Raw genomic sequence first — 57,671 nt, forward strand, 5'->3', positions numbered from 1 at the left:
GATCCCAAGACCTCGGTGGTGAACGGGAACAACCAGGTGCACACCTGCAAGAACGTCTACGTGACCGATGGGGCCTTCATGGCCTCTGCCAGCTGCGTGAACCCCTCGCTCACCTACATGGCATTCACCGCAAGGGCCGCCAACCATGCCGCCCAGGAACTCAAAAAAGGAAACATCTAATGGAAAGAAGATCAGCACTCAAGAACATGGGGATGGCCTTCGGCTACGCCGTGGCGACCCCCACACTGTTAAGCCTGCTCCAGGGCTGCAAGGACAAACCGGCCTATGCGGAATGGACGCCCGGCTTTTTGGACAAGGGACAGGGACAGGCCCTGGCCACCACCCTGGACGTGATCCTTCCCAGGACCGATACCCCCTCGGCCACCGAGGTGAACGTGCACGCCTTCATCGACTCCTATCTGGACGAGGTGATGCCCCTGGACCAAAGGGACTTCACAATGATGAAGATGGAGAAGTTCTATGACAGGGCATTGGAGGGCTCCGGCAAGACGGAGCTGGCGGAGCTGGAGGCGGCGGACATCGAGCCGGTGCTCGCCACCTACCTGAAAAAGCGCACCGACGAGGAGGAACAGGCGCACAACGAGGCGGTGATGAACTACATGCAGGCCATCATGCAGGGGGGCGAGGCCACCCTGGACGACGAGGTGGCGCGCTACACCTTCGCCAACGAGCTCAGGGACCTGGCCACATGGGCCTACAAGTCCTCTGAGAAGGTCGGCGAGGAGGTACTGGCCTACCTGCCCATCCCAGGGGAGTACATCGGCTGTGGGGACCTACAGGAACTCACCGGTGGGAAGGCCTGGTCCGAATAGCGACAGGGACATACGACAAATAAAAGGGCCTCCCGAAACGGGAGGCCCTTTTAAAATAAAAAAGGAAACCTGACAATTTGATGATTTTTAACTTGCTTGATTACCAACCCACAAAAAAAGTATCGGTAAAGGCAATTGAATGCGCTGCCATTTAATTTCCTCACTACAAATGCTTAATTTCAGTTCAATTCTAACTAATTCAAAAAAATGACTTTTAAAATTGCAAACCTCAAGGCATTGCTGTTTTCAGCAACAGTGTCTTTGGCATGTGCATACACGAGTATTGCGCAAAATGTGCCATCCCCCGAAGACGTGTACGGCTTTCGGGTAGGAGACGACTACAAATTGGCGGATTATGCCCAAATAGAAGATTATCTGACTAAGTTGGACAATGCTTCCAACCGCGTCAAAAAAATCGAAATAGGGGAAACCGTCCTTGGCCGCAAAATGTACCTTCTATTTATTTCTACGGAAGAAAACTTGGCCCAGCTTGACAAATGGAAAGACATCAGTGCCAAATTGGCCCGTGCTCGTATCAGTGATGACGAGGCGGTAAAACTATCGGAAGAAGGTAAGGCCATCGTTTGGGTCGATGGAGGAATGCACTCTACAGAATTGGCCCACGGACAGATGACTTCTGAACTGGCGTATACCTTGGCCACTTCCGAAACAGCAGAAATGAAACGGATCAGGGAAAATGTGATCACACTTCTCATGCCCGTCATGAACCCCGATGGGTTGGATATTGTAGTGGACTGGTACCGAAAAAATTTGGGAACCCCTTATGAAACCTCCAGGCCACCCATCTTGTATCATTACTACATGGGCCACGACAACAACAGGGACTGGTTCATGAATAACATGCCGGAAACCTATAATGTAACCAAAATATTGTACAACGAATGGTATCCACAGATTGTGTACAACCATCACCAATCCTCTCCGGCTTGGACCAAGATTTCCATTCCACCTTATGCAGATCCCGTAAACCCGAACATTCATCCGGCGGTTACCTCAGCGGTTAGTGAAGTGGGTTCGGCCATGTCCAAACGTTTTTCGTTGGAAAACATGCCTGGCGCGATTGCCGATAACAACTACACCATGTTTTGGAATGGTGGGGGCCGAACCGTTCCCTATTACCACAACATGATCGGTATTCTTACCGAAACAGGACATACAACGCCGACACCAAGGTTTTATGATCCGGAAAAGCTTCCCAAAACGGTTGCGGGAACCACCCCGACCGATGGAACTGACATCATGTACCCCGACCCATGGAAAGGTGGTGAATCACACTTCAGGGATGCTGTGGACTATATGTTGGTGGGTACATGGGCCACTTTGGATTTGGCGGCCGACCGCAGAAGCAGCTACCTCTACAATATATATAGAATGGGTAGGTCCGCTATCGAAAAAGGAGAAACGGAAGGACTTTTCGCATACATCATCGATAAGAACCAATGGGATTCCTTTGAAGCGGTAAACTTGGTCAACGTATTGCTGCGTGGTGGTATTGAAATTGAAAGGGCCGCCAAAGACTTCACCGTCAATGATAAAAAATACGAAAAAGGTTCCTACGTGATTTATGCAGGCCAAGCCTTTAGACCCTACTTGATAGATTTGATGGAAAAGCAGAACTATCCCACACGTTTTCAATATCCAGGAGGGCCACCGGACACCCCTTATGATTTGGCCGGATGGACCTTACCTATGCAAATGGGCATCGATGTGGACAAAATTGCGGAACCTTTTAAGGCCCCAACCGAAAAAGTTTCAGGGCAGGTGGATTATTATGAAGGAAGCGTAAACAAAAATGGATCTTTCGGATATGCCCTTAGTGTGAACACCAATGCATCCGTGGCTGCCACCAATAAAATATTGAAGGCTGGAGGAACGGCCTACAGGGCCATGACAGAGTTCAAATCTGGAAAAGAGACCTTTCCCGCGGGTTCTTTCGTAGTTTCTGGCGACAAGGCTCTAATGGAATCTTTGTCCAAGGAATATGGTTTGGAATTTACGGGATTGATGGCCAAGCCAGAAGTACAACTGACCAAGATCCACTTACCAAAAGTTGGGCTCTATAAATCTTGGGTTTCCAATATGGATGAAGGATGGACCCGTTTTGTGATGGACGAGTACGCTTTTGATTTGGATACCCTTCATGACAAGGATATCAAAATGAAGGATTTGTCCAAATACGACGCCATCATCATACCGTCCCAAAGACCTGGCTCCATTTTGCATGGCAACAGCGTATTGGATATGCCCGAACAGTTTACAGGTGGTGTTGGATTGGACGGTTCCATGGCATTGAGCAACTATGTGGAAGAAGGAGGTACCTTGATCGCTTTTGATGAGGCCAGCGATTTTGTCATCGAACAATTTGGTTTGCCTTTGCGTGATGCAGTGGAAGGTGCGGACAGCAAAGACTTCTTTATTCCCGGGTCGTTGATCAGAACAGGGATTGACACCACGAATCCTTTAGCGTTCGGGATGAAGGACACCGTTGCGGTTTCGTTCAATAGAAGTCGTGCTTTTGTGATCGACAAGCAAAGAAAATCTGGAGAGGGAGGCAAAGAGGACATCAAGGATGCCCCAGCCCCTGATGTAAAAGTCATTGCCACGTATGCAGCCAAGAACCTGCTAATGAGTGGTTGGGCCATGGGTGAAGAGCGCTACATTGCCAAGAAACCTGCCTTGGTTGAGGCCAAGTACGGTAAGGGCACCTGTATCTTGTTTGCCTTTAGGCCACAGTTCCGTGGGCAACCAAGGGGAACCTACAAATTGATTTTCAATGCAATTTATGAAGGAGCTTCGGAATAGGAAGAACCTTATATAAGTATAAAAGCCCCATCCAAATGGATGGGGCTTTTTAGTTTTCACTTTCAACATGTTATCCACAATTAAAAAGGACAACTTTTTATTCGACTTTTTGTACTGAAAGGCAGGCTTTATCAACGGAAATGTAGGGTTGTCAACAATTTAATTGTTGAGTTCCTGTGGAAATCAGGTGACTGGTTTTTCAATATGGAATCAATTCAAAACCATAATTTTATCTAATCAAAAATAAAAAGGACTGTGTGCAGACAGTCCTTAAAAGCTCCGTAGTTCAATGCATAGAACAATGCTGTACGAAGGCATAGGTTACAGGTTGGAATCCTGTCGGAGCTACAATAAAGGGAGGGATATTTTTCCTCCCTTTTATATTTATAAAGATATGGAAAAAGGCAATTTAACTCTTTTCCTCCAATAGCTTAAATATGAACAAATCTGACTTTTAGAGGTATCGACAAAATAAACTCAAAATTACCTAAAAAGAATCGCAATGGCACCTATGGCCGTTACGATCAAAATAAAGCGCTTGTAATTTTTTTCGTTGATTTTTTTCACCAAGAACACACCCAAAAAGAGCCCTGCAAAAATGGCAGGGAGCAACCGTAGATTGATGGCGAGACTTTCTTCGGAAATGGTGTTCCATACCCAAATATGGAAGGGCAGTTTAAAAAGATTGGTGATCAAGAATAACCAGGCCGCCGTGCCGACAAATTCGTTTTTTGGCAAGCGCATGGCCAAAAAGAAAATATTGGTGAAGGCCCCGGCCAAATTTCCGATCATGGTACAAATACCCGCCAAGATGCCAATGGAGCCGGAAAACAACCAATAGGTGGGCACTTTTTCCGATTTTCTCCTATCCCACCAGATCAACATGCCCAAACTCAAAAAAATAACAATGGCCATCCCCCATTTGAACTCTCTTTCCGGAAGGTCCTTACCGATTATCACCCCAACCAAGATGCCAAGGATCATCCAGGGAATAAACTTCAAAATATATTTCCATTGGGTATGTCGATTGTAATAGACCACTGCAAACACATCACCTACCAATAATAAGGGAATAAAAAGTCCGGTCGAAGCGCGGGAACCGAAGGCAAGTGCCATCAGGGTTACATTAAAAATGGACATTCCCTTGAGGCCTGCTTTGGACACACCCATGAGGAAAACTGCGGTGGCGGCCATGGTCCAAGCGGTTATTGAAACATTGGAAAGGGAAGAAAGTAGCATGAAGAAGCATTGGTCGTATACAAAAGTAACCCAAAAAAACTATCTTTATCTCTTGCCAAACCAAACGTATGGAACTTCATCTTATAGATTACATTATCATTTTTGGGTTTTTTGCCCTAGTACTTTTTATCGGAATCTACGTATCCAAAAAATCCGGAAAGGATTCAGCAGAATACTTTTTATCGGGGCGCAGTATGCCCTGGTGGCTCTTGGGTTTGTCCATGGTGGCCACCACATTTTCTACGGACACCCCTAATTTGGTGACCAATTTGGTTCGTTCCAATGGGGTTTCCGCCAACTGGGGCTGGTGGTGTTTTTTGTTGACGGGGATGTTGACCGTTTTTGTATATGCAAAGCTTTGGAGGAAATCTAATGTGAATACGGATCTGGAGTTTTATGCCATTCGATATGGAGGCAAACCCGCCAGTTTTTTAAGAAAGTTCAGGGCCATTTATCTTGGGGTATTATTTAATGTGATTACCATGGCCTCGGTTACTTTGGCGGCCATAAAGATTGGAGGTGTCATGTTGGGCCTAGATCCTTGGGTTACGGTGGTAAGTGCCGGCCTAATTACCGTTATTTTTAGTGCCCTAGGCGGGTTTAAGGGTGTGGTCTATAGTGATTTCTTTCTCTTTTTCGTGGCCATGGCTGGAGCCATAGGAGCAGCGATTTATTTGGTTAATCTACCAGAAGTAGGTGGTTTGCAAGCAGTGCTGGAAAATGAGAATGTAAAAGGAAAATTGAGCATACTTCCTGATTTCAACGATAAAAAAGCACTGATCACGGCATTGATCATACCTTTGGCGGTTCAATGGTGGAGTTCATGGTACCCAGGGGGAGAACCTGGGGGCGGGGGCTATATCGCACAGCGAATGTTGGCAGCAAAAAATGAAAATCATGCCATTGGCGCCACTTTCTTTTTTAATATCATGCACTATGCCCTTCGTCCGTGGCCATGGATTTTGGTGGCTTTGGCCTCGTTGGTGATTTATCCCGATGTTGCCAGTATCCATGAAGCATTCCCCAATGTCACGCCGGATAAATTGGGGCATGATTTGGCATATTCAGCAATGATGACAAAATTACCTACGGGTCTTTTGGGGGTTGTTCTGGCCTCACTCGTAGCCGCGTACATGTCCACCATTTCCACCCAATTGAACTGGGGGTCATCCTATATCGTTTATGACTTTTACAAACAGCAGATAAACCCTAATGCTTCGGAAAAACAAATGGTTAACGTGGGGAGGTTGTCCACGGTGCTATTAATGGTGTTGAGTGCATTTTTGGCCTTGGCCCTACAGGATGCCATGGGAGTGTTCAACCTATTGTTGTCCTTTGGTGCCGGAACGGGACTTATCTTCATTTTACGTTGGTTCTGGTGGCGTATCAATGCATGGAGTGAAATTACCGCCATGTTTTCTTCGGGAATTTTGGCAGTGTTATTGGAAACCACTTCCCTACGAGAAGTTTTGTTTGCCCCTGAAACCGGAGTTTTCCCAGAGTGGGCCGATTTACCTTTTATTATGGTAGTGACCTCCATTATCTGGTTAACGGCCACATTTGTGACCCAGCCCGAAAGCAAAGAGGTACTGCGAAGTTTCTATCTAAAGATTCAGCCTGGTGGTCCAGGATGGGCCAAGGTTGTGGATGAAGCCAAAAAAGAACATGTGGAAATCGTCAAGACCAATGAAAAATGGAGTGTGCCATCAGGCATAAAGGCCATGCTGGCCGGTGTTGTGCTGATTTACTCCATTATGTTTGCCACAGGGTATTGGATTTATGGAGATTACAAGTTGGCCATGGGCCTTACTGCCTTGGTTGTGGTTTCTGCCTTTGTGCTCTTAAGGGTTTGGAAAGGAATGAAAAACGTTTTTTAATCCCGAAGTTCCAACAGCCTAGACACATATTTTCCAACTACATCAAACTCTAGGTTAACCGTTGTGCCTACTTTGTAGGTATGGAAACGGGTGTGCTCATAGGTATAAGGAATGATGGCCACACTAAAGCGGTCTTTTTGGGAATCCACAACGGTCAAGCTAACCCCATCCACGGTAATGGATCCTTTTTCAATGGTCACATTGTTGAGGTCGGTATCATAGGTAAAAGTGAAAACCCAGCTGCCATCCTTTTGTTCAATGGAGGCACAAACGGCTGTCTGATCCACGTGACCTTGAACAATATGGCCGTCCAAACGGGCGCCTAGCACCATGGCACGCTCTAGATTTACCTCATTTTCCAAGGTGAGTTCATCAAGGTTGGTCTTGTTCAGGGTTTCTTCTATGGCGGTAACGGTATATTGGTCATCCCTCAAGGAAACCACTGTTAAACACACTCCGTTATGGGCAACGCTTTGATCTATTTTTAGTTCCGATGTAATATCCGAAGAAATGGTGATGTGCAGATTACCCCCTTCTTTTTCAAGCTTTTCAACTTTACCCAAAGTCTCTATGATCCCTGTGAACATGTGTATTATTAATTGACTAGTTTTGTATTGCAAAAGTAGCCATAACGGCATTGATTATATGGAGGAAACGCAAAAAATAAAGCTGGGGATTTCCATTGGTGACATCAACGGCATCGGGTGCGAAGTGGCACTCAAAACCTTTGAGGATGCAAGGATGTTGGATTTTTGCACCCCGATCCTATTTGCATCGAATAAGACCATATCCCAACAAAAGAACGATTTGGGAATCGATATCACTTTCAACGGGGTAAGGGATGCCTCCCAAGCCTTGGAAGGAAAGATCAACATTGTGAACGTCTGGAAAGAGGCTCCCCATATTGAATACGGACAGGCCACCAAAGAAGCAGGGGCTCTGGCCATTCAATCCCTAAAGGCGGCGGTAAGAGCTTTAAAAGATGGCGAAATCGACGTATTGGTCACGGCGCCCATCAACAAGAACAACATACAGGCCGATGATTTTAAATTTCCCGGCCATACCGACTATTTGGCCCAAGAACTGAAAGGGGAAAGCTTAATGTTCATGGTGGCAGATGGGCTTCGTGTAGGATTGCTGACCGATCATATTGCGGTAAAGGATGTGGCACAGGCCATAACGGCAAAATTGATTCGCAACAAGGTTGCGATTATGGAAAAATCGCTTCAAATGGATTTTGGGATCCGCAGGCCAAAGATTGCCTTGTTAGGGATAAACCCGCATAGCGGTGATAATGGGACCATAGGGGAAGAGGACGACAAGATATTGAAACCGGTGATCCAAGAACTTTTCAACAAAGGCACTCTGGTGTACGGACCGTATTCGGCCGATAGTTTTTTTGGTTCGAATACCCACCAAAATTTTGATGCCGTGTTGGCTGCCTATCACGATCAAGGCCTGATTCCGTTCAAGACCCTTTCCTTTGGAAAAGGGGTGAACTATACCGCAGGATTGGCCAAGGTGCGAACATCGCCCGATCACGGAACCGCCTATGAAATTGCGGGAAAAGGCCAGGCGGACGAGAGTTCGTTCAAGGAAGCGGTATTCACCGCAATTCAGGTATTTAGGAACCGGATGGAGTATATGGAATTGACTAAAAATCCACTTCAAAAGCAAAAGGTCAAGCGCGGCGGCTAAAAAGTTGCGCGAAATGTGGATATTTGTTGGTGTTGGAATTGCAGTTTTGTAAATAAGTAGTATCTTTGCACCCGCCTTTAGAGGCTGGTACACAAACCTTAAGTGTAGAAATGATGAAGCTGAAAGAGTTTAATATCCCTTTTTCAGGTCTGAAGTTGGGAAAACATGAATTTGTGTACGAGATTGACAATGCGTTCTTTGAATCTTTTGATTACCAAGAGTTTAGCGGAGCTTCAATCCATACCAAAGCCATCTTGGAAAAGATGAGCAACATGATGGAATTGAGGATTGAGGCTGAGGGAACCGTCAACGTGGACTGTGACCTTACTGGGGAACCCTTTGATCAACCTATCGAATCGGAATTGCATCTCGTCATCAAATTTGGAGAGGAGTACAATGATGAAGATGATGAGATCCTGATCATTCCCCATGGAGAATATCAGATCAACATTGCACAGTACATCTATGAAATGTTGGTACTGGCCGTTCCACAGAAACGGGTGCATCCTGGAGTTGAGGACGGAACCCTAAAATCGGACATCTTGGACAAGCTGGAAGAACTCCAGCCAAAAGAGAATAAAAAACCAGCAGAAAAAACAGATCCCAGATGGGACGATTTAAAAAAGTTACTAACGGATAAATAGGTTATAATGGCACATCCTAAAAGAAAGACATCAAAAACCAGAAGGGACAAGAGAAGAACCCACTACAAAGCAGTTGCGCCGACCATCGCCAAAGATAGTGTAACAGGTGAGATGCACTTGTACCACAGAGCGCACTGGCACGAAGGTAAATTGTATTACCGAGGCCAGGTTTTGATCGACAAAGCAGAGGAAGAAACTGCAGCTTAATCGCATTTCCTATAAAATAGACCGACTCCCGTTGCGTAACAACGGGAGTTTTTTTATGGACCATAGTTAAATTTAAAAACGGGCCATTTTTAACGGGAAAGTCATATAAATTGACTAATTTTCACCGCTTTTGGGTCAAATTTCAAAGTTTTTGACAATAAAGAGAGGCTAAAAATGAAGAAAACAACGGCAGCGATTACAGCTGTAGGAGGATATGTTCCAGATTTCATTCTTTCCAATAAAATATTGGAAACCATGGTAGATACCAATGATGAATGGATAACCACACGAACTGGAATCAAAGAGAGAAGAATCTTAAAAGAGGAAAATGCCGGAACATCTTTTATGGCCATCAAGGCTGCGGAAGATTTGATTCAAAAAAGTGGCGTGGATCCATCTGAAATAGACTTTGTATTGGTGGCCACCGCCACTCCCGATTTGCCTGTTGCCGCCACTGCGGCCTATGTGGCTTCGGAAATCGGCGCTGTGAACGCCTTTGCATACGACCTGCAGGCGGCCTGTTCCAGCTTTTTATATGGCATGTCCACTGCGGCAAGTTATATTGAGTCTGGCAAATACAAAAAAGTGTTGTTGATCGGGGCGGACAAGATGTCCTCCATCCTCGATTACACGGACAGGACCACATGTATCATTTTTGGTGATGGTGCCGGTGCCGTACTTTTCGAACCCAATGAGGAAGGATTGGGAGTGCAGGATGAATACCTCCGTTCGGACGGTATAGGAAGGCAGTTCCTTAAGATTGATGCGGGAGGTTCCATTTTACCGGCGTCGGAAGAAACGGTTAAGAACAAACAACATTTTGTATATCAGGACGGCAAATCCGTGTTCAAGTTTGCCGTTTCCAATATGGCCGATGTGTCCGCGTTGATTATGGAAAGGAACAACCTCACCCATGAAGATGTGCAATGGTTGGTGCCGCACCAGGCCAACAGAAGGATTATCGATGCCACGGCCAACAGAATGGGTGTAGAGCCCGAAAAAGTCATGGTGAATATTGACCGTTACGGAAATACCACCTCTGCTACATTGCCCCTGTTGTTGTTCGACTACGAGAAGCAATTGAAAAAAGGCGACAATTTAATTTTTGCCGCTTTCGGGGGAGGATTTACTTGGGGAGCCATATATTTGAAATGGGCCTATAATTCTTAATCACACAACTAACAAAAACATATTCGATGGACATTAAGGAAATTCAGAATTTAATCAAGTTTGTGGCCAAATCGGGAGCCAGTGAGGTAAAGCTGGAGATGGAGGATTTTAAGATCACCATCCGCACAGGATCCGATTCAAACTATCCAGAAACAACGATTGTGCAACAGATACCAATGGCACATGCACCGGCCACTCCGGCTGCACAAGCGCCAGTTGCAACGGAAGCAGCCGTTCCGGCCGCCCAAGCCCCCAAGGCGGAAGATTCCAAATACATTACCATAAAATCCCCTATCATAGGAACATTCTACAGAAAACCATCACCGGACAAACCCGCTTTTGTGGAAGTGGGGAGCAATATCAGCAAGGGCGATGTGCTTTGTGTGATCGAGGCCATGAAACTTTTTAATGACATTGAGTCTGAAGTTTCAGGAAAGATCGTTAAGATATTGGTGGATGATTCCTCTCCTGTGGAATTTGACCAACCCTTGTTCTTGGTAGACCCATCATAGATAATTTTAAGTGCTAAATTTTAAGTGACTAAGTGTTAGTTATTTAAAACCATTTAAAATTTAGAATCCAGAATTTAAAATTGTATTCTATGTTTAAAAAAATATTGATTGCAAATAGGGGCGAGATAGCCTTGCGCATTATACGTACCTGTAAGGAAATGGGCATCAAGACTGTTGCAGTGTATTCCAAAGCAGATGAGGAAAGCCTACACGTACGGTTTGCGGATGAGGCTGTTTGTATTGGCCCCGCACCTAGCAGCGAGTCGTATTTGAAGATTCCCAACATTATTGCCGCTGCGGAAATTACCAATGCTGATGCCATCCACCCAGGATATGGGTTCCTTTCCGAAAATGCTAAATTTTCCAAGATTTGTGCAGAGCACGATATCAAGTTTATTGGAGCCTCCGGGGAACAGATAGAAAAAATGGGCGACAAGGCCACGGCCAAGGAAACCATGAGAAAAGCAGGAGTACCCACGGTTCCGGGTTCCGAAGGACTTTTGAAGGATGTAGAACACGCTAAAAAGGAAGCCAAGAAAATGGGCTATCCCGTCATGATCAAGGCCACTGCCGGTGGTGGTGGTAAGGGTATGCGCGCTATTTGGTCCGAAGAGGAGATTGAAAAGAACTTCGAAAGCGCTGTAAAAGAAGCCACAGCCGCCTTTGGCAATGGTGGTATGTACATGGAGAAGCTTATCGAGGAACCCCGTCACATTGAGATTCAGGTGGTGGGTGATCAATATGGAAAAGCATGCCACCTTTCCGAAAGGGATTGTTCCGTTCAGCGTCGTCACCAAAAGTTGACCGAGGAAACCCCGTCGCCATTTATGACGGATACCCTTCGTGATGAAATGGGAAAGGCGGCTGTAAAAGCTGCAGAGTACATCAAATATGAGGGAGCGGGAACCATAGAGTTTTTGGTGGACAAACACCGAAACTTCTACTTTATGGAGATGAATACCCGTATTCAAGTAGAGCACCCCATTACCGAACAAGTGGTGGATTATGATTTGATCCGCGAGCAAATTTTGGTTGCTGGCGGTGTACCGATTTCTGGGAAGAACTATTATCCAAAATTGCATTCCATCGAGTGTAGGATCAATGCCGAAGACCCTTATAACGACTTTAGGCCATCACCAGGAAGGATTACGACACTTCATACTCCAGGAGGTCATGGGGTTCGTTTGGACACACACGTGTACAGTGGTTATGTGATTCCGCCAAACTACGATTCCATGATCGCCAAGTTGATTACCACGGCCCAGACCAGGGAAGAGGCCATCAACAAAATGCGAAGAGCCTTGGACGAGTTTGTGATCGAAGGTATTAAGACGACTATTCCGTTCCATCGACAGTTGATGGACCATCCCGATTATTTGGCGGGTAACTATACCACCAAGTTCATGGAAGGTTTCAAGATGGACCCAAAATATCAAGACGAACATTAATTTGAGACCCCGATGAAAGTCGGGGTTTTTATTTTATGCAACTGAGCTATTGGGAATATAAGACGTGGTTCTCCCATGTGGATTTTACCGTTATTGGCAGTGGGATTGTTGGATTGAACTGTGCCATTCATCTTAAGCAGGAGCATCCCAAGAGTTCCATATTGGTGTTGGAAAAAGGAAGTCTTCCACAAGGAGCAAGTACCAAGAATGCTGGTTTTGCCTGTTTTGGAAGCATTTCAGAGATTTTGTCCGATCTCAAGTCCCATTCTGAAGAAGAAGTGGTGCAATTGGTGCAGAAGCGTTGGGACGGCATTCAATACCTCCGCCAGCTTTTAGGCAACCAAGCCATTGGTTTTGAACAGCATGGAGGACATGAACTTTTTGTGGAACACAATTCCGAATTGTACGAAAAATGTCAGGATGAAATGGGGCGGTTGAACAACATGCTTCAACCTGTTTTTGGACAAAACCCGTTTATGACGAACAACAATATTTTTGGTTTCGGGAACATTAAGGAACAATACATTACCCATCAGTTTGAAGGACAATTGGATACGGGCAAGATGATGCAGACACTGATTCAAAAATGTCTGTCCATGGATATCCCCATTTTGAACGGTGTGGAGGTTGATGAGGTTCTACAAACCGATCAAGGTGCAACCATTATCACCAAGGATTTTGAGTTTTCTTCCAAAAAAGTCTTTGTAGCCACCAATGGTTTTGCTTCCAAACTTTTACCCACGGAGACCATTCAACCGGCACGTGCCCAGGTGTTGGTGACGGAGCCCATAAAAAACCTGAAAATCAAGGGAACCTTCCATTTTGACGAGGGCTATTATTATTTCAGGAACATAGACGACCGCATTCTTTTTGGGGGTGGTCGCAACCTCGATTTTAAAGGGGAAGAAACTACTGAATTTGGTCAGACACCAATCATTCAAGACAAATTGGAAGAATTACTAAAGGAAATGATACTGCCCCATCAAAAGGTGAAAATCGACCGAAGATGGAGCGGCATCATGGGAGTCGGGGGTCAAAAGACCCCGATAGTCAAGCGTATTTCCAACTCCATCTATGGTGGTGTCCGCCTAGGAGGAATGGGTGTGGCTTTGGGCAGTCTTGTTGGCAAAGAACTCGCCGAATTAGCCGATTGAGACAGGAAATTTACGCTATAAAGCAAGAGGTATTGACACGAATTGCACAAATACCCACAAATTGGGACCACTTGGTCTTGATTCTTGTCTCTTGACACTTGATCTTTCTTATCAGATCATCCTTCCATCCAAAAGGTTGATGATACGTGAACCATATTCCGCATTTTTCTCGGAGTGGGTTACTTGGATGATGGTGACACCTTCTTCGTTCAATTGTTTGAAAAGCTCCATAATTTCTTCCCCCTGTTTGGAGTTGAGATTACCTGTAGGCTCATCGGCCAAAATTAACTTTGGATTGGAAATCAAAGCCCGTGCAATGCCCACCAATTGCTGCTGACCTCCACTCAACTGTGCAGGAAACAGGTCCTTTTTACCCACGATGCTGAATCTATCGAGCATATCGGCCACCATGGCTTTACGTTCTGACCCTTTGAATTTTTTATAGATCAAGGGCATTTCAAGGTTTTCTTGAACAGTCAACTCGTCTAACAGATGGTAGGATTGGAACACAAAACCGATGTATTCCTTGTACAGATTGGCTCGGTGTTTTTCCTTGAGGTCATGTACCGATTCCTCCAGAAAATTGTACTCTCCTTCGTCAAAGGCATCAAGCATCCCGATGACGTTGAGCAAAGTGGATTTTCCAGATCCCGAGGGTCCCATGATGGAAATGAACTCCCCTTCCTCTACTTCGAGATTGATGTCTTTCAACAAAAAGATACGTTGGCCCCCAGAGTTGACCCATTTGAATATGTTGTTCAGTTGTAATAGCATGATATGATTTTTTTTATTCTATTCGGTTCTTAAACTTTTTACGGGATTGGCAATGGCCGCTTTAATGGCCTGATAACCTACCGTGAGCAGGGCAATGGTAATCGCGGCTACACCAGCCAACAAAAACATCCACCATTCTATTTGTATGCGATAGGCAAATTTTTCCAACCATTTATCCATGGCAAACCAAGCAATGGGCGAAGCAAAGACCAAAGCAATGATGACCAACACAATGTACTCTTTGGAAAGTAAACGGACAATTCCCTCAACAGAAGCTCCCATAACTTTTCGTATCCCTATTTCCTTGGTGCGCTGAAAGGCGGTCAACACAGCTAGGCCGAACAGCCCCAAGCAACTGATGAATATGGAAACAAAAGTAGCAAGGTTCACCAAAGTGGCCAATTGCCTTTCTTGTTTGTACATCTGCTCTATAGATTCGTCATAAAAAGTATAGGAAAAACTTTCCGGCGGATAAAAGCGATACCATTTCTGCTCAATTTCACTTAAAGTGTTTTGCCATTGATCCGTGTTGGATGTTAGTTTTATATTGAAGTTTGTAAGGTTGCTTTTTTCCATTTGAAAGGCCATAGGATCTATGGATTCATAGAAATCGCGCATATGGAAGTCATTGACCACACCCACAATGGGAAGCTTTTCGTCTTTCTGGCCAATGAATTTTCCCAAAGCCTCTTGGGGCGAGGCAAAACCAAATGCCTTTACTGCTGTCTCATTGATCACATATTCCGTTGGGGTATCGGACTCATGGAGATTTCTTCCCGCCAACACTTTCAAGTTGTAAAGATTTACATACGAAGTATCCACCCACTTTTTGAAAACCTGTCTAGAGATCGCCGGCTTTCCCTCTTCACTATATTCGTATGCGCTTGATGCATATCCTTCCGATAGGGGGGCTGCACCTAAGGAGACATTTTGGATGCCGGATATCGTTTTGAGCTCTTCCAACAAGGGGAACTGTTTGCCATCATATTTGTCTTCAAAGACATATCTATAGGGAACCTGTACCAAAACAACGGCGTCTTTGTTGAAACCCATATCCGATTTGATGGAGTATTGCAATTGTTTGCCAATGATGAGGGCGGATGTAATGAATACCAAGGCAATGACAAACTGAAATACAATCAGTGCTTTTTGCAGGTTAAACCCTTTACTGCCCTTGGTCTGTAGGGAAGTACTTCTAAAAACATTGATGGCATTGACCCTAGTAATCAACCAACCGGGATACAAACCAGCCAGAATAGCCACCAAAATACTTAATAAAAGAAGGAAACCGATATACTCAAGAATATTTGCAAAAGGTGTTATCCCCTCGGGAATAATATCTTTCAGCAACCAGAAAACCAACTTAGTCAATACAAGGGATAAGATTCCGGCCAAAACGGTGGTCACCAAGGTTTCCAAAAAAAATTGGGTGATCAACTGTTTTTTATTGCTACCCAAGGTCTTGCGAACCCCAATTTCCTTGGTGCGCTGAGGAATGCCTGCAACGCTCATATTAATATAGTTGATACAGGCCAGCACCAAAAGGAACAGGGCAATGCCCATCAATCCATAAAGAACAGGTTTACTCGCCTTTCTAATATTGCTCTCCCTAATATGGGTTGCAAAATGAGATTCACCCAAAGGCAGTAATTCTATCCAACGTTTAAAATTGAAGGTGTTTTCCGATTGATCTCTCCATTCCCTGGTTTTACGTTGAATAATATCATCAACTTGCTCAGCAATGATTGCAGGGTTAGAAGCTTCGTCAAGTTGAAGATAAAGTCTATCCGAACCATTGGTGTTTGTCCATATATTCAAGTCATATGCGATATAGGGCAGCGGCACAAATTCTTGGGAATTGAACTCCGTAGGTTGGGGCAAATTGGCCACTACTCCGGCGACCGTCCGGGTAATGGTATCCCTATAACTATAATAGGTTATGGTCCTATCCAGAATTTCATTTGGTGCCTGGTCAGGGAAATACTGTTTGGCCCTATCTTCGGTAAGCACAACACTATTGGGATTATCCAAAAAAGAAGATTTGGTTCCCGAGAGCCAGCGGTACTCCAAAAAATTAAAGTAAGCAGAATCAATCGCGGCCACTCCTTTTTGGTCATCGAATCTTAATGGACTCCCAGGCGGATTGTCTACCTCGACACTCCTAAATGTATTTTCAAATACAGGGACGACATGCTCCAATCCATCCATCTGCTCACGAATACCTTGGTACAGAGGTTTTGAGGCGCCTCCGTTGTAGCTTTCTTTTTCGTCAAACACAAAGCCCGACACAACCCGATAGATTTTTTCCTTTTGGACCAGGTTTTTGTCGTAGCTATACTCGTATGAAACAATACGATAGATGACCCAACAAACACTGATGCCAATGGCCAGACCAAAAATGTTCAGCGCAGTGAATAATCTTTTTCGCCGCAGGTGCCGAAAGGTTGTTATCAGATATTTTTTGATCATGGCGGTCGGTTTTATTCGGTTCTTAAACTTTTTACAGGGTTGGCGGAGGCAGCTTTTATGGTACGTGTTCCCACAGTAATAAAGGCAATGAGGGTGGCCAACAGTCCGGCTCCCAAAAAGAACAGGGGACTTAAACTTACATGGGAGGCATAGTTCTGCAGCCATTCATTCAAAAAGTACCAAGCAATTGGTGTGGCGATCAAAAAGGCAATGGCCACCAATTTCAAGAAATCCTTGGTGAGAAGCAAGGCCACTGAAGAGATACTGGCACCGATTACTTTACGCACGCCTATTTCCTTGGTGCGCTGCGCCACTACCAACATGGAAATGGCAAACAGACCAATACAGCTCAATAAAATCCCAAGGATGCTTCCGCTGGTGATGATGGTCGCCATGGTCTTTTCCCGCCTAAAAGTACGGTCCACGTTCTCATCCAAAAAAGACCCCAAAAACTCTGCCTGCGGCTCAACTTTTTCCCAGGCACTCTTGACGGCATCGAAGGAGTTGGCAATATTTTTCGGAGCTACTTTCACATAAGCATAATAAAGGTCCCAATCTTTGTTCATGAACAATGTCAAAGGCTGTATTTTTCTGCTAATATCTTGAAAATTAAAGTCCTTGACCACACCGATTACGGAATAGGTAACATTGTCATCCATGGGAATGGTTATGGAAAGTGGGTCTTCGTCCCCAAGCTGTTTGGCCATGGATTCGTTGATGACCAAGCTAAGGCTATCGGTGGCGAAATCCCTATCGAACATACGCCCGGCAACCAACTGTAGGTCCAAAGTCTTTACATAGTCATAGTCTACAGTCAAGGCATTGGTAACTACGCCCCGCCCCTTATAGTCAAAACCCATCATGCTGCTGGATTGACTGCCATCTCGGCCTCTCCCCAAATTGTTGTCGGCCCCAGAAACGCTGAGGATATCCGGATTGTCTTTGAGCTCATCACGGAGTAGGTCCACTACACTATAACCGTTCTTTTTTCCATTTAGGGGGATGGAGATTACTTGCTCTTTGTTGTACCCCAAATCCTTGTTGCGCATAAATTCAATTTGACCATGAAGTACCAAGGTTCCCGTGATCAAAAGAATGGCAATGGTAAACTGAAGGACGATCAAACCATTGCGCAATCGGTTCTTGCCCACATCCAATTTTCCCTTCAGGGCCCTAAGGGTACCCAATTTACTCATTAACAGGGCAGGGTAGCCACCCGCAATGAGTGTAATGATGAAGACGGCAAGGGTAAAAAGGATAAGCACACTAGGCTGTGTAACGTCGGCAAAGGAAGCCTTGGTGTTAAAAAGTGTTTTGAACGGGTTTAGGAGCAGATTGCTTACCACCATCCCCAATAGTACGGATACGGCGAAGACCAAAAGACTTTCCAACCAAAACTGAAAGAACAGTTGTTTTTTAATGGCCCCCAAGGTTTTGCGCATACCAATTTCCTTCAATCGTTTTTCGCTAAGGGCAATGCTCATATTGATGAAATTGGCACTTACAATGAATATGATCACCAAGGCAATTCCCAAGATCATGTATGGAAAAATACGGATTACTTTGGCGGTTCCTGTAGTGTACGAAGCAAAATGTCTATCGGTAATGGGCATCAGATGAAATTGTTTATATCTCCCATCGGCATCGGGAACAGCACCATCACGAATATCGCTTTCTATGCCTCCCTTGTAGTGAAGGGCCGTAAAGGGAATCGTGTTTTTCTCAAACTGTGCCACGGAAACCCCTTTTTCCAGTTGAAGATATATGGGATGGAACTGTGAGTCCCAGCGGTCTTTGCTGGAGATATATTCGGGATGGTTCTCGAAAGGCACCACAATTTCAAAGTCAACACTGCTGTTGCTGGGCGTGTCCGCCAGTACGGAAGCAATGGTAAAGGGCTGTTCTTCCCTCCCTATTTTTAGGGAAATGGTCTTGCCAATTATGTTATCTGTGGTTCCGAATATTTTTTTTGCACCTTTTTCGGTAATCCCTACCGAATTCTTGTTGGGCAAGGGATTTTTGGAATTCCCCATAAGGGTGGGGTAGGTGAAAATATCAAAAAACGAAGGGTCAACATATTCGGCATCCAGGCTCAATTCTTTGGAATTGTATGTTATCAGAACGTCCTCGCTTACCGAACGCGCAATGTTTTTAATCCCTGTCACCTCTTCTTTAAGCGCAGGGGCCAAGGGAACAGGATTTGATACGCTGATTTCCGGGCCTCTTGGCGTTTGGTTGGAAAGGTAAAGTTGATAGGTAGAGTCCTTGTTCTCATGAAATTGATCATAGGAAAGTTCAAAAAGGGCCGTCATGGTCAAAAGGATGGCCACCGCAAAAGCGCACGTAAGCCCCACAATGTTCGCCAACGTGAACACCTTGTTCTTGACCAAATTCCTCCAAGCGATTTTTAAATAGTTCTTAATCATGGTGTGTTTTTTAATGATGAATTTTTAATTATTCCTGCCTTAGGGCATCCACTGGATTTTGGTTGGCTGTACGGGTATAGTTTATACCCGCAATCAATGCCACCAATAGTAATATGAATAGGCTACAAGCAGCAAAGAGTCCCCAATGCAGATGAACCTTGAAAGCAAAATTTTGCATCCATTTGTCCGCAGTAAACCAAGCGCCTATCAATCCAAGGAGAACAGCGGGTAAGGCCACATATTCCAAATCGGAAATGAATGCTTTTAATATGTCCCAGAGGGTTGCTCCGTTAATTCTTCTAATGGCAAGTTCTTTTCTGCGCCGGGTAGATTCGTTGAAGGTGTAGCCGAGCAATCCGATGATGGTAACCAATAGGATGATGATGTTTCCAATGAGCATGGCATTGCGGAATCCTTTTTGGCCCTTATAGGCATTCAATTGTTCGGCCTCAAGACTTTTGATCTCTGCATCATCATGTGGGAAGCCTAAGTTAAAGACTTCGGTAATTTTGTTTATAAGCCCTTCTTGAGCCCCTTCATGGGCTTTGACCATGATATTGAACGACATGGATGGATTTTCAATTTTGAGTTGCTCAAATTTTTCTTCCGGCAGATAAAAAAACACAGAGGGCCTCACATCAGGGTCAGAAATCGATCGAACCACAAAATTAGGGAATACCCCACGGATGGTCGTGTTTCCATGTTCGGAGATGGTAATCTGTTTTCCCACGACACCATCGGTCCACCTGTTGTTCAGTTTTAACAACTCGGCGCCTTTTTTACTGATGAGCACATCATTGGCAACGGCCTCTTTGTTGGTAAAATCCTCTCCTTCGTCTACTTTGATGCCCAATATGGAAAGATAATTGCTGTCCACTTCATAAAAATCGGCTACATTGAACAAATCTCGTTTTTCATCAGGTGAAAGCACATTGTTTCCGGAGGCACCACTGATTGGCACATCGTAACCCAAACCAACCGTTTCGATCTCGGGCATGGCCCTTAGTTCATTTAATACGGTCGACAGCTTGTTGCCATCCATGCCCTCGGTAGAGCCATAATAGACCCCTTCTGTGATATAACCATGGTCGGCATTTTTCATACTGTTGTACTGTAGTGTCACAATAACCAGAACAGTGAGGATAAATGTGGCCCCCACAAATTGGAAAGACAACAGGACCAGTTTCCATTTCCCTCTTTTTTGTTGGTAGTCCCTGAAAGCTGTGGCCACGGGGACACGTGAAAAAAACCGTCCCGGAAAATAACTGGTAATGAAAATAAGAAACACCACAAGCAAGGCCAATGGCACAATAACGTATGGATTCAATACCGAAGAAAGGCTGTGTCCCCATTGAGCCTCGGCCATAGGTTTAAGTGCCCATATCATAAGTATGGCGCCTACAATGGAAACAAGGAAAAGGACAGCGGTTTCGGAAAAAATCATTTGCTGTAAATTCTTTGTCTCGGCCCCACAAGTTTTGTGTATGGCGGAACTCTTGGCCCGTGTAACCAATGTTCCCATGGTCAACAGTATATAGTTCATCAAGGAGACGAACAGTACGGCAAGGGCAATAGTGGAGAGGATAACAATCATGTCCTTCACATTGTCCACATGTATTTTCTTGATGGGCATGAAGGAATATTGCAGTACGATTCCTTGTTGTTCCTCTTCCATTTTTTCAATATCCTGGTGCTTTACCTGCATGGCACGAACAGCATGGGCCAAATCTTTCGGATTAGTCCCAGGACTCAGCTTAACACAGGCATAATACCTGTCATTGCCCATCCAATTGTTGGTACCGTCCCATGTGAACTGCTCGGTGGATACCATGGAAACCAAGATGTCATATGTATAGTTTGTGTTCTCAGGCAAGGTTTCGAAGACACCACCAATGGTAAGCTTTTTGTCAGGATAATTCTTTATGCCAATAACCTTCCCCTCAACATTGCCTCCCATATTATCGGCGATTTCTTGGGAGACCATACAAGTCATAGGACTATTAAGTATTTCTTTGGGATTTCCACTTACCATGGGGAGGGGCAACACATCGAATAAATGTTCATCAGCTAGGGAAATGCTGGCGTCGTAACTGTTCAAGTCATCAGTATAGATAACGTGATCACCAATGGAGTTGAGACGGGTAGCCGCCTCTATACCTGGCACTTCTGCTTTAAGGCCCGGAGCAATGGCCCCGCTGACCCTTGGGAAACTTTCCAATTTGTCCGAGGATTTGTCCATCTTGAAATTTTCATGCACCACATAAATCCGGTCGGCATCCGGGTAAAAACTATCATAACTATAATAGTACAGCACTTCAGAAAGGAGCAATATCCCGAATGCCAGCCCTGCGGTCAAAGATATGATTCTGGTAAAGGCATGTTCCCCTTTTCGGAACAACCTGCGGAATGCTAATTTTAAATAGTTCATAGTTGTTTCATTATCGTTTTCACCAAAAAATCATTCTTGCTTTAATGCATCCACTGGGTTTGCCGATGCCGCGCGCCAACTTTGCCAACTTACCGTGAACAAAGCCACAAGCATGGTTAGTACTCCAGCAAACAGGAATACCCACCAGTTCATATTTGTTTTATAGGCAAAACCTTCGAGCCATTTATGCATGGCGTACCAAGAAAGGGGTACGGCGATCAGGAATGCCAATGCCACCCATTTCACGAAATCTTTGTTCAAAAGCATCATTACACCACCAATGGTGGCACCGTTCACTTTTCTCACGCCAATTTCTTTTTTCCGTTGCTGCATATAGAAAGTGGCCATGGCCAAGATGCCCATGGAGGAGATGATGACCGCCAAAAAAGTAAAGTAGCTGATGATCTTTCCTGTGCGTTCTTCTTTTTTGTACCATTGATCTATGGTCTCGTCCACAAATTGGACATCGAATTCCACGTCACCGACAATCCCTGCGTAGGTAGATTTTACCTGGTTGATGGTGTTTACGATTCCTTGCCCGTCCACCTTTAAAAAAATATTGTCCGCAAAAAATTCGGGTGTTTGATGACGCAACATGAGAGGCCCAATATTGTCGCGTAATTGTTTAAAATTGAAGTCTTTTACGATCCCTAAAATAGGCACCTCGTTCTCTTCCATTTTGAAGGAAACAGGATTGTCCGTGATGCCCAAAGTCTTTAGGGCAGCCTCATTCAGGACAACCCCATTGGGTGAATAGGCCACTTCTGTTGGCATGACCTTGATGTCAAACACATCATAAAATGCGGAATCCACTGCAAATTCTTGAAAACTGACGGGTTTCCCCTCGTAATTGAAAGTCTGGTTACTGCCCCCGCTCAAAGGACTTTGCCAGGTTATGGAAGCGTCTTTTACACCCGGAATTTTGAGAAGCTCGTCTTTAATGGCCTTTTTTTGGCTGGTACCTCCTAAATATTCTAAATGGACAATATTGTCCTTGTTGAATCCTAAATCCTTGTTTCTGAGATAATCCGTTTGTTTAAGAATGATCCAACTGCAGGCCAACAGGGAAATGGCCACAGTATATTGGAACGTGATGAAGGCCTTGGCATAGACACTTTTTGCCTTCGTCCGCAATTCTCCCCTCACTACTTCAATGGGTTTGAAGCCTGAAATCTTCAAAGCGGGGACAATGCCGGAGATAAAACCTATCAGGAGTAGCATGCCAAGGGCCACCACAATGTTGGTTGGGGTCAGGGCTTGGTTGAGGTTTAAATTGGTTTCCAAGAGGGAATTCAAGGTAGGCTCCAGCAATTTGGCAAACAGAAAGGCGATTAAGACGGCAGCAAAACACAGCACAAAGGATTCGGTTACCAATTGCCGGATCAATTGTTTCTTGGATCCACCCAATAATTTCTTCACTGCCACTTCCTTGCCCCTAAAGGTGGCCTGTGCAATGGTTAGGTTGATATAGTTTCCAACGGCCAGCAAAAGGATGATGAAAACGATGGCAGAAAGCACCATGACCATGGTTCTGCTGTTACTTTTGGTTCCACTTCCTACTTTATTGCTAAAATACAGTTCCTTCAATGGGGTGAACTCCACTGTTTTTGCAATACCATCTTGATATAACCAGAAACTCTTTTTGAAATTCTCCAGAATCTGTGGGGCCTTCGCAGGAAGGTTGGTATTGGGCTTGGCCATTAGATAAATGCTTATGGAGCACCATCCATACTCTTCAAACAAACCATCAAAGCCCCAGAGTTTTTTAAAGGCACCTAGATTGACCAGTGCATCCTGCTTGGTAAAATGGGTGTTTTCTGGAAAGTCGTCCATAATACCGGTAACCGTAAACTTATGGTCTGTATTGATGAAAACGGACTTTCCGACTGCATTGGAGGTGCCAAATAACCGCAATGCCATGGATTTGGAGAGCACAATGCCATCCTCGGTCTGGAGTACATCTTCAGATTCGCCATGAAGTAGGGGAAAAGAAAACATGTTGAAAAAACTTGGATCGACCCCCAAATAATCAAATTTTATTTTCTGGCTTCCTGATGTGGATATTCTATCAGAAACATTTAACACCCGAGTGAAATCCTCAATTTCGGCGTATTCTTGTTTTAAATCGGTCGCAATCGGGGGTGAGAAATCCACGCTTTCATTTTCCAAACGGTATATTCTGTCTCTGTTCTTGTGAAAATCGTCAACGGACAGTTCATTTTGGATATAGACCCCAAGCAACAGCACAAAGGTGAGCGACAGGGCAAACCCCAAAACGGTCACGGTTGTGTACATTTTGTTCCTAGAAAGATGCCTCAGGTATGATTTTAATCCTAACATGTCACATTTTCATTTAATGGTTCTTTTAATTGGGATCATTCATTTCTTAAACTTTCAACCGGATTGATCATGGCAGCTTTAATACTTTGCCAGCTTACGGTAAGGAGTGCAATCATCAAGGCCAATATTCCTGACAATGCGAAGACCCACCAACTCAAAGGGGTTTTATAGGCAAAAACACTGAGCCATTTGTCCATGGCATACCATGCAATGGGAACAGCAATGACAAAGGCCAGCCCGACCCACTTCACAAAATCCTTGTTCAATAGGGAAAGGATTTGGGCAATGGTCGCTCCGTTTACCTTTCTGATCCCAATTTCCTTTGTGCGCTGTAGGCAGGTATATGATGTTAGCCCGAACAACCCCAAGGAGGCAATCAGAATGGCGAGCACGGTAAAAAGCTGAAAAGCCTTGGCAAACTTCTGTTCATCTTTAAAGAGGGCCTCATATTTCTGATCCAAAAAGGTGTAATTGTAGGTGCTTACCGGAAAGACTTGGTGCCATGTCCTATTCATGTCATCCAAAGCTTTTTGGGTATTTCCCATGGTCATGGCCTTCCTGTTCAATTTCACCAAAACATTCTGGGCATTTCTTCTATGTCTTATGACCATTGGTACCACAGGTGACTTCATTCCAGAATGGTTGTAATCTTTTAATACCCCGGCCACGGTCCAATCTGCCCCCCAATAGTTAATGGTTTTCCCAACAACACTTTCCACATCAGTGACCTCCATGAAATGCGCCATCTTTTCATTGATCACAACATTGTTGCTCGATTTTTGACTGGTTTGTACGAATGGGCCCCCAGCAACGAATTCCATTCCCATTACATCAAAATATTCGGGCCCAACACTATAATTGTACCAGATATGCTTCTCATCCGTTTTCCCATTAGGGAACGTAATTCCCATATTGGAATTTAAATTGTCAAAAGAATCTCCTGGATAGGTTCCTGCTCCTGTGACCTCGGCGATATATGGGTTTTTCCTGAGCTCATCCTCAAAGGAATCAAAACTCATATTGAACAAAGAGTCGGATGCTTTGTTGAGCACTTGTCCCTTTAAGGCGATGACAGGTTCCAAATTGGCCCCAATGGGGCGGTTTTTGAGAAAATGGATCTGCTTATTGGCCATAAAGGTGCCGATCAACAAGGCGATAGTGGCCACGAACTGACACACGACCAAAGCTTTGATAAAGAATGCTCCCCCAGAAGAGGTCTGTGCCTTTCCTTTCAGGGCCTTGGTGGGCTTGAATCGGGTAAGTACAAATGCGGGATAAAAAGCAGCCAAAGAAGCACCGACCAACATAATGGCCAAATAGGGCAAAAGGGACATCAATTGTGCCTTGTCCAACCCTAAATCTTGCTCCACTAGGGCATTAAAACTTGGAAGCAGAATATAGACACTCAACACGGCAAGAACAATGGCGATAATATTCAACAACGCCGACTCCAAAAGAAATTGAAGGGCCAGTTGAGGTTTTTTGGCCCCAACAACTTTTCTAATGCCGACTTCCTTGGCCCTTTCCAACGATTTACTGCTGGAAAGGTTCATGTAATTCATCCAACAGAGCAATAAGGTAATAAAGGCGATAATGGCCAAAAACCGAACATTATTGCCATTACCGTTGGTTTCTGCCTCATAGGGTTTGTTGGAGTACAGGTGTATATCCTCAATGGGTTCAATATGGTGCCTTTCGTTTTTAAGCCCTTCTGGGACATAGTCCATGATTTTTTGTCCCAACTGGGCAACATCTGCATTTTTGTCAACCTTTATATAGGTGAAATATGCATTTTGGTTCCACGTATAATCCCAGTCCTGTTTAAATCTTTCCCAGGTATAAAAGGTTTTGAAGGAAACCAGAAAATCGTTTTTTAAATGGGTATTGTACCCTTTGTTGTCCATTGTCCCCGTTACGGCGAACAACAAGTCGCCCGATCCTGCAATTTTCAAGGTCTTTCCTAGGGGGTCTGCGTCACCAAAGATTTTTTTTGACAAAGCGGTGCTCAGTACAATGGAATAGGGCTCATTCAATGCATTGGTCACATCCCCTTTTTCCAAAGAGCGACCAAATACATCAAAATATGTAGGGTCTGCCAAGGAAGCGGTATTATGGTCAAAAATCCCGTCATCGTGCAACAGCACCACTTCACCCAATCGCCTCAGCCTTGCAAATTCCTCAATCTCGGGAAACTGTTCTTGGAGCGTGGGGCCACTTACAATGTAGGCATTAGCATCTCCGGGAACATATTTTCCTCCTTCAAGATAGTCCATGTATACGCGATACACGCGGTCGGAGCCTTCAAATTTATCATAACTGTGCTCATGGTTCACATATAACATGATGAGTATGAAGGAAGCAATCCCAACAGTCAACCCAAAGATGTTGATGAAAGAATACAATTTGTTCTTGAAGAGGTATCGACTCGCTATTTTTAGATAGAGCTTATACATACTTTAAGTTTTTATTAGTTCATGAAGGGCAGCATAAAATCATTCTGTCCTTAAGCTTTCCACCGGATTTATATTGGCGGTCCTATAGGTCCTTGCGCCGATTACGATCAAGGCAACCAGCACCATACCCATTCCACTGGCAAAGAACACCCACCAGCTCAGGGAAGTCTTGTAAGCGAAACTCTGGATCCATTCTTGGATGAGGTACCATGAAATGGGAACGGAAATGACAAAGGCTACACCCACTAACAGTAAGAACTCTTTGCACAGCAGAAAGTTCAGTTGGGCCAAATTGGCGCCCAATACTTTACGGACCCCTATTTCTTTTACCCGACGTTCCGTGGTGTAGACCACCAAGCCCAAAAGCCCCATACAACTGATCAAGATGGCGAGCCCCGTGGCCCATTTCAACAATTGCACAGTGCTGCGCTCTTTTCTGTAGAAACCTTCCACCACTTCACTCATAAACCTCACTTCGACCTCTTCATCTGGGTAAACCGAGGCCCAGGCATTTTCCACCTCTTTAATGGATTCCGGCCATTGTTCGGAATTGGATCCAAGATCAAAATGGATACTACGGAAGTTGGAATACTCTTGGTTCCTCCAATTTCCCGTCAAGGCCAATGGTCGTATGTTAGATCTCAGGGAACGCTGGTTGAAATCTTTCATCAACCCCACTACAGGAATGTTCATGGTGTCCAATTTCAACATGGCACCGACCACATCCGAAGGATTTTGAAAGCCCAAGGCCTTGGCCATAGCCTCGTTCACTACATATTCCTTGATGCTGTCGTTCAATCGTTCCCTTCCGGACAGCATGGGAATATTATAGGTTTTCAAATAGTTGAGGTCGCCCCACAACATTTCGGTTTCTTGGTGCATTTCAGCACCATCCTTGTAATAGGCGAGCATGGTGGAGGAAACACTGTTGGATGCCGGAGGATTGTTCCCCCAACTGATGTTGGACAGCCCTTTGACTTCCTTTACCATGTTGAACAATCGCTCCTTTTTCACTTCGGAATTGTCGTTCCAAGGCAGATGCACATAGGCAACGGCATCTGTCTTGAGCCCCATGTCCTTGTTCATTACAAAATATAATTGTTTGGCAACCAGCATAGTGGCGATAATAAAAACCTGTGCTACCACAAACTGGAAGACGGTAAGGGTCTTTCGGAGCCGAACGCCTTTGTCGCCCTTTGCAAATTGACCCTTAAGGACAGAGACGGGTTTGAATCTGGACAAAACAAAGGCAGGATAAAATCCCGAAAGCACACTTACCAACCCGATAAGAATTAGGATACCAAAAATTCCTTTGAAACTGTAAAGCACCGAGAGGTCCATATCCGCAGGTAAAAAATCAACGAACTGGCGCAGCAGCATTGGAGCCAATAATAGCGACAATAGGGCCGCCATGGACGTTAGGATGAAAGTTTCACCTAAAAATTGACGGACCACCTGTTTTTTGGAACTTCCCAAGGTTTTTCGAATACCAATCTCCTTTGCACGGGTCAAAGCTTGCGCAGAATTTAAATTGATGAAGTTTGCACAGCCCAAAAGCAGGAGGAACAAAGCCACAAATGCAAGGCTCTTGAGGACCGACATGCTGGCAACATGGTTGGAATTGTTAAAGGGGTAATCCCCGTATTTCCCTCCAAAATGGATTTCGGCAAGAGATTGAAGCTGAAACAACCGCTGATCATCAACCGCCCATGGTTCATTGTTTTTATGCTCCTCGGCAAGGGCATCCAACCGTGATTGGATAGCGGGTATACTGGCCAAATCTTTCACCTTGATGAAAAGTTGGTCCCCGGAACTGGTGCTGTTCCATTCGTCATCCGTGGCAATATCCTGTTGACCAAACATTTTGGACGAGGCCAAAGACATAAACTCAGTGAACTTAAAATCGGTATTTTCTTTAAAATCGGCCACAACCCCCGTAACCTTTGCCGCTATGGAGTCGTTATAGATAAGGGTGCGGCCCACAACATCGGCCAGTTGGGTATTCGGGAAATACGTTTCGGCCTTCTTTTGTGAAAGCACTACTTGGGCTGGAGCAGAAAGAGCGGACTGCTTATCGCCGGCCAACCATTCATATTGAAAGATTTGAAAATAAGCATCGTCGGCCAGGATTGAATTTTGAACGTTCCTAAAATTCAAATCGGCTTCTTTGTTCTCTACTTTGGCAAATCCGACGTTCATGAAGGGGGCGGTAACCTCCACTCCCGCAACACCTTCCTGAAAGGTATGCATCAAAGGGATGGCCACCCCACGGTTGGAGAATTCACTTTCCTTGGATTTGAATACCGAGACAATCCGATAGATACGTTCCTGGTCCGGATGGAACTTATCGAAGGAAAAGTCATAGTATACAATGGCCCCGATGACCATGGCGGCGCAAAGCCCAATGGATAGCCCGATTACATTGATAAAAGAAAAGAGTTTGTTCTTAAAAATACTTCTCCATGCTATTTTTAAATGGTTGAAAAACATGTTTTTGTGTTTGGTCGGTTATTCGGTTCTCAAGCTTTTTACGGGATTTACGATAGCTGCCTTTATACTTTGGTAGCTTACCGTTAAGAGCGCAACGCCAACGGCCATGAGTGCCGATAGGGCGAAAATCCACCATGGGATATTGATGTGGTACGAGAAATCCTGTAACCAGCGATCCATGGCATACCATCCCAATGGAAGGGCGATGATCACGGAGAGGCCAACAAGTTTTAGGAAATCCATGGAAAGGCGGAACACTATTTGCCCGACCTTGGCACCCAAAACCTTACGAACACCGATTTCCTTCACCCTTTTTTGGGCATTGAAAGCGGCAAGTCCAAGAAGCCCCAAACAGGCAATGATGATGGATAGCACTGTAAAAATCATGAAAATTTGCCCCAATCGTTGCTCGGCTTCATAACTGGTGTTGAAGGAATCATCCATGAAATAATGTTCAAAAGGCTGTGAAGGGGCAAGGTCCCTCCAAATGTTTTCAATTTCCGCAATGGTTCTGGAAATATCCCCGTTATTCAATTTAATGGCCAGGTTACTGGCATTTTGTCCTCCAAAGAAAAGCGCCAGTGCCTCCACATTGTTACGTAATGATTCAAAATGAAAGTTTTTGACAACCCCAATGACTGTAATCAAGTTTCCTTCTTGAAAATCGTTCACAAATTGGGTGCCAATAACATTTTCGGGAGTTTTTCCCAGAATGGACACCGCTTTTTCATTTATGATGATTCCCGTAGAATCGCTAGGGAAACGAGCATTGTCAAAATTCCTTCCCGAAATCAGCGAAAGTCCTATGGTGGAAATATAATCTGGGTCCACATACCATTGTTGCATGTTGATGGCCTTTTCCTGGCTTCGATCTTCAGCCCTCATAAAAGAACTGTCGCTACGGGAAGAAGGTGTTGGTAAGTAACTGCTCAATGTAGCGGTACTCACCTGACTCAGCTGCTCCACCCGATCTTTGAACACTTGTCTATTCCCTTCGAGAGCATTAACGCCTTGAATTACGAGTACTTGATCTTTTGCATACCCAAGGTCTTTGCCCTGTATGTACTGTAGTTGTTGAAAAACGGTCAAAGTCCCCATAATCAGGAATACGGATATGGAAAATTGAAGGATTACGAGCGCATTGCGGACACGTCCCCCTCCAATGGAATTATCACCCTGTCCTTTGAGCACTTTCGCGGCAACAAAACGGGACATAAAAAGTGCGGGATAACTTCCAGATAGGAACCCAAGAGCCAATGCTGCAACAAGAAGAATCAACCAAAAGAACGGACTGGCAAAGGGTATGGACAAGTCCTTACCGCTAAGATCATTATAAAAAGGCATAACAACTGCGGCAATGATGACCGCAAAGATCAAGGAACCTATGGCTATCAATCCGGATTCCGTCAAAAATTGCCATATTAAACTCTTTCTTTGCGACCCCAAGGTTTTTCGGATACCCACTTCCTTGGCTCTTTTCAAGGAATGGGCCGTGGACAGGTTCATGAAGTTGACACTGGCCAATATGAGCAGGATCAGGGCAATGGCTCCAAGGATATAAACATTTTTGATGTCACTTACAGGACTGAATTCAGGACCTCTACCAGAATGCAGATAAATATCGGTCAAGGGAATGGTGGAATAGTGCATATAATTCCCAGAGGCGATAAACTGTTCTTCGGTAATGCCAGGGAAAAATTTTTGTGCATAGGGAATGAGGTATTTGCCAACCATGCTTTGTAATTCATCCTCTACTTTCTCGGCCTTGGTGCCGGGTAATAATTTGATGAGCGTATAATAATTGTGACTTCCCCATTCTGCCAATCTGGAGTCTTCGTAACCGGACATCGCCAAGAAAAGGTCGCGATCCCTTAAAAATGAATTTTTTGGCAAATCGTCAATGACCCCGGTAACCGTATATACCTCATGATCGTTCAAGACAACCGTTTTTCCAAGGGCTTGATCAATGGGGAAGTGTTTTTCTGCAGCTGTTTTGGACATGACCAAGGTATAGGGTTCCACAAGTGCAGAGTTAACGTCACCATAAAGAAGTTTTAGGCCCAACATGTCAAAAACATTGGGATCGGCATAGGTTACCCCAGGTTCGCGTACATTATTTTGTTCGCCTTGTTGTTTGATGAACACACTACCGATACTCCGAAAGCGGGTTGCTTCTTCAACTTCGGGAATATCGTTTAGAATGGCCTGTGCCATGGGAGCAGAAACTTCTGCCATTTGATTCTCCCTACCACCAAACTTCATATCGGCATTAACACGATAGATACGTTCTGCTTCGGCAAACATAGTGTCGTGGGTAAGTTCGTCATAAATGTATAGCCCCAGCAAAAGCCCACCAGCCATTCCTATAGCTAATCCAAATGTATTTAGGAAGGTGAAGAACGGCTGTTTTTTTAGGCTTCTCCAGGCGATTTTTAGGTTGTTCTTGAACATGATTTTTTGTGTTTGTCGTTTTTTGATGTGTTATTCTATGCGCAGGCTTTTGACGGGGTTGGCGATGGCCGCCTTAATGGCCTGGTAACTGATGGTCAACAAGGTAATGGCCATGATGATGGCCACGGCCAGGACGAATATCCACCAGTTTAAAGGGGTTCGATACTCGAAATTTTCGAGCCATTGGTTCATAAAGTACCATGCAATGGGTGTGGCAATGATTCCGGCAATGAGGATCAGTTTCAGGAAATCCTGCATGACGAGCCCCACGAGGTTGGTAACCCCGGCCCCCAATACTTTCCGTATACCGATTTCTTTGGTCTTTTGCACCACAAAGAAGAGGATAAGCCCGTAGATACCGAGACATCCAATAAAAATGGCGAGGCCCGAAAAAATTCCGATAAGGGATAGGAAGCGCTGCTCGGTTTGATAGAGTTCCGCAACACGGTCATCCAAGAAATCATATTCAAAAACATAATCGGGAAACGCCGCGGACCATTCATTTTCAATATGCTGCAAAGTGTTTTTGGCGGAAGCCATATTAATTTTTATGGCCAGTTCATTGTAAAGTCTTGGTTCTGGAGCAATGAAAATGGGGCTTATTTTTTCATGGAAATCACCATCATGAAAATCGGCCACTACGCCAACTATTTTCCCTTTGGCAAAGCCAGAGCTTACGTTAATTTGTTTGCCAAGCAAATCATTGGGATTGGAAATCCCCACTTTTCTCATGAATTCTTCGTTGACAATCATTTCGTCCACCGAATCCTTTTCGAAGAAATTGCGACCGGCCACTAGGTTTAAGTCAAAGGCATCCAAATAGTTTTTATCACCTCCTTTAACCTGAATGTTGAACTCCTCAGGTTCCGGTCGGTTGTTGAACTTGACGCTTGTACCCCAATTGTTGTCGCCGGCTCCTGGAGAGGCAAAGCAGGCCGTAAGGTTTTCCACGCCCGAATTTTGCATGATTCTTTCTTTCAGACCTTGGAGTTGGGGGGCCTCGATTTGATCAGGAATTTCAACCATCACAATACCATCCTTTGCAAAACCGAGGTCTGATTTTATGGCATATTTAAGTTGTTTGCCTACCACTATGGAACCGATAATGAGCACGATGGAAATTACAAATTGGGTGACCACGAGTGTCTTACGGGTCAGATAGCCCCCGGTATCATTGTGGGACAGTTTTCTTTTGAGGGCCAGAACCGGCGCGATCCTTGCCAAAAGCACACCAGGGTAGCTGCCGGCCAATAAAGTGACCAGTGCCAATAAAAGCACCACAAAACCTAAAAACTTAACATTCAATAACTCCTTGAAGGAAAGCTCTAGATCAAATACGGTGTTGAATGAGGGCAGTACCAACAAACACAGGGCAATACCCAAAACCAAGGCAAGAACACTGACGATGAACGTTTCTGCCATAAATTGCCAGAACAATTCACGTTTATAGCTACCAAGAACCTTGCGTACCCCAACTTCCTTTGATCGGTTAACAGACTGTGCCGTGGAGATGTTGATGAAGTTGATGCTGGCCACGACCAAAATGAAAAGCCCGATGAATGAAAATATCCAAAGCGATTTCGCATCGATGCCACCACTGTATCGGTCGTCAAAATGAATGTCTTTTAGGGCCTGAAGTTTATAGTGGTGTACGTTTTTGGAATTAGGCCTAAACTTTTTCACGTACCCTTGTAACTGCTGCTCGATTTGGGCAATATTCTGGTTTGGCCGCATGAGCGCATAACAGTGCAGTGAAGAATTGATACCTCCCCAGCTTTCGGAAGACATAAACTCATCATAGCTTTTTAAGGTATCGAAAGAGAGGAAAACCTGTGCCTTCGTCAGTGTTGTTTTAGGGAGATCTTTGAGCACCCCGGTCACCTTAATGGTTTGGTTGTTCTCCAGCACAAAGGTTTTATTGATGGGGTTTGCCTCCCCGAACATTTTTTTGGCCATTTGTTCTGTTACCAACGCCGTATTGGGTTCTGATATGGGAGCAGCATTGGAACCGTCCATCAAAGGGTAATTGAAGATTTTGAAAAATCCAGTTTCGGTGAAGGCAATGTCCGCCTTTAACTGTTTTTTTACGCCATTTTCATCCAAGGTAATGAGCCAATTGTTCCTATCTGCGCTTTTTGCCACGATTTCGGCATAGTCATAATCCTGTTTGAAGGCATTGGCAAAACCTGGAGGTACTGCGGCCTCATAATCGATAAGATCCCGGTGTTCCTCGGTATTCACCCGGTAAATTCGGTCGGCATTTTGATGGAAATTGTCAAACTGCAAGTGAAATTGAACAAAAAGGAATATCAAAATACTGCAACCAAAGCCCATGGTAAGTCCTAGAATGTTGATAAATGAGAACCCCTTTCTTTTTACAAGGTTTCTCCAAGCTATTTTTAGGTTGTTCTTAAACATGATGGTTCGTTTTTTTAGTTTATTATTCGGTTCGCAGGCTCTTTGTTGGATTGGAACGCGCTGCCTTGATGGCCTGGAAGCTTACCGTGATAACCGTGACCAACATGGCCCCGAGCATGGCAAGGCCAAAGATCCACCACTTAAGGATCACCCGATAAGGATATTCCTGCAGCCAACCGTTCATCACATAATAAGCGATGGGTACCGCAATGAAACAGGAGATTATCACCAATTTCAAGAAATCTTTGGAGAGCATGTTCCAAACATTGAACACGGAGGCTCCCAAAACTTTTCTCACCCCAATTTCTTTGGTGCGTTGCTCGGCCACAAACGAGGTAAGGCCAAAGAGCCCCAAACAGCTTATCAAAATGGCCAAGGCCGTAAAGATTCCAGATAGTGTACCTACACGTACTTCGGAGGCAAATTTTTCGGCATATTCCTCGTCAACAAAATCATATTGGAATGGAATATTGGGGAAATGTTCCTTGAACACCCGCTCAATAATGGCCAAGTTTTGGCTGGCACTTTGCTTGGGGTTCAACCTCAAATTATAATAGGAACCATTGCCATATTTGTCAAACACATACATGCCTTGCTTTACAGGTTCATAGGGTGATTGGGCAATCATATCCTGTACCACGCCAATAATTTTCAGGGGTGGATTGGGGTCTTCCTCGTCATCATCTTTGATGAACTGGCCTATCGGGTTTTTAAGCCCCATATATTTAACAGCGGTCTCATTGATGAGTACTGCATTGGAATCGGATGGGAATTCCCGTGAAAAGTCCCTTCCTTCCACAATTTTTAGGTTTAGGCTCTTGGCATATTCCGGGGAAACTTCGGTCCAGGCGAGATCTTCCTGGAAACCTTCTGGCTTGCCTTCCCAGTTAAAACCACTTCGGTTGGACCAAATATTGGTGGTAGGGGCGCTGGAGGTGGACATTTCCATGACGGCGCCAGACTTGATGAACTCATCGCGCATCAACTCGAATTTGCCTGTGAAATCTTGGCTCATAGTCGGTATTTGGACCAACCCTTCCTTGTCATAACCAATGGGCCTGTTCTTGGCATAGTTGATCTGTTGCATCACGATTACGGTGCCAATGATAAAGGCTACGGACACAGTGAACTGGACCACAACCAAGATTTTTCTTGGCAATCCGGAGTGTTTGCCGGCCTTGAAGGTTCCCTTCAAAACATCAACGGGTCTGAAAGAGGACAGATATAGAGCGGGGTAGCTACCGGCCAAGAGGGACGTGAACAGAATGAAAGCCAAAGAGGCTCCCCAAAATCCTGCTGAACCCCATGGGAACGACATTTCTTTCTTGGCAAGCTCATTGAACCCGCTCAGGGAAATCACCACAATCAATATAGCAATCACAAAAGCAAAAAGGACCACCAAAAAGGATTCACCCAAAAACTGGTTGATCAATTGATTGCGCTGTGACCCTATGGATTTTCTGATACCCACTTCCTTGGCCCTTTTTTCGGAACGGGCCGTACTCAGGTTCATAAAGTTGATACATGCCAAAAGGAGCACAAAAGCCCCGATAATGGCAAACAGCCAAACATATTTGATTCGCCCCCCAACTTGTTTTCCATTTTCAAAATTGCCACGTAGATGCCAATCCTTCATGGGGAAGAGAAACAATTGAGGGTTGAATTCCTCCGTGTTCTTGTTGAGGGTTTTCTTAACATCCTTTATGGTGGAGGTCACCCGTTCCATAGTGGTATTGTCCGCAATCTGCACAAACATTTGGAAGGAGTTGTTTCCCCATTGGTCCTCTGCGTTTTTTATCCATTCGTTCACGGAAACATATTTGTCCCATGGCATAATGAACTCTGTGTCGTTGAAGGAAGCATTGAAGGGAATGTCCTCATACACGGCCGTTACCATCATGTCGTATTGGCTGTTGACCTCAATGGTCTTTCCAATAGGGTCCTCATCACCAAAAAGGGCCTTGGCAGTTGATTCGTTCAACATGATGGAATTGATTTCCCTAACCCCATCTTTTTCCCCTTTCAGGATTTTAAGATCCAACATTTCGGGTGCCTCGCGCTGCATAAAATTACCATCACGTGAGATGCTGGTTTCCCCATATTTTAAATATTGGGAGTTGTTCCAAGAGGACATCACCAAATGTTTGAAGTTGTCCATATAACCATCCCTGAAGGCTTTTTCCAAGGGTCGGGGAATGGCAGGACCAGTGCCCGTCTGCCCATTGAAGGTCTGCGATTGGTAAATCTGGGCAATCTGGTTTTTGTTGGTGAAATAGTCGTTATGGCTCAGCTCATCCTTCACCCATAGTCCGATGATCAAGGTAACGGCCATGCCCAATGCAAGTCCACCTACATTGATGATGGTATAGCCCTTATGTTTGGTAAGGTTCCTCCAGGCAATTTTCAAATAATTCTTTAACATGATGGTTCGTTTTTGATTGATGATTTATTCTGATCTTAAGCTTTTGGCTGGATTTACCAACCCCGCCCGTATAGATTGATAACTGACCGTGAGCAACGCTATACCCAGGGAAATGGCCCCTGCCAAAGCAAATACCCACCATTGAATGTCTATTCTATAAGCAAAGTCTTCCAACCAGCGACTCATCATGTACCACCCAATGGGGGTGGCTATAACGATCGCGATCAAGATCAGTTTCATGAAATCCATGGTCAGCAATTGGTAAATACTTTTGAACGGAGCTCCCAAAACCAATCGAATACTGATTTCCTTTTTTCGCTGTTCCACTAAAAAGGCCGATAGTGCGAACAGGCCCAAACAGGCAACGAGAATGGCAAACAACGCAAAGCTGTTGAATATTTTTCCCATGCGCTGCACATCGTCGTGCATGTGTGCAAATTCTTGGTCCAGAAAGGTGTACTCAAAAGCCTGCTGTGGCACATATTCTTGCCAAATGGATGCCACATCCCTGATGGCCTGTGCGGTTTCCCCCTTGTTCAATTTTACGGACATCATACTTGGGCTATTGCCGATTACAAGGGATAGAGAGGCAATGTCTTCTTTCAGGTTTTTAAAATGGAAATCTTCCACCACCCCGATTATGGTCCAATCTTGTCCGTTGTTGATACGTGTCCCTATTGGGTTTTGCAGCCCCAATTCCTTGGCCATGGTAGTATTGATCACAATGGCAGTGGAATCGCTGGCAAAATCTTTTGAAAACGCTCTTCCTTTTTGGATATGAAGACCAAGCGTGTTCACGTAATCATAATCTACGCGCCAAATTTGTGCGGGCACTGAAATTTCTTGGCTGCCTTCATTGATCATGCCAAACGTATTTCCGTTTCGTTTAGAACCTTCCACCGGGAGATAATCACTTATGGTAACCGACTTTACATCGGATAGTCCAAGAAGTCTTTCCTTAAAGGATTCCGTATTGTCTTTTAACAAGTTGGTGCCTTTTATGACCAGTACCTGATCTTTATTGAAGCCCAATTTTTTATCCATGATGTAATTCATCTGTTTATAGATGATCAAGGTGCCGATGATCAATACCACCGAAGTGGTAAATTGAAACACCACCAAACCACTTCTCAACTTACCGCTCTTACTGCCAGTACTCAAGGTGCCTTTTAGCACGTTCACAGGTTTGAATGCAGAGAGATAGAAGGCGGGATATAGGCCTGCCAAAATTCCGACCAACAATGCTGCCACAAGGATCACAGGTAAAAACCACCAATCTGCCCATGGCATTACAATGTGTTTCGCAGCGATGGAATTAAAGGTTGGCAATAAGGCCCATGCCAACAACACTCCAATGGCAAAGGATAGAAAACTGTAGATGACCGATTCGGTCAAAAATTGGCTTACCAAATTGCCACGGAAAGCCCCGACGGTTTTTTTGAGTCCCACTTCCTTGGCTCTGTTGGCAGATTTAGCCGTGGATAGGTTAATGAAGTTGATGACCGCCAACAACAACACAAAAATGGCAATGGCCGCAAAGAGCCAAACAAAACGGATATCGCCGTGCCGTAGTCCATCACCCATTTTGATGTCGGATTTAAGGTGGATGTCCGTAACAGGTTGTAGCTTGTACTCCAGGGTTTTTAATACCTCCATGAATTCCGCGCTCCTCATCCTTTCCTTGTATGTCGGGATAACATATTCCTCTAGGATAGAGACCATTTTCTTTTCCAAAGCAGGGATGTCGGCGTTGTCATCAACAAGTAGATATGTAAAGTAGTTGGTATTGGACCAACTCATATTGGTATCTTCTATGGCCAATAGAAAATTGAAGTCGAGATGGGTTTTTTCCGAAGGATTCTTTTTGATGACCCCAGTGACAGTATAAGGTTTGTTGGAATTGTCGTCAAGATATATGGTCTTGCCCACCGCGTGGCCTTCTGGAAAATATTTGGAGGCCTTTGACTCGGTAAGCACTACACTTTGTGGACTGGTAAGTACTTGCTTGGGATTGCCCTCCAACAATTCAAACTCCAAAATATCAAAAACCCCTTGGTCGGCGAAGATGAAACCGTCCTCAAAGTTGTTCTGCATGGTACCTACTGGGCGCAATGGTCTCCTACCGGCCCCGAATAGTTCGCTCGTGTTTATCTTGCCAGCCTCCAAAATTTCAGGAAAGGTGGATTGAAGGGTTTCCGCAAAAGGAAGTTGAAAATGAACACTTTTTAGTAACTCTCCGTTCATCATACCCTGCATGACCACACGGTAGATACGGTCTTTGTTCTTGTAATGACCATCATAGCTCAATTCATTCTTGATAAAAAGGGCTATTAAAAGACATGCGGCAATACCAACGGCAAAACCACCAATTTTAATGGTGGTAAAGAGCTTGTCCTTTTTAATGTTTCGCCAGGCGATCCGTAAATAGTTTTTAAACATGATGTTTTTTTTGATGGATGATGTTATCTCATTCGGTACGTAAACTTTTTACAGGATTGGCACTTGCTGCTTTGATGGCTTGAAAACTTACCGTTAAAAGGGCAATGAGAATGGTCAAGATACTTGCTATGACAAATACGGCCCATCCGATGTTTGTTCTATAGGCAAATTGTTGGAGCCAGCCACTCATAAGGTACCATGCAATGGGAGAGGCGATCAATATGGCAATTAAAACAAGTTTTAGAAAATCGAGGAAAAGTAAGTGCAGTATTGCATAGGTGGAGGAACCCAACACCTTACGCACGCCAATTTCTTTCACCCGCATTTCATTGTTGAAAGCTGCCAATCCGAACAAACCAAGGCAGGAAATGAAAATGGCAAGAATGGCAAAATACTTGGAAAGCGATAAGATTCGCTGTTCTGAAGAATACTGGGCATTGAACATTTGATCCTGAAAGGTGAAGTTAAAATTGTAACCAGGATTGTAATCTGTATACAATCGCTTTAGGTTTTCAATGGTCTTCATTTCCGATCCAGAATGGATCCGCACCATTGCCAAGGCCAAATGGTTAGGGGAATACTTAAAAACAACAGGTGAAATGGGTTGCATGACCGAGGCAGTATGAAAATCCTTCATGACCCCAAGAATGGTCTTGTCCTCTCCCCAAAGGTTGATTTTTTGCCCAACAGGATTCTTCAACCCCATTATCCGTATGGCCTCCTCATTAAACAATACGTAAGATTCGGGAGAACCAAGTTTTTCGTTAAAAGGTTCCCCCTCTACCATTTCTATGTTAAGGGTCTGTGTCAGGTTTTCATCCACATCGCGAACAATAAAATCTACCTCAAGATCCGCTGGCTTACCGGCCCAGTCAATACCATAGGTGGAAGATCCGCCATCTTCCCGTACAATACTCTGGTTAAGTCCGCCAACACGTTCCACACCCTCTACTTTTTCAATCTCATCGAAGAAAAATGGGATGTTGTCATAGGCCTTGCCCTCAAGATCTATTTGGACTATGTTATCTTTTTGGTAACCAATGGGTTTTGTGAGCGCAAAGTTGAGTTGGTTGTTTATGATCAATACCGATATGATCAGGACCAGGGATGCCATAAACTGAAAGACCACCAAGCCTTTTCTTGTAAAAAGTTCCCCGCCATGGGTCTTAAAGGCGCCTTTAAGAGTTGCCAATGGACTAAAGCCGGACAAATAAAATGCCGGATAACTTCCGGAGATCAATCCGGTAAGCAATGTGGCCAAGATCAATACAGGGGCATTTTGGAAAATAAGTTGAAGATCCAGTTCCTTGCCTGAAACATAGTTGAACGCAGGAATCAACAAAAAGACCAATAAAAGGGCCAATATCAAGGAAAGGCATGTTAGGAAAATCGATTCTGTTAGAAACTGAACCACCAGTGTTCTTTTGGTACTCCCTACCGTTTTCTTGATGCCGATTTCCTTAAACCTCCTACTAACTCGGGCCGTGGAAAGATTCATGAAATTGATACAGGCAATGAGTAGGACCAAAATGGCAATGAAAGAAAAAAGCCTAACATAGGTAATTCTTCCACCGCTTTGAATACCATCCACATAATTGCCCTTTAGGTATGCATCTGAATATTTTCTCGTGAAAAGGCTGAACATGTTGCCATCAAGATACTTGTCTACGAACCGGTCTATTTTTTTATTAAAGGCAGCTTGGTCCGTGTTGGGTTTGAGGACAAGGTATGTTTGTGGTCCGGTATTGTACCATTCTTTTCCGTTTGTCCAAATGTCTTCCAGTAATTTCTTTTTGGTCCCTACGAAACTAAATTTCATGGTCGAATTGGAAGGAACGTCCTCAAAAACACCTGTGATCTTTCCGCTCTGTTCTTTGCCAAAGAAGCTATATTTTATTTGGTGGTTTAGGGCTTTGTCAACAGAACCGAACAGTTTTAAGGCAAAGTTTTCGGAGACAACAATGGCATCCTTATCTTGAAGCACTTGATCAATGGAGCCTCGCATCAGGGGAAAGGAAAATACATTGAAAAAGTTTTTACTGGCAAATAGCCCTTCCGTTTTGAAAGTATTCTCATCATCGGAGAAAGTGATTGCCATTCCCTCCCTCTCAAGGTTCATAACGGTCACCGCATCTTCAACCTCGGGCAGATCTTTTTCCAATGCTTCTGCAAGGGGCCCTTGTGTACCTTCATGAACTCTGATTACTCCATTTTCCTCGCTCTTCATCAATATTTGATAAAGGTTTTGGTCATTTTCATGAAACGTATCGACCGTCATTTCATCAGTGACCCAGAAAAAGATCAAAAAAGCACTGGCCAGTCCTGTGGAAAGCCCCAGAATATTTATCAATGAAAACAAAGGATTTCTCCTAAGGTTTCTCCAGGCTATTTTAAGATGTGTCTTGATCATGATGGTTTGTTTTATGATGATGTTTTTTATGTCATTCGGCACGTAAACTTTTAGTAGGGTTGGTCAGGGCGGCCCTGATGGATTGAAAACTTACGGTCAACAAGGCAATGCCCAGTGCAATGGTTCCTGCAAGGGCGAACACCCACCATTGCAGATCGATTCTATAGGCAAAACCTTCAAGCCAATTTTCCATGGAGAAGTACGCCATAGGGAATCCTATGAACAAGGCAATAACCACCAACTTGGCAAAATCCATGGAAAGCATTTGGCTGATCTTGCCCACGGAGGCCCCCAATACTTTTCGAATGCCGATTTCCTTTCTTCGTTGCTCTGCCGTATAGGCTGCCAAACCAAAAAGCCCCAATGCCGCTACAAAAATGGCCAGGATGCAGAACACGATACTGATCTGCCCCGCCCGCTTTTCCCGAGCATACATTCTTGCAATATTTTGATCTAAAAAAGAATAGTTGAAATCCAGATTGGGAACAATTCTGGTGAAAGTACTTTTAAGGTCGGCAACCGTATTGGCCAAATTCCCAGATTTGAAACGTACCAGCATGAATGATTTGCCTTCACTTGTACTGTTATTGAATGCATAGGCACCAATAGGTTGGTGCAACGATTCGTAGTTGAAATCATCCACCACCCCTACTATGGTATTGGGAATTCCGATATATACCTCCTTGCCAATGGCCTCTTCTGGGGAGAATCCTAAATAATCGATGGCCTTTTTGTTCAACACAACTTCCACCAATGTATCCTTTTCACTTTTGAACTTGGGTAAGCTGCTGCCGGCCAAAAGATGTAGCTTAAGGGCGTCCACAATACCTGCATCGGTCACATTGGTCTGAATGTTCAGACCATGTTCTTCCGTATCATTTTTTCGAAGGGTTCGTCCACTTACATCCATACCGGGATATCCTTGGGCCATGGATACTGCGGTAACTTCTGAGAGGTTTTTAAACTCTTGCTCCAAAGCGTTACGATTTTCGTCGCCACGCAATCCACCTATGGAAATGGCCATGACGTTGTCCGCAGCAAAACCAAGATTTTTATTTTGGATGTATTGGGTTTGCTGGTAGATGACCATCACCCCTACGATCAATGCGGTAGAGGCGGCAAACTGCATCACTACAAGGCCTTTTCTAATGACCACATTTCCCTTTCCTCGCTTTAACGATGGGGATAGGATTTCCTTGGGCAAAAATCTGGACAGATACATGGAAGGGTACAATCCAGAAAACAAAGTCGTTACAAGCCAAACCCCCAATGCGGCCAATATGAAGGTTGGGTTGAGCAACAGGTCCATGGTCAAGTGTTGATTGGTTAAACTATTAAAACTGGGCAACAACAACATCGTCAATGCGACTCCCAAAACAATGGAAATGGCCGTGATGAGTCCAGTTTCCACATAAAACCGACCCACTAAAGACTCCGAAGAGGCCCCCAAGGTTTTGCTGATGCCCACTTCCTTGGAACGCTTTTGGGAACGTGCCGTGGTGAGGTTCATATAGTTAACGCAGGCAATTAAAAGGATTAAAATGGCCAAGTAAGTCAGGTTGCGCACTTCATTGATATCGCCAATGCGGGACGAATATGAATTTCCGTAAGAAGCGGAATACAGGTGTACTTTGCTTAACGGCTGTAAACCGAAGGAATACCACCTACCTTCTTTTGTTACATTTGCCTCCAACATTTGGTCTATCTGTGTTTGGGTGGCATCCACCGAAACATTGTCCTTCAACAAACAATAGGTTTCAAAACTGGCATTGCCCCAAGATTTTCGGTCGTAGAACCAGTATCCATTACTGGAAGCCATAATATCGGCATCAAGCGTGCTGTTCTCTGGAAAATCCTTGTATACCCCGGTCACCTCAAGCTCACGATTATTGTCTACCAGAATGGTTTGGCCAATCGGATTTTCCTGGTTGAAATAGGTTTGTGCAGCTGTTTCGGAAAGAATGACCGTACCTGGCCTGTCCAAAGCTGTGGCTGCATCCCCTTTTACCAGTTCAATATCGAAAATGGTCAATAGCTCTTTGTCCACCCAATAAAAAAGGTCCTCAGTGAAGTTTTGGTTGTTTATGCGCAAAGACGCGGGTCTACCAAAATTATGTTTTAACAACCTTGCCGCACTTTCCACATTGGTCACTTCCTCCTTCATGGTCAATGCGGTTGCCGGGGGTACCGTGGCCCAGGTCTCAAAACCGAAATCACCATCGGTTTTCAAGAGAACTCGTTGGATCCGGTCTTTTTTGGGAAACATGGAGTCGAAACTCCTCTCATGGGAAATAAACAGAAAAAGGAGCATGACGATGGTCAGCCCCATGGAAAGTCCAATAATGTTGATTCCTGAAAACAGTTTGTTCGATTTCAAGTTTCTCCACGCGACTTTTAGGTTGTTCTTAAACATATTTGGGATTTTTGATTGATGATTATTCTATACGTAAACTTTTTACAGGATTGGCCATTGCGGCCTTAATGGATTGAAAACTAATTGTCACCAGTGTCATAAAAATCAAGAGCACTATGGTAATTATAAAGACCAAAGGACTTATTTGAATATGGTATGCAAAACCTTGCAGCCAGGAATTCAAGAGCCATAGCGCAACCGGGAATGCTATTACTGCTGAAAGGCATACAAGTTTAAGGAAGTCATAGGACAGCATTGTTGCAATGCCTGTAATTGATGCTCCAACTACTTTCCGCACCCCGATTTCTTTTTGCCTTTTTTGGGCGGTAAATGCTGCAAGTCCAAACAAGCCCAGACATGAAATTATGATGGCAAGACCGGCAAAATACTTTGACAAAACCGTAACTCTTTGTTCGCTTGCATATAGGGTATTGAGGTCATCTGCCAAAAAAGTATATTCAAAGGGCAGATTGGGATTATATTTTTTAAATAAATCGGAAAGATCAGCAAGGGTCTGTTTTTCATGTCCTGCCTTTATCCGCATGACAATATTTGCGGTATTGTTTCTGTAGCTGATAAAATACGGACCTACTTTATTGTACATACTGTCGTAGTTAAAATCCTTGACTACTCCGATAATATGCTTTTTCCTTCCAAAAAATTCAATAGGGGTGCCTAGGGGTTCTTCAAGATGCATCATCCTGACAGCAGTTTCATTGAATATTACTCCTGAACTATCAGTAGGATAATCCAGGTCAAATGAACGTCCCTGCTGCATTTGTAATCCCATAGTTTCAACAAAATCAAAATCAGCATAGGAACCACTAAATTGGATTTGCTCTGTTTTACCGGGCCATGAAATGCGGCCGCCTCCACTGAGGTTTCCAAGTAAGTCACCTTCCATATTGGTAACATTGATCACATTTGGAATTGCTTTTGCCTCTTTAATAAAAGTATCTTCATGTTCGGCAATATTCCCTTCATTGGTAAAGTGTATGATGTTATCCCGATTGTATCCCAAATCTTTGGTTTGTACCAGATCCATTTGTTGATATACCACCAAAACGGCCAAGATGAGTATTGCGGAAATGGTAAATTGAAAAACAATCAATCCCTTTCGCATCCATGTTTCACCTCCTGAAGTATTCAGCTTGCCCTTAAGCACCATGGCGGGCTTGAATTTGGAAAGGTACAGTGCCGGATAACTGCCGGCGACAATACCTGTCATGAGCGTAATCGCAATCATGCTTAGTACAATGGTAAAATCCATTTGTATACTCAATGGCTTACCTGTTATTTGACGAAAAGCAGGTAGCAGCAGTGCTACCAGTATCGAAGCAACGCCAAGTGATAAAAAAGACATGATCATTGATTCGCCGAGATATTGCCAGGCAAGCATTGCTCGTGAGGCCCCGACCACTTTTTTAATACCGACTTCCTTGTATCTTTGAAAGGCCTTGGCAGTACTTAGATTCATGAAATTGATGCATGCGATCAGCAATATGAAAAGGGCAATTATTGAAAAAAGCCGAACGTAGTTTATCCTGCCACCGGAAGGCTTTCCATTTTCATAGGTGTTGTGCAAATATTTATCTGCAAATTTTTGGATGAACAGGCTTCCTGCCCATTTTTGTTGTTCCTTATCCTTGAATTTTGATTTGATAAAACCCCTTAGCTTTTCATTCAGTTTATCCGGATTTACTCCCTCTTTTAACAGAATGTATGTTGATGGGTCACTGCTAAACCAAGAAATATCATGTGTGACAGTAGAAAAATACATTTCGTGTGAAAATATCACGTCAAATGTGATGGAGGAAGCTTCGGGAATTTTGAATACCCCCATGACTTTATACGGGCCGTTTATCCCATTGGGAGCACTGGTTCCTTTGGACCATTCCACTGTTTTTCCGACAATATCGGTGGTATGAAACAGTTTCATGGCCATGACATCGCTCAATAGGACACTTGTTTTGTTCTCAAGAGCGGTGTTTATGTCACCTTGCACAAGCGGAAATGAGAAAACATTAAAGAAATTTTGGGTGGCGTAGATTTCTTTTGCTTTGAGGCCATTTTCGTTGTACGATAATATGCCAGGAGTTTCATCCCAATACAAATACCGGACAACCACTGCATCCTCAACTTCGGGAACTTCATTTAATAGGGATGCTCCCAACAAATCGGGAGTGTGTTCCGTTGTAAATATGCCACCATCTCCTTCCTCGGCATTTTGCATAACCTGGTAGATCCTGTTCCCATTGATATGGAATTTATCTTTGCCGATTTCGTCCATTACCCACAAACAAATCAAAATAGTACAGGCAAGACCAGTGGATAGCCCAAGTAAATTGAGCAATGTGAAACGGCGTTCACGGACTAGGTTTCGCCAAGCTACTTTTAGATTGTTTTTGAACATACTGGCATTTTTTGATTGATGATTAAACTCCAATTACACCATGGCTCCCATGGGTTTGTTCTGGCTTTCGGTCACAATTTGACCATCGAACAAGTTGATGACCCTGTGGGCATAGTGCGAATCTCGATCGGAGTGCGTTACCATGACGATGGTGGTACCTTCTTGATTAAGTTCCGTAAGCAGGTTCATCACCTCAATACCGTTCTTGGAATCCAGGTTACCTGTAGGCTCATCCGCCAAGATCAGTTTTGGGTTGGTTACTACGGCTCGGGCTATGGCCACCCTTTGCTGCTGTCCTCCGGAAAGCTGTTGCGGAAAGTGTTTTTCCCTGTGGGCAATCTTCATACGCTCCAACACTTTTTGGACTTTTTCCTTTCTTTCTGCCTTACTCATTTTAAGGTAGATCAAAGGAAGTTCCACGTTTTCAAAAACGGTAAGTTCATCAATAAGGTTAAAGCTCTGGAAAACGAACCCAAGGTTTCCCTTTCTTAATTGGGTACGCTGGCTTTCCTTTAGCCCACCCACTTCATGACCTGCAAATTTGTAGCTGCCGTCAGTAGGGTTGTCCAACATGCCGATGATGTTCAACAAGGTTGATTTTCCACATCCTGATGGGCCCATGATGGCCACAAACTCCCCTTCGGCCACTTTAAGGTTTACCCCGTTCAGGGCCAAGGTTTCGACTTCTTCCGTTCGGAAGCTTTTTTTGAGATTTTGGATTTGTATCATTTCTTTAGTGGTTGTTTTTCTGTGGTTTACTTAAAGACTCTTTTAATTTGATCGATGTTACACTTCACGGATTATTTTAATACGATCCGTTCCGCATCACCAAAACTGTCGTAGTTACTGGTAATGACCTGTTCTCCTGGTTGAAGCCCCTCAAGGACCTCATAGTATCTTGAATTTTGTTTTCCTAATCGTACGTTGCGCCTTATGGCCTCGTTGCCATTGGGGTCCACTACGAACACCCATTGCCCACCTGTACTCTGGAAGAAGCCTCCTTTTGGCAATAAGAGGGCGTCGTTGGATTCGCCCAATTGCAGTCTGATGTTATAGCTTTGTCCGGCACGAATCGTCTCTGGTTTTTCCCCTGTGAACACCAGGTCTACCCTAAACCTTCCGTTACGCACTTCAGGATATACCTTACGAAGACGTAGGCCGTATTCATTTCCATTACGCTCCAAGGTTGCGGAAAGGTCACGTTTTACCCTATCGATATAGTGCTCGTCAATGTCCGCTTCAATTTTGAAATCGGTCAATACGTTGATCTGTCCGATACGTTGACCTTGGGCAATGTTCTGCCCGATTTCGGCATCCAAAAACCCCAACTGACCATCTGCTGGAGCGCGAACGTTCAGGTGGTCCAATCGCTCATACACCATGGATAGGGTCTTGCGCATCCGCTCCAAATCGGTGTCCAAACCTTTCAGGGAAGTTTCCCTCAATTGGTCGTCCTGTTCGGTCTGTAGTTTTACGATTTCGTACTGCTTTTGCGCCAATTCGTAATCTTCCTTGGCTTTTAGATAGACTTCTTTGGAAATCAACTCTCCATCATATAGTTCTTGGTTTTGTTCGTAGTTCCGCTTTAACCGTTGCAAATCGTACTGGGCCGTGGCCAAGGATTTTTTGCCTTCCACCTGTCTGGAATCGAAGGTAAGCTTGGTGGAACGAAGGTCGTTCTGCTTTAGGGCCAAGTTACTTTCGCTGGCCAAGATCTGCTCATACAGGTTCATGTTCTCCAATTTCAGGATAATATCACCCTGTTTGACCATGGAACCTTCTTCGATAAGTTTTTCGGATACCCTTCCACCCTCATAGGCATCCATATAAATGGTGGCGATAGGAGCCACGTTACCATTTATGGTAATGTAATCATCGAACTTACCCGCAGTCACAGAGGCTATGGAAAGTCGCTCCTTTTCGGTCCTAAAGGTGGACATGGAACTGGCGAAAATCAATTTCCAGCCCACGAACAGTAACAATACACCAAGGGCGATGTAGCCGTAATGTTTGGGTTTAAGTCCTTTCTTTTTTTCTAATTGTATATCCATGGTTGTTCTTAGTTGATGTTAAATATGGGCAGGCCGCTATAAAAGTCAATGGTGCTTTGGTTGACCTTTAATTTAAGTCCTACCTGTAGGTTTTCATTTTGGGCCACTCCATATAGATTTTTTGCCTGGAAAAGATCCAGGGAGTTAATCAGCCCTTTTTCATATTTTTTCTGTGCTATATCAAAAGCCAATTGCTGGGCCTTCACCTTTTGGTTGCTCTGTTCATATTCTGCCATAAAAGATTGGTTGTCCTGCACCAGTTGTTGCAACAATTTGAACAATTCCTGTTCTTGGATCTCTAGATTGTTCTTGGCTTGCAGATAGGCTATTTTTTGCTGTTTAACCCTAGAATGGGCTGACCACCCGTTGCTGATGGGAATACTCAACTGTGCGGCAACGTACTTGGAGGCGTTGTCATTGAACTGGGTTTTGAACGGGATAATTTTCCCGGTATCACTATCGGTTTGGGTCTCAAAATATCCGGTGGAATAGCCAGCAGTCAAGGATAAGGAAGGCAACAGGTTTCCTCGGGTTGCCTGCAATTGTTTCTTCGCGGCGTTTACCCTATATTCTTGAGATTTTACCAATGGCACAAATCCTCTTGCGGTTTCGTAGAGCGAATCTAAAGCAATGCTTTCTTCCGCTGCTGAAGAAGTTTCTTCCAAGGTTTCCTGTAAAACAATATCGGTTTGTTCGTTGAGGTTCATTTCCTGTAATAGGATCAACTTGGCATTGGCCAATAGATTTTTGTTCTGGGTCACCAAAAGTTTGTCTCCCAACAAGTTGGATTCAGCTTCATAAAGGTCGGCACCAGCCATCATACCGAGCTCTACTTGTTTTTTTACCAAATCGTAATTGGATTGCGAAATTTCCTGTTGCTCCAAAGAATTGGCAACCAAACCTTCATAAAACTTGATGTCATAATAAGCGCTCATCACCCTAAAGGCCAATAGGAATTTTTGCTGAAGCACATCCTCTTGGGTTGCTTTGAAGATAAATTTGGAGGCCCTTATGTTGTTCAGTTTTTGAAATCCGTTGAAGATATCCAGACTGGCACCAACTGAATAATTGTTGCTGAAGAACTCGGTATTCACGTAGTCGTTGGTATTAGGGTCGGCGGTTCTACCAATGTTGATGGTATAACCTGTGGACCCATTCACCGTTGGCAAAAGATTTCGGATGGATTGCCGATAGGTCTCTTTACTGGAATCGTTGTTGTAATTGGTATTCTTTACCTGAAGGTTGTGCTCAATGGCATAGGCCACGCACTCATCCAATGTCCAGGTTTCTTGGCAAAACCCAAACAATGAGGTTAGAAAGAATATACTTGAAATGTATGTTTTAAGGTTCATATGCAATTTGCTGTGCCAAGTTGATTGCTATTCTTATGCCAAAAACATAAACATCTAATAACCAATAAAATATATAGTGTTAATGATATGAAAAGAAAGGGGGGTGTAAAAATATTGTACAAAAAATGTCCAAATATTTTACACTTTATCGGACCGTATACGTCCAATTTGTAGATTTAACTTCCTTTTTGAGCCAAGGATCATGATAGATGCCAAGATTTTAGTCATAGACGACAATAAAAGCGTGTTGAGTGCTCTGGAGATTTTACTTCAGTTCGAGTACAAAAATGTACAGACGCTTTTTAACCCGAACCAGATTTCTTCCTTTCCCAACATGGAGGACATTGATATTGTGCTCTTGGACATGAATTTTTCCGCGGGTGTGAATACTGGGAACGAAGGGCTGTTTTGGCTCAATGAAATAAAGAAGAAGTCTCCCAATACCTCCGTGATCATGATGACGGCTTATGGGGCAGTGGACCTGGCCGTAAAAGCCCTGAAGCAGGGAGCATCCGATTTTGTATTGAAGCCATGGAACAACGAACGGCTCATGACCACGGTAAAATCGGCCTACGAACTGCGGAAATCAAAACAGGAAATCTATAACCTAAAGAAAAAAGAGAACAATCTAAAACAGGTCATTAACGAAGGCAGGAATTTCATCATTGGGCAGTCCAAGGCCCTTACCTCAGTATTGAACCTTGTGGCCAAGGTGGCGAAGACCGATGTCAATGTACTGATCACAGGAGAAAATGGAACAGGCAAGGAACTCATCGCCCGTGAACTGCACCGATTGTCTGCCCGAAAAGACGAAGTTTTTATCAATGTGGACATGGGGTCCATTGCCGAAAATCTTTTTGAGAGCGAACTCTTCGGACATACAAAAGGCTCCTTTACCGATGCCAAGGAAGATCGCGCAGGAAAATTTGAAGCGGCCCACCAAGGCACCTTGTTCTTGGACGAGATAGGAAACCTCTCCCTCCAAATGCAGGCCAAACTGTTGTCGTCCATTCAAAATAGATCAGTGGTACGGGTGGGTTCCAACAAACCGATCAAAGTGGACATACGTTTGGTATGTGCTACCAATTGCAACTTGGAACAAATGGTTGCGGACGGGCTTTTTCGTGAAGATCTTTTATATCGAATCAACACCATTCATATTGAAGTGCCACCCTTGAGGGACCGTGATGATGATATTTTGGTCTTGGCGGATTTTTTCCTGAAAAAATTTGCCCACAAATATGATAAACCGGGACTGCGGATCAACAATGTGGCACAAGAGAAACTGATGGAATACCCGTGGCCGGGGAACATTAGAGAGCTGCAGCATACCATGGAGCGCGCGGTTATCCTATCCGATGGAAATGTGCTGAAACCTTCCGATTTTTTGTTGCATGCCAAGCCATCACAGTCTTTTGACAATCAGCCCTTGACATTGAATGAAATGGAGCAGCAGATGATTTCGCGAGCTTTGGAACAACATGAGGGGAACTATAGTGCGGCAGCGGAGCAATTGGGGATATCCAGGCAGACACTTTATAACAAGTTGAAGAAAAAGGGTGACTGATGGCCAGTAGAAACTTTTATATACAACTGATCATAAGGGTTTTGCTGTTGACCTTAACAGCGATACTCGTAGCCTTTTCCTTGGTGGAACAGTGGTATTTTACTTTTGGTTTTTGTGTAATCCTATTGACATTACAGGTCTTTTCCCTGATTTCCTTCATCAATAGTACCAACAGGAAAATAGCCTATTTTTTTGATGCCATCCGAAATGAGGATTTTACATTGCGGTTTCCGGAAAGGGTGACCATTAAATCCTTCAAGGAACTCAACCAAAGCCTGAACCGGGTCAATGGTCTGATCCAAGAGGTACACCTTCAACTGCAGATCAGGGAACAATACTATCAAGAGATTTTAAAGCAGGCGAGCATCGGCATCATGACCTATAACGAGAAAGGTCATATTATGTTCGCCAATCCAACCTTGGAAAAGTTATTGGATTATACCCCCTTGAACCACATCAAACAATTGTTGCAGGTAGATGAGAACCTGTACCATATCTTCAAATCGTTTCAACCTTTTGAGCGGAAACTATTCCAACTGTCGAATGAACGCGAACAAACCCAGTTGGCACTCAAGTCTACTCCCTTGACTTTGGATGGTCAATCCTTGCTTTTGGTAGTGGTACAGGACATCCATAAAGAGTTGGATGAAAAGGAAACGGAATCATGGGTGCGCCTTATCCGGGTATTGACCCACGAAATCATGAACACGATAACCCCGATTGCCTCCATATCGGATTCCATTATCAAATATTATCGGAACAACGGAAAGATCACTCCCTTGGAGGAACTGGAGGAAAGCCAGATCAAGAATACGCTCAAAGGGCTCGAAGTAATCAAGGAACAAGGTGGGGATTTGATGGATTTTGTGCAATCGTACCGAAGTCTGCTACATGTTCCCGAACCAAACAAGACCCTTGTGAAAGGGAAGGATCTCTTGGAAAAAATCGATGTGCTGATGTCGGCAAGACTACAGGAAGGAGGAAGTGACTTTAAAGTGTTTTGTGATCCGGAAGACCTTGAATTTTTTATTGATGAAAAACAAATTGCCCAAGTGCTCATCAACCTGGCCAAGAATGCCCTACAATCTGTTGGGGAAATAGACAACGGAAGAGTTATCATGGCTGCCGGAATCGATCACAACGGCACAAAGTATATCGATGTACTGGACAATGGTCCAGGAATCTCCCCCGAAGTAATGGACGAAATTTTTGTGCCTTTTTTCACCACCAAGAGTGAGGGTACAGGAATTGGGCTAAGCCTCTCCAAGCGCGTAATGCAATTGCACGGAGGGGGCATACAAGTAAGATCCGTTCCGTACAAGGAAACCCATTTTCGACTTACATTTGCCTAAAAATAGTATTGATGAAGCGAGAGCTTTTGAAATTTTGTTGGGACTACGTGAACGAGCGTGCCCGCCGTCTCAAACAAAGTAACGACGACCTACAGGAATCCCTGGATTCTGAAACCAAAAACTCCACGGGCGACAAGCACGAAACCGGTAGGGCCATGGTACAGTTGGAGCAGGAAAAATTGGCCCAACAAGTACAGGAACTGGAGAAGACCCGGGAAATCCTAAAGAAAATAAATATTGAAAGAAAGTCGGAAACGGTAGGTGCAGGATGCTTGGTGAAAACAAGTTTTGCAGACTATTTTATCTCCATTTCTGCCGGGACATATAAATATGACGAGGGCATGGTCTACTGCATTTCCATCAATGCACCCATTGCCCAATTACTGGTGGATAAGAAAAAAGGGGACAGTTTTGTTTTCAATGGGAATACCCACACCATTTTGGAAGTGGTATGATGGTCAATCCAGATTGGGTTTTCTTCGGGAAGCTTTTCGTTCCGCGGACATTTTTTTCAATTTGAGCCTTTTTTCCACGGCTGACTTGGTCGGTTTGGTCGGCCTTCGTTTTTTGGGGACTTCCAAGCCTTTTTTCAGGATATCGAAAAAGCGTTTTACCACCAATTCTTTGTTTTTGTGCTGGCTCCGGGCCTCATCACATTGAAGAATTAATACTCCCTCATTGGTTAATCTTGATGATAATTTGGATTGAAGCCGCTCCTTTTCCATATCGGATAACCCTTCGGAAACAGGCAGGTTGAAGGAAAGTTCCACTTTGGACGAAACCTTGTTCACATGTTGGCCACCGGCACCGCTGCTTCGTACGGCCTTGAAGATAAGTTCCCTATGTATTTGCTGTTTGTCCAATGCGAAGACGTTTGTTGATGGTCTTCAAAGATACATTAAGGAAAATGGTCTTGCCAAGGATTTGCTTTTTATCCGAATTGAAGAAGAGTGTGGTTCCATCTTCCGTTTTTCCTTCGTTCAAATAATGGCTCCCCTTAAAAAAGGAATGTTGCACCTCAACCTTCAGTCCCGATGATTTTGAAACCTGGAATTCATGGGGATAGACCAGGACGGACCGATCTATTTCAGCATAGGACTTTAGTAGTTTGATGGGGACTTGGTTTACCTCACCAAATAAGGAGGCCGTGTAATAATTGGGTGGGGTATTGAAGAGTTTTTTGGTCTTCTGGTCCGCAATGATGCGTCCTTTTTCCAAGATCAACGTTCGCTTGGCAAAGGGCAGCACATCGTTGGGGTCGTGACTGGCGGTAAGCACAGTAATGTTCTTTTCCTTGAGGTATAGGAACAGATTTCTGCGCAGGGAGTTCCGTTTAAAATTGTCGATATGTCCAAAAGGTTCGTCCAACAAAAGCACTTCAGGTTCCTGTGCCAAAACCCTCGCCAAGGCCACCCGTTGCTGTTGACCCCCACTGAGAAACTGTACCTTGGTCTTGGCATGGTCCTCCATTTCGATTAATTTCAAAAGCTCATCAATGCGTTGTTGATGGGTCTCGCGTTCAAAAACAGAAAGAAATTGACCGATGTTCTCCTCAACTGTGATGTAAGGCATCAGGTCAAAATCCTGAGCAAGGTATTTCATGTACGGTTCCCCGGGCACTAAATTGAAATTGGGACCCAAAGCTTCTGTTTCGCCCCAAAAAATAGAGCCGTTTTCCACATGCAGTAGTCCGTAAATAATCTTCAACAAAGTACTTTTTCCAGAACCACTTTCGCCCATCAAGGCCAAATGCTCACCTTTGGCAACTTCAAATGAAATGTCTTCCAGAATATTTTGGTCCTTGTAACCAAAGGAATCGATACGGACTTTTAGCATATAATCGAATAAAAGTTGTCCAAAATGGAGTGAAAACCGTTATTCTGAATTTATTTCAGAATCGTAGATTTTCTTCAGCAAATTTGAATGAGAACCTGAAATCGTTTCAGGTTGACAAATGTAGCATTTTGGACAACTTTGAATGAATTCTTTAATCTTTAAACTCTTTCAACACGGCTTGGTTGGGAAGCTCATCGTACCCCATATTATAAAAGGTGAACCCAAAGATATCGGCATACTGTTCTATGGTCTTGCTCACAGGGGTTCCTGCACCATGGCCTGCATTGGTCTCGATTCTAATTAAGGTTGGGGCAGTTCCCGCTTGCTTTTCCTGAAGCTCTGCCGCAAACTTAAAGCTATGTGCTGGAACCACCCTGTCGTCATGGTCGCCCGTGGTCACCAAAGTGGCCGGATAGGAAACCCCTTCCTTCACATTATGGACAGGGGAATAGCCTTTTATATATTTGAACATTTCCTCGCTATCCTCGGAAGTTCCATAATCGTAGGCCCAACCGGCACCAGCGGTAAAGGTATGGTAGCGCAACATGTCCATGACCCCAACAGCGGGTAGGGCAACCTGCATCAAATCTGGTCGCTGGGTCATTGTGGCACCGACCAACAATCCTCCGTTGGATCCACCACGGATGGCCAAATATTCTTTGGAAGTATAGTTTTCGGATATCAAATACTCCGCTGCGGCAATAAAGTCATCAAACACATTTTGCTTTTGGAGCTTGGTCCCGGCGTCGTGCCATTTTTTACCATATTCCCCACCACCTCTCAGGTTGGGCACGGCATAAACACCACCTTGCTCCATCCAAACGGCATTCACAATGCTGAAGGAAGGGGTCAAGCTGATGTTGAACCCGCCATAACCATACAGAATGGTCGGATTTTTACCGTTGAGTTCCAACCCTTTTTTATAGGTGATGATCATGGGAACTTTGGTGCCGTCCTTGGAAGTATAGAAAACCTGTTTGGACTCATAATCGTCTGGATTGAAATCGATTTGGGGCTTCCAATACTGCTCGTATTCCCCGGTTTCCACATTGTACTTGTACAAAGATCCAGGGGTGTTGTAATTGGTAAAGGAGAAGTAAAAATCTTTGTCCTCTTTTTTGCCACCAAAGCCTCCGGCGCTTCCTACACCGGGCAATTTGATTTCGCGTACCAATTTTCCATCGTAATCATACTGTAATACTTTAGAAATGGCATCGACCATATACTCTGTGAAGAAATAGCCTCCGCCAGTACCTGCGGTCAGTACGTTTTCAGTTTCGGGAATCAAGTCTTCCCAATGATCCGGAGTTGGGTTGGAAGCATCTACCACGACCACTTTTTTATTGGGAGCATCCCGATCGGTAACCAAGTAAAGCTTGGAGCCTTCATTATCGATGACATAAGTATCGGAATCGGTATCATCCAAAATAGTGACCAATTTTGGGTCTGCTTCTGAAAGATCCATCAGGTATAGTTTGTTGCCCGAAGTGGATATGGAAGCCGATATGAATAAATATTTTTGGTCTTCGGAAACATAGCCACCCACATATCGGTGTTTTTCCTCGGGGGTGCCTCCGAAAATGATTTTATCCTCGGATTGGGGTGTTCCCAATTGATGATAATACAGTTTATGTTGGTCCGTCTTCGCTGAAAGCTCACTTCCTTTTGGCTTGTCGTAGCTGGAGTAGAAGAAACCATCGTTTCCTTTCCATGAAATGCCACTGAACTTAATGTCGACCAATGTGTCTTCCACAACTTCTTTCGTTTCGGCATCGATGACGATACCTTTTCGCCAGTCGCTACCTCCTTCGGAAATCAGATAGGCCGCCTTGGAACCATCCTTAGTAAAACTGAGGCCCATCAGCGAAGTAGTGCCATCTTCAGAAAAAGTATTGGGATCTAGGAAGACCTCCTCTTTGCCATCGTCCTTTTTTCGATAGACCACATATTGGTTCTGCAGGCCGTTGTTTTTATAATAGTAGGTATAATCACCCTCTTTGAACGGGGAACCCACTTTTTCATAGTTCCACAATTTTTCCAGGCGCTTTTTCAGATCTTCCCGAAATGGGATTTTTTCCAAGTACCCGAAGGTTGTTGTATTTTGTTCTTTAACCCAGGCCTCGGTTTCGGCGCTACGGTCATCTTCCAGCCAACGGTAGGGGTCTTTGACCTCGGTTCCAAAATAGGTGTCGACCGTGTCGACCTTTTTAGTAGTGGGATAGTTCACGGTAATGGGTTCTCTTTTAGTGGTTTTTTGGCAGGCCGTCAGTAAAACGATAACAGCCAATAGACTTGCGTTTTTCATTTTTATCAGATTGATTCTGATAAAAATACCATAAAACAAACAATTCTATCGGCTGCTTGAAAAGCTTTAACGAATTTTATGAAATAGCTTCGGAAGTATTGGAAACCAGATTGTTTTCCACCAAATACTCCGCAATCTGAACGGCATTGGTAGCGGCCCCTTTTCTTAGGTTGTCGGCCACGATCCACATGTTCAGGGTGTTGGGTTGGGTCTCGTCCCTTCGGATGCGCCCTACGAAAACCTCATCCTTTCCATTGGCGAACATAGGCATGGGGTAGGTGTTGGTGGCCGTGTTATCCTGAACCACCACCCCGGGCATTTCGCTCAATATTTTTCTTATTTCGGCTAGGTCAAAATCGTTGTGGAACTCCACGTTCACCGATTCCGAGTGCCCTCCAGCAGTAGGGATGCGGACTGCGGTAGCCGTAACGGAAAAGGTACGATCGTCCAATATTTTTTGGGGCTCACGGGCCAATTTCATCTCTTCTTTGGTATAGCCGTTTTCAAGGAACACATCACAGTGTGGCAATGCATTTCTGTTGATGGGATACGGATAGGCCATTTCCCCCTCGATGCCAGCGGCTTCATTTTCCATTTGTTGCACGGCTTTTACACCGGTTCCGGAAACGGATTGATAGGTGGAGACCACCACGCGTTTCATTTGGTATTTTTTGTGCAAGGGATCCAAGACCATCACTAGTTGAATGGTGGAACAATTGGGGTTGGCAATGATTTTGTCCTCGGGCGTCAATGTATCCGCATTAATTTCCGGCACCACCAATTTTTTGGTGGGATCCATCCTCCAGGCTGAAGAGTTATCGATTACCGTAGTACCGACCTCTGCAAATTTTGGTGCCCATTCCAATGAAGTGTCCCCACCTGCGGAAAAAATGGCAATATCGGGTTGCGCGGCAACAGCATCGGCCAAACCGATTACCGTGTATTCTTCATTTTTATAGGATAGTTTTTTTCCCACGGAACGCTCCGAGGCGACCAACAACAATTCGGTTATGGGGAAGTTGCGTTCTTCCAATACTTTCAACATGACTTCGCCGACCATTCCGGTGGCTCCAACAACTGCTACTTTCATCGTAATCTAATTTCTTGACGCAAAGGTAGTCCAGTCAACGGTTTAAACAAGCTTTTTCATATTGAATAATCAAAAAATAACAAAATGTTATAAATAAAACAACCATCAACATGTCTGCGAAACACATTGATGGTTTTTAATGATTATTGTGGTATAGCGGTCGTACC

The 57,671-nt window shown here is 44.3% G+C and carries 37 protein-coding genes and 1 tRNA gene; 15 read left to right on the forward strand and 23 right to left on the reverse strand.

All coding sequences use genetic code 11. The annotated features are described in order from the left end of the window. The 4 genes from D2V05_RS10090 to D2V05_RS10105 form a co-directional block, all read left to right on the forward strand. A partial coding sequence (locus D2V05_RS10090) for a GMC oxidoreductase (RefSeq protein WP_147378257.1) occupies nucleotides 1–180 on the forward strand: 180 nt, incomplete at its 5' end. Beyond that, nucleotides 180–833, forward strand: coding sequence for a gluconate 2-dehydrogenase subunit 3 family protein (locus D2V05_RS10095; protein ID WP_119647470.1), 654 nt, complete (start codon nucleotides 180–182; stop codon nucleotides 831–833). The genes D2V05_RS10090 and D2V05_RS10095, both read left to right, overlap by 1 nt. A 207-nt stretch (nucleotides 834–1,040) precedes the next feature. Beyond that, nucleotides 1,041–3,656 (forward strand): M14 family metallopeptidase, encoded by a 2,616-nt coding sequence (locus tag D2V05_RS10100; RefSeq protein WP_119647471.1) that lies wholly within the window; start codon nucleotides 1,041–1,043, stop codon nucleotides 3,654–3,656. A gap of 275 nt (nucleotides 3,657–3,931) precedes the next feature. Next, a tRNA-Arg gene (locus tag D2V05_RS10105) sits at nucleotides 3,932–4,004 on the forward strand. Between the two features lie 135 nt (nucleotides 4,005–4,139). On the opposite strand, the gene D2V05_RS10110 is transcribed toward D2V05_RS10105, so the two are convergent. Further along, nucleotides 4,140–4,895 carry a sulfite exporter TauE/SafE family protein gene (locus tag D2V05_RS10110; protein ID WP_119647472.1) on the reverse strand — a complete coding sequence of 252 codons (756 nt, stop codon included), beginning with the start codon at nucleotides 4,893–4,895 and terminating at the stop codon, nucleotides 4,140–4,142. 68 nt (nucleotides 4,896–4,963) lie between these two features. On the opposite strand from D2V05_RS10110, the gene D2V05_RS10115 reads away from it, so the two are divergent. Then, on the forward strand, nucleotides 4,964–6,772 hold the full coding sequence (locus D2V05_RS10115) for a sodium:solute symporter family protein (protein WP_119647473.1): 1,809 nt from the start codon (nucleotides 4,964–4,966) through the stop codon (nucleotides 6,770–6,772). On the opposite strand, the gene D2V05_RS10120 is transcribed toward D2V05_RS10115, so the two are convergent. Continuing rightward, nucleotides 6,769–7,359, reverse strand: a complete 591-nt coding sequence (locus tag D2V05_RS10120; RefSeq protein ID WP_119647474.1) for a riboflavin synthase — start codon at nucleotides 7,357–7,359, stop codon at nucleotides 6,769–6,771. The two genes, D2V05_RS10115 and D2V05_RS10120, sit on opposite strands and share 4 nt — an antisense overlap. A 58-nt stretch (nucleotides 7,360–7,417) precedes the next feature. Here D2V05_RS10120 and pdxA point away from each other — a divergent pair, with 58 nt between their 5' ends. The 7 genes from pdxA to D2V05_RS10155 all read left to right on the forward strand — a co-directional run bounded on the left by pdxA (nucleotide 7,418) and on the right by D2V05_RS10155 (nucleotide 13,605). After that, nucleotides 7,418–8,470 carry a 4-hydroxythreonine-4-phosphate dehydrogenase PdxA gene (pdxA, locus tag D2V05_RS10125; RefSeq protein ID WP_119647475.1) on the forward strand — a complete coding sequence of 351 codons (1,053 nt, stop codon included), beginning with the start codon at nucleotides 7,418–7,420 and terminating at the stop codon, nucleotides 8,468–8,470. Nucleotides 8,471–8,580: 110 nt separating this feature from the next. Further along, complete coding sequence (locus tag D2V05_RS10130; protein ID WP_119647476.1) at nucleotides 8,581–9,114, forward strand: YceD family protein; 534 nt, start codon at nucleotides 8,581–8,583, stop codon at nucleotides 9,112–9,114. Between the two features lie 6 nt (nucleotides 9,115–9,120). Then, nucleotides 9,121–9,321 (forward strand): 50S ribosomal protein L32, encoded by a 201-nt coding sequence (gene rpmF / locus D2V05_RS10135; RefSeq protein WP_119640925.1) that lies wholly within the window; start codon nucleotides 9,121–9,123, stop codon nucleotides 9,319–9,321. Nucleotides 9,322–9,495: 174 nt separating this feature from the next. Continuing rightward, nucleotides 9,496–10,491, forward strand: a complete 996-nt coding sequence (locus D2V05_RS10140; RefSeq protein WP_119640926.1) for a beta-ketoacyl-ACP synthase III — start codon at nucleotides 9,496–9,498, stop codon at nucleotides 10,489–10,491. A 26-nt stretch (nucleotides 10,492–10,517) separates the two neighbouring features. Then, nucleotides 10,518–11,003, forward strand: coding sequence for an acetyl-CoA carboxylase biotin carboxyl carrier protein (gene accB, locus D2V05_RS10145; protein WP_119647477.1), 486 nt, complete (start codon nucleotides 10,518–10,520; stop codon nucleotides 11,001–11,003). An 89-nt stretch (nucleotides 11,004–11,092) separates the two neighbouring features. Next, nucleotides 11,093–12,451 (forward strand): acetyl-CoA carboxylase biotin carboxylase subunit, encoded by a 1,359-nt coding sequence (gene accC, locus D2V05_RS10150; protein ID WP_119647478.1) that lies wholly within the window; start codon nucleotides 11,093–11,095, stop codon nucleotides 12,449–12,451. A gap of 35 nt (nucleotides 12,452–12,486) precedes the next feature. Beyond that, nucleotides 12,487–13,605, forward strand: coding sequence for an NAD(P)/FAD-dependent oxidoreductase (locus D2V05_RS10155; protein ID WP_119647479.1), 1,119 nt, complete (start codon nucleotides 12,487–12,489; stop codon nucleotides 13,603–13,605). A gap of 111 nt (nucleotides 13,606–13,716) precedes the next feature. On the opposite strand, the gene D2V05_RS10160 is transcribed toward D2V05_RS10155, so the two are convergent. From D2V05_RS10160 to D2V05_RS10240, 17 genes are all read right to left on the reverse strand, one after another. Continuing rightward, a complete protein-coding gene (locus D2V05_RS10160) occupies nucleotides 13,717–14,379 on the reverse strand; it encodes an ABC transporter ATP-binding protein (RefSeq protein ID WP_119640930.1) in 663 nt (220 codons plus the stop codon). A gap of 18 nt (nucleotides 14,380–14,397) precedes the next feature. Then, nucleotides 14,398–16,848 (reverse strand): FtsX-like permease family protein, encoded by a 2,451-nt coding sequence (locus D2V05_RS10165; protein ID WP_119647480.1) that lies wholly within the window; start codon nucleotides 16,846–16,848, stop codon nucleotides 14,398–14,400. An 11-nt stretch (nucleotides 16,849–16,859) separates the two neighbouring features. Continuing rightward, nucleotides 16,860–19,274 (reverse strand): ABC transporter permease, encoded by a 2,415-nt coding sequence (locus tag D2V05_RS10170; RefSeq protein WP_119647481.1) that lies wholly within the window; start codon nucleotides 19,272–19,274, stop codon nucleotides 16,860–16,862. A 28-nt stretch (nucleotides 19,275–19,302) separates the two neighbouring features. Then, a complete protein-coding gene (locus tag D2V05_RS10175; protein ID WP_119647482.1) occupies nucleotides 19,303–21,702 on the reverse strand; it encodes an ABC transporter permease in 2,400 nt (799 codons plus the stop codon). 30 nt (nucleotides 21,703–21,732) lie between these two features. Continuing rightward, nucleotides 21,733–24,042: an FtsX-like permease family protein gene (locus tag D2V05_RS10180; RefSeq protein ID WP_119647483.1), complete on the reverse strand. Its 2,310-nt coding sequence runs from the start codon at nucleotides 24,040–24,042 to the stop codon at nucleotides 21,733–21,735. Nucleotides 24,043–24,077: 35 nt separating this feature from the next. After that, entirely contained in the window at nucleotides 24,078–26,495 is a 2,418-nt protein-coding gene (locus D2V05_RS10185; protein ID WP_119647484.1) for an ABC transporter permease, read from the reverse strand. Nucleotides 26,496–26,534: 39 nt separating this feature from the next. Further along, nucleotides 26,535–28,985, reverse strand: coding sequence for an ABC transporter permease (locus D2V05_RS10190; protein ID WP_119647485.1), 2,451 nt, complete (start codon nucleotides 28,983–28,985; stop codon nucleotides 26,535–26,537). Between the two features lie 18 nt (nucleotides 28,986–29,003). Continuing rightward, complete coding sequence (locus D2V05_RS10195; RefSeq protein ID WP_119647486.1) at nucleotides 29,004–31,436, reverse strand: ABC transporter permease; 2,433 nt, start codon at nucleotides 31,434–31,436, stop codon at nucleotides 29,004–29,006. A gap of 30 nt (nucleotides 31,437–31,466) precedes the next feature. Next, complete coding sequence (locus tag D2V05_RS10200) at nucleotides 31,467–33,854, reverse strand: ABC transporter permease (protein WP_119647487.1); 2,388 nt, start codon at nucleotides 33,852–33,854, stop codon at nucleotides 31,467–31,469. Between the two features lie 22 nt (nucleotides 33,855–33,876). After that, nucleotides 33,877–36,276: an ABC transporter permease gene (locus D2V05_RS10205; protein ID WP_119647488.1), complete on the reverse strand. Its 2,400-nt coding sequence runs from the start codon at nucleotides 36,274–36,276 to the stop codon at nucleotides 33,877–33,879. Nucleotides 36,277–36,300: 24 nt separating this feature from the next. Beyond that, complete coding sequence (locus D2V05_RS10210; RefSeq protein WP_119647489.1) at nucleotides 36,301–38,715, reverse strand: ABC transporter permease; 2,415 nt, start codon at nucleotides 38,713–38,715, stop codon at nucleotides 36,301–36,303. Nucleotides 38,716–38,743: 28 nt separating this feature from the next. Then, the gene (locus D2V05_RS10215) at nucleotides 38,744–41,125 is read right to left on the reverse strand and encodes an ABC transporter permease (RefSeq protein WP_147378267.1); all 2,382 of its coding nucleotides are present in this window, start codon (nucleotides 41,123–41,125) and stop codon (nucleotides 38,744–38,746) included. A gap of 31 nt (nucleotides 41,126–41,156) precedes the next feature. Next, nucleotides 41,157–43,538 carry an ABC transporter permease gene (locus tag D2V05_RS10220; protein ID WP_119647491.1) on the reverse strand — a complete coding sequence of 794 codons (2,382 nt, stop codon included), beginning with the start codon at nucleotides 43,536–43,538 and terminating at the stop codon, nucleotides 41,157–41,159. 22 nt (nucleotides 43,539–43,560) lie between these two features. Continuing rightward, the gene (locus D2V05_RS10225) at nucleotides 43,561–45,951 is read right to left on the reverse strand and encodes an ABC transporter permease (protein ID WP_119647492.1); all 2,391 of its coding nucleotides are present in this window, start codon (nucleotides 45,949–45,951) and stop codon (nucleotides 43,561–43,563) included. Nucleotides 45,952–45,984: 33 nt separating this feature from the next. After that, on the reverse strand, nucleotides 45,985–46,680 hold the full coding sequence (locus D2V05_RS10230; protein ID WP_119640944.1) for an ABC transporter ATP-binding protein: 696 nt from the start codon (nucleotides 46,678–46,680) through the stop codon (nucleotides 45,985–45,987). 71 nt (nucleotides 46,681–46,751) lie between these two features. Then, entirely contained in the window at nucleotides 46,752–48,002 is a 1,251-nt protein-coding gene (locus D2V05_RS10235) for an efflux RND transporter periplasmic adaptor subunit (RefSeq protein WP_119647493.1), read from the reverse strand. An 8-nt stretch (nucleotides 48,003–48,010) separates the two neighbouring features. Then, nucleotides 48,011–49,354 (reverse strand): TolC family protein, encoded by a 1,344-nt coding sequence (locus D2V05_RS10240; RefSeq protein WP_119647494.1) that lies wholly within the window; start codon nucleotides 49,352–49,354, stop codon nucleotides 48,011–48,013. A gap of 202 nt (nucleotides 49,355–49,556) precedes the next feature. Between D2V05_RS10240 and D2V05_RS10245 the strand changes: the two genes are divergently transcribed. Genes D2V05_RS10245 through D2V05_RS10255 form a run of 3 tightly spaced genes read left to right on the forward strand, consistent with a single transcriptional unit; the run spans nucleotide 49,557 to nucleotide 52,728 of the window. Next, nucleotides 49,557–50,921 carry a sigma-54-dependent transcriptional regulator gene (locus D2V05_RS10245; RefSeq protein WP_119647495.1) on the forward strand — a complete coding sequence of 455 codons (1,365 nt, stop codon included), beginning with the start codon at nucleotides 49,557–49,559 and terminating at the stop codon, nucleotides 50,919–50,921. Continuing rightward, complete coding sequence (locus tag D2V05_RS10250; protein ID WP_119647496.1) at nucleotides 50,921–52,273, forward strand: sensor histidine kinase; 1,353 nt, start codon at nucleotides 50,921–50,923, stop codon at nucleotides 52,271–52,273. The genes D2V05_RS10245 and D2V05_RS10250 overlap by 1 nt, the downstream gene beginning before the upstream one ends. A gap of 11 nt (nucleotides 52,274–52,284) precedes the next feature. Continuing rightward, the gene (locus D2V05_RS10255) at nucleotides 52,285–52,728 is read left to right on the forward strand and encodes a 3-oxoacyl-ACP synthase (protein ID WP_119647497.1); all 444 of its coding nucleotides are present in this window, start codon (nucleotides 52,285–52,287) and stop codon (nucleotides 52,726–52,728) included. Between the two features lie 3 nt (nucleotides 52,729–52,731). Here the strand turns inward: D2V05_RS10255 and arfB are convergent, their stop codons facing one another. From arfB to D2V05_RS10275, 4 genes are all read right to left on the reverse strand, one after another. Next, nucleotides 52,732–53,136, reverse strand: a complete 405-nt coding sequence (gene arfB, locus D2V05_RS10260; RefSeq protein WP_119647498.1) for an alternative ribosome rescue aminoacyl-tRNA hydrolase ArfB — start codon at nucleotides 53,134–53,136, stop codon at nucleotides 52,732–52,734. Continuing rightward, a complete protein-coding gene (locus D2V05_RS10265; protein ID WP_119647499.1) occupies nucleotides 53,114–54,109 on the reverse strand; it encodes a sulfate/molybdate ABC transporter ATP-binding protein in 996 nt (331 codons plus the stop codon). Before D2V05_RS10265 ends, arfB begins: the two co-directional genes overlap by 23 nt. A gap of 151 nt (nucleotides 54,110–54,260) precedes the next feature. Beyond that, a complete protein-coding gene (locus tag D2V05_RS10270; RefSeq protein ID WP_119647500.1) occupies nucleotides 54,261–56,414 on the reverse strand; it encodes a prolyl oligopeptidase family serine peptidase in 2,154 nt (717 codons plus the stop codon). 76 nt (nucleotides 56,415–56,490) lie between these two features. Beyond that, the gene (locus D2V05_RS10275; protein ID WP_119647501.1) at nucleotides 56,491–57,504 is read right to left on the reverse strand and encodes an aspartate-semialdehyde dehydrogenase; all 1,014 of its coding nucleotides are present in this window, start codon (nucleotides 57,502–57,504) and stop codon (nucleotides 56,491–56,493) included. Nucleotides 57,505–57,671 lie beyond the last annotated feature (167 nt).

The organism is Flagellimonas pelagia, from assembly GCF_003584135.1.
Lineage (GTDB): Bacteria > Bacteroidota > Bacteroidia > Flavobacteriales > Flavobacteriaceae > Flagellimonas > Flagellimonas pelagia.

Excerpts from the sequence above, each read along its gene's own strand:
- accB (WP_119647477.1), top strand. The coding sequence starts at position 10,518 with ATGGACATTAAGGAAATTCAGAATTTAATCAAGTTTGTGGCCAAATCG.
- D2V05_RS10155 (WP_119647479.1), top strand. The coding sequence starts at position 12,487 with ATGCAACTGAGCTATTGGGAATATAAGACGTGGTTCTCCCATGTGGAT.
- D2V05_RS10205 (WP_119647488.1), bottom strand. The coding sequence starts at position 36,276 with ATGTTAAAGAATTATTTGAAAATTGCCTGGAGGAACCTTACCAAACAT.
- D2V05_RS10270 (WP_119647500.1), bottom strand. The coding sequence starts at position 56,414 with ATGAAAAACGCAAGTCTATTGGCTGTTATCGTTTTACTGACGGCCTGC.
- D2V05_RS10245 (WP_119647495.1), top strand. The coding sequence starts at position 49,557 with ATGATAGATGCCAAGATTTTAGTCATAGACGACAATAAAAGCGTGTTG.
- D2V05_RS10140 (WP_119640926.1), top strand. The coding sequence starts at position 9,496 with ATGAAGAAAACAACGGCAGCGATTACAGCTGTAGGAGGATATGTTCCA.
- D2V05_RS10165 (WP_119647480.1), bottom strand. The coding sequence starts at position 16,848 with ATGATCAAAAAATATCTGATAACAACCTTTCGGCACCTGCGGCGAAAA.
- D2V05_RS10220 (WP_119647491.1), bottom strand. The coding sequence starts at position 43,538 with ATGTTTAAGAACAACCTAAAAGTCGCGTGGAGAAACTTGAAATCGAAC.
- D2V05_RS10160 (WP_119640930.1), bottom strand. The coding sequence starts at position 14,379 with ATGCTATTACAACTGAACAACATATTCAAATGGGTCAACTCTGGGGGC.
- D2V05_RS10225 (WP_119647492.1), bottom strand. The coding sequence starts at position 45,951 with ATGTTCAAAAACAATCTAAAAGTAGCTTGGCGAAACCTAGTCCGTGAA.
- D2V05_RS10200 (WP_119647487.1), bottom strand. The coding sequence starts at position 33,854 with ATGTTTAAGAACAACCTAAAAATAGCTTGGAGAAACCTTGTAAAAAGA.
- D2V05_RS10250 (WP_119647496.1), top strand. The coding sequence starts at position 50,921 with ATGGCCAGTAGAAACTTTTATATACAACTGATCATAAGGGTTTTGCTG.
- D2V05_RS10195 (WP_119647486.1), bottom strand. The coding sequence starts at position 31,436 with ATGTTCAAGAACAACCTAAAAATCGCCTGGAGAAGCCTAAAAAAACAG.
- D2V05_RS10240 (WP_119647494.1), bottom strand. The coding sequence starts at position 49,354 with ATGAACCTTAAAACATACATTTCAAGTATATTCTTTCTAACCTCATTG.
- D2V05_RS10255 (WP_119647497.1), top strand. The coding sequence starts at position 52,285 with ATGAAGCGAGAGCTTTTGAAATTTTGTTGGGACTACGTGAACGAGCGT.
- accC (WP_119647478.1), top strand. The coding sequence starts at position 11,093 with ATGTTTAAAAAAATATTGATTGCAAATAGGGGCGAGATAGCCTTGCGC.
- D2V05_RS10170 (WP_119647481.1), bottom strand. The coding sequence starts at position 19,274 with ATGATTAAGAACTATTTAAAAATCGCTTGGAGGAATTTGGTCAAGAAC.
- pdxA (WP_119647475.1), top strand. The coding sequence starts at position 7,418 with ATGGAGGAAACGCAAAAAATAAAGCTGGGGATTTCCATTGGTGACATC.
- D2V05_RS10185 (WP_119647484.1), bottom strand. The coding sequence starts at position 26,495 with ATGTATAAGCTCTATCTAAAAATAGCGAGTCGATACCTCTTCAAGAAC.
- D2V05_RS10265 (WP_119647499.1), bottom strand. The coding sequence starts at position 54,109 with ATGCTAAAAGTCCGTATCGATTCCTTTGGTTACAAGGACCAAAATATT.
- D2V05_RS10275 (WP_119647501.1), bottom strand. The coding sequence starts at position 57,504 with ATGAAAGTAGCAGTTGTTGGAGCCACCGGAATGGTCGGCGAAGTCATG.
- D2V05_RS10210 (WP_119647489.1), bottom strand. The coding sequence starts at position 38,715 with ATGTTTAAAAACTATTTACGGATCGCCTGGCGAAACATTAAAAAGGAC.
- D2V05_RS10120 (WP_119647474.1), bottom strand. The coding sequence starts at position 7,359 with ATGTTCACAGGGATCATAGAGACTTTGGGTAAAGTTGAAAAGCTTGAA.
- D2V05_RS10190 (WP_119647485.1), bottom strand. The coding sequence starts at position 28,985 with ATGTTTTTCAACCATTTAAAAATAGCATGGAGAAGTATTTTTAAGAAC.
- D2V05_RS10110 (WP_119647472.1), bottom strand. The coding sequence starts at position 4,895 with ATGCTACTTTCTTCCCTTTCCAATGTTTCAATAACCGCTTGGACCATG.
- D2V05_RS10130 (WP_119647476.1), top strand. The coding sequence starts at position 8,581 with ATGATGAAGCTGAAAGAGTTTAATATCCCTTTTTCAGGTCTGAAGTTG.
- D2V05_RS10180 (WP_119647483.1), bottom strand. The coding sequence starts at position 24,042 with ATGTTAGGATTAAAATCATACCTGAGGCATCTTTCTAGGAACAAAATG.
- D2V05_RS10230 (WP_119640944.1), bottom strand. The coding sequence starts at position 46,680 with ATGATACAAATCCAAAATCTCAAAAAAAGCTTCCGAACGGAAGAAGTC.
- D2V05_RS10215 (WP_147378267.1), bottom strand. The coding sequence starts at position 41,125 with ATGATCAAGACACATCTTAAAATAGCCTGGAGAAACCTTAGGAGAAAT.
- D2V05_RS10175 (WP_119647482.1), bottom strand. The coding sequence starts at position 21,702 with ATGAACTATTTAAAATTAGCATTCCGCAGGTTGTTCCGAAAAGGGGAA.
- D2V05_RS10235 (WP_119647493.1), bottom strand. The coding sequence starts at position 48,002 with ATGGATATACAATTAGAAAAAAAGAAAGGACTTAAACCCAAACATTAC.
- rpmF (WP_119640925.1), top strand. The coding sequence starts at position 9,121 with ATGGCACATCCTAAAAGAAAGACATCAAAAACCAGAAGGGACAAGAGA.
- D2V05_RS10095 (WP_119647470.1), top strand. The coding sequence starts at position 180 with ATGGAAAGAAGATCAGCACTCAAGAACATGGGGATGGCCTTCGGCTAC.
- D2V05_RS10100 (WP_119647471.1), top strand. The coding sequence starts at position 1,041 with ATGACTTTTAAAATTGCAAACCTCAAGGCATTGCTGTTTTCAGCAACA.
- D2V05_RS10115 (WP_119647473.1), top strand. The coding sequence starts at position 4,964 with ATGGAACTTCATCTTATAGATTACATTATCATTTTTGGGTTTTTTGCC.